46 protein-coding genes and 1 tRNA gene (1 of these 47 cut by a window edge) are annotated in these 57,523 nt (G+C 73.2%); 19 read left to right on the plus strand and 28 right to left on the minus strand.

The window, feature by feature from the left end; all coding sequences use genetic code 11:
• The first annotated feature begins 26 nt into the window (after nt 1–26).
• Both ACIBVL_RS08700 and ACIBVL_RS08705 read left to right on the plus strand, forming a co-directional pair.
• The gene (locus tag ACIBVL_RS08700) at nt 27–986 is read left to right on the plus strand and encodes a YbhN family protein (protein ID WP_399094043.1); all 960 of its coding nucleotides are present in this window, start codon (nt 27–29) and stop codon (nt 984–986) included.
• Nucleotides 987–1,579: 593 nt separating this feature from the next.
• Nucleotides 1,580–2,677, plus strand: coding sequence for a mechanosensitive ion channel family protein (locus ACIBVL_RS08705; RefSeq protein ID WP_399094046.1), 1,098 nt, complete (start codon nt 1,580–1,582; stop codon nt 2,675–2,677).
• 28 nt (nt 2,678–2,705) lie between these two features.
• Here ACIBVL_RS08705 and ACIBVL_RS08710 read toward each other — a convergent pair whose 3' ends face one another.
• Nucleotides 2,706–4,253, minus strand: a complete 1,548-nt coding sequence (locus ACIBVL_RS08710; RefSeq protein ID WP_399094049.1) for a M1 family metallopeptidase — start codon at nt 4,251–4,253, stop codon at nt 2,706–2,708.
• A 220-nt stretch (nt 4,254–4,473) separates the two neighbouring features.
• Here ACIBVL_RS08710 and ACIBVL_RS08715 point away from each other — a divergent pair, with 220 nt between their 5' ends.
• Nucleotides 4,474–6,696, plus strand: coding sequence for an NADP-dependent isocitrate dehydrogenase (locus ACIBVL_RS08715; protein ID WP_399094052.1), 2,223 nt, complete (start codon nt 4,474–4,476; stop codon nt 6,694–6,696).
• Between the two features lie 93 nt (nt 6,697–6,789).
• On the opposite strand, the gene ACIBVL_RS08720 is transcribed toward ACIBVL_RS08715, so the two are convergent.
• The gene (locus ACIBVL_RS08720) at nt 6,790–6,927 is read right to left on the minus strand and encodes a hypothetical protein (protein WP_399094055.1); all 138 of its coding nucleotides are present in this window, start codon (nt 6,925–6,927) and stop codon (nt 6,790–6,792) included.
• A gap of 36 nt (nt 6,928–6,963) precedes the next feature.
• On the opposite strand from ACIBVL_RS08720, the gene ACIBVL_RS08725 reads away from it, so the two are divergent.
• Nucleotides 6,964–7,758, plus strand: a complete 795-nt coding sequence (locus ACIBVL_RS08725) for an N-formylglutamate amidohydrolase (RefSeq protein WP_399094058.1) — start codon at nt 6,964–6,966, stop codon at nt 7,756–7,758.
• Between the two features lie 21 nt (nt 7,759–7,779).
• On the opposite strand, the gene ACIBVL_RS08730 is transcribed toward ACIBVL_RS08725, so the two are convergent.
• The 3 genes from ACIBVL_RS08730 to ACIBVL_RS08740 all read right to left on the minus strand — a co-directional run bounded on the left by ACIBVL_RS08730 (nt 7,780) and on the right by ACIBVL_RS08740 (nt 10,352).
• A complete protein-coding gene (locus tag ACIBVL_RS08730) occupies nt 7,780–8,259 on the minus strand; it encodes a hypothetical protein (protein WP_399094851.1) in 480 nt (159 codons plus the stop codon).
• A gap of 22 nt (nt 8,260–8,281) precedes the next feature.
• Entirely contained in the window at nt 8,282–8,857 is a 576-nt protein-coding gene (locus ACIBVL_RS08735; RefSeq protein ID WP_399094061.1) for an RNA polymerase sigma factor, read from the minus strand.
• An 82-nt stretch (nt 8,858–8,939) separates the two neighbouring features.
• Nucleotides 8,940–10,352 carry a S8/S53 family peptidase gene (locus ACIBVL_RS08740; RefSeq protein WP_399094064.1) on the minus strand — a complete coding sequence of 471 codons (1,413 nt, stop codon included), beginning with the start codon at nt 10,350–10,352 and terminating at the stop codon, nt 8,940–8,942.
• Nucleotides 10,353–10,544: 192 nt separating this feature from the next.
• Here ACIBVL_RS08740 and ACIBVL_RS08745 point away from each other — a divergent pair, with 192 nt between their 5' ends.
• Nucleotides 10,545–13,109 carry a CHAT domain-containing protein gene (locus ACIBVL_RS08745; RefSeq protein ID WP_399094854.1) on the plus strand — a complete coding sequence of 855 codons (2,565 nt, stop codon included), beginning with the start codon at nt 10,545–10,547 and terminating at the stop codon, nt 13,107–13,109.
• A gap of 49 nt (nt 13,110–13,158) precedes the next feature.
• Here ACIBVL_RS08745 and ACIBVL_RS08750 read toward each other — a convergent pair whose 3' ends face one another.
• On the minus strand, nt 13,159–15,033 hold the full coding sequence (locus tag ACIBVL_RS08750) for a response regulator transcription factor (protein WP_399094067.1): 1,875 nt from the start codon (nt 15,031–15,033) through the stop codon (nt 13,159–13,161).
• 95 nt (nt 15,034–15,128) lie between these two features.
• Between ACIBVL_RS08750 and ACIBVL_RS08755 the strand changes: the two genes are divergently transcribed.
• Complete coding sequence (locus tag ACIBVL_RS08755; RefSeq protein WP_399094070.1) at nt 15,129–16,214, plus strand: M12 family metallopeptidase; 1,086 nt, start codon at nt 15,129–15,131, stop codon at nt 16,212–16,214.
• 120 nt (nt 16,215–16,334) lie between these two features.
• On the opposite strand, the gene ACIBVL_RS08760 is transcribed toward ACIBVL_RS08755, so the two are convergent.
• The 9 genes from ACIBVL_RS08760 to ACIBVL_RS08800 all read right to left on the minus strand — a co-directional run bounded on the left by ACIBVL_RS08760 (nt 16,335) and on the right by ACIBVL_RS08800 (nt 23,617).
• On the minus strand, nt 16,335–17,708 hold the full coding sequence (locus ACIBVL_RS08760) for an NtaA/DmoA family FMN-dependent monooxygenase (RefSeq protein ID WP_399094073.1): 1,374 nt from the start codon (nt 17,706–17,708) through the stop codon (nt 16,335–16,337).
• Nucleotides 17,709–17,728: 20 nt separating this feature from the next.
• On the minus strand, nt 17,729–18,931 hold the full coding sequence (locus ACIBVL_RS08765) for an LLM class flavin-dependent oxidoreductase (RefSeq protein WP_399094076.1): 1,203 nt from the start codon (nt 18,929–18,931) through the stop codon (nt 17,729–17,731).
• Nucleotides 18,932–19,004: 73 nt separating this feature from the next.
• Entirely contained in the window at nt 19,005–19,151 is a 147-nt protein-coding gene (locus tag ACIBVL_RS08770) for a putative leader peptide (RefSeq protein WP_399094079.1), read from the minus strand.
• Between the two features lie 52 nt (nt 19,152–19,203).
• Entirely contained in the window at nt 19,204–20,229 is a 1,026-nt protein-coding gene (locus tag ACIBVL_RS08775) for a transporter substrate-binding domain-containing protein (protein WP_399094082.1), read from the minus strand.
• A gap of 62 nt (nt 20,230–20,291) precedes the next feature.
• Nucleotides 20,292–21,095 (minus strand): amino acid ABC transporter ATP-binding protein, encoded by an 804-nt coding sequence (locus ACIBVL_RS08780; RefSeq protein ID WP_399094085.1) that lies wholly within the window; start codon nt 21,093–21,095, stop codon nt 20,292–20,294.
• Nucleotides 21,092–22,069, minus strand: a complete 978-nt coding sequence (locus tag ACIBVL_RS08785; RefSeq protein WP_399094088.1) for an amino acid ABC transporter permease — start codon at nt 22,067–22,069, stop codon at nt 21,092–21,094. Before ACIBVL_RS08785 ends, ACIBVL_RS08780 begins: the two co-directional genes overlap by 4 nt.
• Nucleotides 22,070–22,226: 157 nt before the next feature.
• On the minus strand, nt 22,227–22,376 hold the full coding sequence (locus ACIBVL_RS08790; protein ID WP_399094091.1) for a hypothetical protein: 150 nt from the start codon (nt 22,374–22,376) through the stop codon (nt 22,227–22,229).
• A 99-nt stretch (nt 22,377–22,475) separates the two neighbouring features.
• The gene (locus tag ACIBVL_RS08795) at nt 22,476–23,345 is read right to left on the minus strand and encodes a glutathione S-transferase C-terminal domain-containing protein (protein WP_399094094.1); all 870 of its coding nucleotides are present in this window, start codon (nt 23,343–23,345) and stop codon (nt 22,476–22,478) included.
• Between the two features lie 149 nt (nt 23,346–23,494).
• Nucleotides 23,495–23,617 (minus strand): putative leader peptide, encoded by a 123-nt coding sequence (locus ACIBVL_RS08800; RefSeq protein WP_399094098.1) that lies wholly within the window; start codon nt 23,615–23,617, stop codon nt 23,495–23,497.
• A 477-nt stretch (nt 23,618–24,094) separates the two neighbouring features.
• On the opposite strand from ACIBVL_RS08800, the gene ACIBVL_RS08805 reads away from it, so the two are divergent.
• Both ACIBVL_RS08805 and ACIBVL_RS08810 read left to right on the plus strand, forming a co-directional pair.
• Nucleotides 24,095–24,334: a hypothetical protein gene (locus ACIBVL_RS08805; RefSeq protein WP_399094102.1), complete on the plus strand. Its 240-nt coding sequence runs from the start codon at nt 24,095–24,097 to the stop codon at nt 24,332–24,334.
• Nucleotides 24,324–25,061, plus strand: coding sequence for an alpha/beta hydrolase fold domain-containing protein (locus tag ACIBVL_RS08810; RefSeq protein WP_399094105.1), 738 nt, complete (start codon nt 24,324–24,326; stop codon nt 25,059–25,061). The genes ACIBVL_RS08805 and ACIBVL_RS08810 overlap by 11 nt, the downstream gene beginning before the upstream one ends.
• Before the next feature lie 469 nt (nt 25,062–25,530).
• Here the strand turns inward: ACIBVL_RS08810 and ACIBVL_RS08815 are convergent, their stop codons facing one another.
• The 3 genes from ACIBVL_RS08815 to ACIBVL_RS08825 form a co-directional block, all read right to left on the minus strand.
• A complete protein-coding gene (locus ACIBVL_RS08815) occupies nt 25,531–26,031 on the minus strand; it encodes a DoxX family protein (RefSeq protein WP_399094108.1) in 501 nt (166 codons plus the stop codon).
• A 260-nt stretch (nt 26,032–26,291) separates the two neighbouring features.
• A complete protein-coding gene (locus tag ACIBVL_RS08820) occupies nt 26,292–27,221 on the minus strand; it encodes a carbohydrate kinase family protein (protein WP_399094857.1) in 930 nt (309 codons plus the stop codon).
• Between the two features lie 20 nt (nt 27,222–27,241).
• Nucleotides 27,242–27,928 carry a class II aldolase/adducin family protein gene (locus ACIBVL_RS08825; protein ID WP_399094111.1) on the minus strand — a complete coding sequence of 229 codons (687 nt, stop codon included), beginning with the start codon at nt 27,926–27,928 and terminating at the stop codon, nt 27,242–27,244.
• A gap of 58 nt (nt 27,929–27,986) precedes the next feature.
• Here ACIBVL_RS08825 and ACIBVL_RS08830 point away from each other — a divergent pair, with 58 nt between their 5' ends.
• Nucleotides 27,987–28,601, plus strand: a complete 615-nt coding sequence (locus tag ACIBVL_RS08830; RefSeq protein WP_399094114.1) for a TetR family transcriptional regulator — start codon at nt 27,987–27,989, stop codon at nt 28,599–28,601.
• Between the two features lie 166 nt (nt 28,602–28,767).
• On the opposite strand, the gene ACIBVL_RS08835 is transcribed toward ACIBVL_RS08830, so the two are convergent.
• Nucleotides 28,768–28,841, minus strand: a tRNA-Pro gene (locus ACIBVL_RS08835).
• Nucleotides 28,842–29,480: 639 nt separating this feature from the next.
• On the opposite strand from ACIBVL_RS08835, the gene ACIBVL_RS08840 reads away from it, so the two are divergent.
• The 7 genes from ACIBVL_RS08840 (at nt 29,481) to ACIBVL_RS08870 (ending at nt 45,419) form a co-directional block, all read left to right on the plus strand.
• Complete coding sequence (locus tag ACIBVL_RS08840) at nt 29,481–36,440, plus strand: SDR family oxidoreductase (protein ID WP_399094117.1); 6,960 nt, start codon at nt 29,481–29,483, stop codon at nt 36,438–36,440.
• A gap of 65 nt (nt 36,441–36,505) precedes the next feature.
• Entirely contained in the window at nt 36,506–41,020 is a 4,515-nt protein-coding gene (locus ACIBVL_RS08845) for a beta-ketoacyl synthase N-terminal-like domain-containing protein (RefSeq protein WP_399094120.1), read from the plus strand.
• The gene (locus ACIBVL_RS08850) at nt 41,017–41,325 is read left to right on the plus strand and encodes an acyl carrier protein (RefSeq protein WP_399094123.1); all 309 of its coding nucleotides are present in this window, start codon (nt 41,017–41,019) and stop codon (nt 41,323–41,325) included. Before ACIBVL_RS08845 ends, ACIBVL_RS08850 begins: the two co-directional genes overlap by 4 nt.
• A 3-nt stretch (nt 41,326–41,328) precedes the next feature.
• Complete coding sequence (locus ACIBVL_RS08855) at nt 41,329–42,135, plus strand: alpha/beta fold hydrolase (protein ID WP_399094126.1); 807 nt, start codon at nt 41,329–41,331, stop codon at nt 42,133–42,135.
• Nucleotides 42,132–43,292 (plus strand): glycosyltransferase, encoded by a 1,161-nt coding sequence (locus ACIBVL_RS08860; RefSeq protein ID WP_399094129.1) that lies wholly within the window; start codon nt 42,132–42,134, stop codon nt 43,290–43,292. The genes ACIBVL_RS08855 and ACIBVL_RS08860 overlap by 4 nt, the downstream gene beginning before the upstream one ends.
• Nucleotides 43,289–44,356, plus strand: coding sequence for a class I SAM-dependent methyltransferase (locus ACIBVL_RS08865; protein ID WP_399094132.1), 1,068 nt, complete (start codon nt 43,289–43,291; stop codon nt 44,354–44,356). The genes ACIBVL_RS08860 and ACIBVL_RS08865 overlap by 4 nt, the downstream gene beginning before the upstream one ends.
• A 118-nt stretch (nt 44,357–44,474) precedes the next feature.
• On the plus strand, nt 44,475–45,419 hold the full coding sequence (locus ACIBVL_RS08870; protein WP_399094135.1) for an alpha/beta hydrolase: 945 nt from the start codon (nt 44,475–44,477) through the stop codon (nt 45,417–45,419).
• A gap of 95 nt (nt 45,420–45,514) precedes the next feature.
• Here ACIBVL_RS08870 and ACIBVL_RS08875 read toward each other — a convergent pair whose 3' ends face one another.
• The 8 genes from ACIBVL_RS08875 to ACIBVL_RS08910 form a co-directional block, all read right to left on the minus strand.
• Nucleotides 45,515–46,303, minus strand: a complete 789-nt coding sequence (locus ACIBVL_RS08875; protein WP_399094138.1) for an alpha/beta fold hydrolase — start codon at nt 46,301–46,303, stop codon at nt 45,515–45,517.
• Nucleotides 46,304–46,377: 74 nt separating this feature from the next.
• On the minus strand, nt 46,378–47,703 hold the full coding sequence (locus ACIBVL_RS08880) for an MFS transporter (protein WP_399094141.1): 1,326 nt from the start codon (nt 47,701–47,703) through the stop codon (nt 46,378–46,380).
• Nucleotides 47,704–47,821: 118 nt separating this feature from the next.
• On the minus strand, nt 47,822–48,772 hold the full coding sequence (locus tag ACIBVL_RS08885) for a catechol 2,3-dioxygenase (RefSeq protein ID WP_399094144.1): 951 nt from the start codon (nt 48,770–48,772) through the stop codon (nt 47,822–47,824).
• A complete protein-coding gene (locus ACIBVL_RS08890) occupies nt 48,769–49,881 on the minus strand; it encodes a 4-oxalomesaconate tautomerase (RefSeq protein ID WP_399094147.1) in 1,113 nt (370 codons plus the stop codon). Before ACIBVL_RS08890 ends, ACIBVL_RS08885 begins: the two co-directional genes overlap by 4 nt.
• Nucleotides 49,878–50,573, minus strand: coding sequence for a 4-carboxy-4-hydroxy-2-oxoadipate aldolase/oxaloacetate decarboxylase (locus ACIBVL_RS08895; RefSeq protein ID WP_399094860.1), 696 nt, complete (start codon nt 50,571–50,573; stop codon nt 49,878–49,880). Before ACIBVL_RS08895 ends, ACIBVL_RS08890 begins: the two co-directional genes overlap by 4 nt.
• 2 nt (nt 50,574–50,575) lie before the next feature.
• Nucleotides 50,576–51,328, minus strand: coding sequence for a PIG-L deacetylase family protein (locus ACIBVL_RS08900; RefSeq protein WP_399094150.1), 753 nt, complete (start codon nt 51,326–51,328; stop codon nt 50,576–50,578).
• A 49-nt stretch (nt 51,329–51,377) separates the two neighbouring features.
• Nucleotides 51,378–52,028: a GntR family transcriptional regulator gene (locus ACIBVL_RS08905; protein WP_399094153.1), complete on the minus strand. Its 651-nt coding sequence runs from the start codon at nt 52,026–52,028 to the stop codon at nt 51,378–51,380.
• 115 nt (nt 52,029–52,143) lie between these two features.
• The gene (locus ACIBVL_RS08910; protein WP_399094156.1) at nt 52,144–53,145 is read right to left on the minus strand and encodes a LacI family DNA-binding transcriptional regulator; all 1,002 of its coding nucleotides are present in this window, start codon (nt 53,143–53,145) and stop codon (nt 52,144–52,146) included.
• A 121-nt stretch (nt 53,146–53,266) separates the two neighbouring features.
• Here ACIBVL_RS08910 and ACIBVL_RS08915 point away from each other — a divergent pair, with 121 nt between their 5' ends.
• Entirely contained in the window at nt 53,267–54,436 is a 1,170-nt protein-coding gene (locus ACIBVL_RS08915) for a Gfo/Idh/MocA family protein (protein ID WP_399094159.1), read from the plus strand.
• Here ACIBVL_RS08915 and ACIBVL_RS08920 read toward each other — a convergent pair.
• On the minus strand, nt 54,417–55,448 hold the full coding sequence (locus tag ACIBVL_RS08920) for a LacI family DNA-binding transcriptional regulator (protein WP_399094162.1): 1,032 nt from the start codon (nt 55,446–55,448) through the stop codon (nt 54,417–54,419). The two genes, ACIBVL_RS08915 and ACIBVL_RS08920, sit on opposite strands and share 20 nt — an antisense overlap.
• A 131-nt stretch (nt 55,449–55,579) precedes the next feature.
• Here ACIBVL_RS08920 and ACIBVL_RS08925 point away from each other — a divergent pair, with 131 nt between their 5' ends.
• Nucleotides 55,580–56,746 carry a phytanoyl-CoA dioxygenase family protein gene (locus ACIBVL_RS08925; protein WP_399094165.1) on the plus strand — a complete coding sequence of 389 codons (1,167 nt, stop codon included), beginning with the start codon at nt 55,580–55,582 and terminating at the stop codon, nt 56,744–56,746.
• A 15-nt stretch (nt 56,747–56,761) separates the two neighbouring features.
• Nucleotides 56,762–57,523, plus strand: the 5' portion of a protein-coding gene (locus ACIBVL_RS08930; protein WP_399094168.1) for an SDR family oxidoreductase. It continues 15 nt past the right edge of the window; the window shows 762 of its 777 coding nt (coding positions 1–762); its start codon is at nt 56,762–56,764; the stop codon falls past the right edge of the window.

Below are 57,523 nucleotides of genomic sequence, written 5' to 3' on the forward strand. Positions count from 1 at the left end.
GGATCGCGCGGAAAACCTCTCCTGGTGTGACAGCAGTCCCGCTCCCCCCGCTCCCCCGGCGCTTCCCCGTCCGCCGGGTCCTGTGTCTGCTCCCGCTCCTGCTGGTCTCCGTGGTCGCGGTGCGGCATCGTACGGTGCTCGCCGAGGGTTTCGGTCATCTGCGGACGGCCGAGTGGCCCTGGCTGCTGGCCGCGGCCGGGGCGACGTGTCTGACGTGGGTCGCCGCGGCCGTCACCCGGCAGGGGGCGGTGGTGCAGCGGTTGCCCCGGCTCCGGTTGCTGGCCACGCAGTTCGCGGCGGGCGCGGCCAACCATCTGCTGCCGACGGGTCTCGGCGCCGGCGCGGTCAATCTGCGGTTCATGACGGTGTGCGGGGTGCCGCTGGCCCGTTCCTCGGCCGCGCTGGCGCTGTATCTGCTGGCGGAGGGCGTGGTCCGGGTGGGTCTGCTGGCCGCGCTGCTGCTGGTCTTCCCCGACGCGCTGCGGCTCGGTTCCCTGCTGCCCGACGGGGCGCTCGGCCCGCTCCTGGGCGCGCTGGTGGCGGCCGCGATGGTGGCGGCGGGTGTCCTGTTCCTCGTACGACGGCTGCGGACGGCCGTGTTCTCGTTCCTGCGCACGGCACTGTGCGAGGCCCGCTCGGTGCACACCTGCCCCTCCCGGGCGCTGGCCCTGTGGGGCGGGTCGCTGGCGTTCCCGGTGCTCCAGGCGGCGGGACTGACCGCGGTCGGCCAGGCGTTGGGTCTCCCGGTGCCGCCGGCGCACATGGCGGTCGCCTACCTCGCGGCGACGGTGGCGGTCGCCCTCGTGCCCACCCCGGGCGGCATCGGCTCGGTGGAGGCGGCCCTGATCGTGGCCCTGGTCGCGGCGGGCGGTCCGGTGGCCCTCGCCACGGCGGTGGTCCTCACCTACCGCATCATCACGGTGTGGCTGCCGCTGCTGCCGGGGGCGGTGACGCTGGGGGCGCTGGTGCGGTGGAAGGTGATCTGAGAACGCCCGCGCGTTCCCGGGCGGGGCGGGCGGGCTGCGGTTCACAGGTCGTCGAGATCCGACTGGACCCTCTGGTTGCGGAACAGAGCGGCCGCCAGGTCGGCGTCGGTGCCGTTCCGGTGAGGAGGGAGACCACCGCGACCAGTGCGGTTCCGGCCAGGCGGGGCGCCATGACGGGCAGGCAGCCGTGACCGGCCCGGTGCGCAGGCCGGCGGCTGCGGGCACGGCGGCACCGCGCGACGCACGAGGAAATCGACCGGAAAGGCGAGGCGCCGCGCTGGTCAGGGGCGGGGCTGTCACCCTCTTCCCCCGTTGGGCGCACGGATCCTGACACACCGAAAGCGCTTGCGAAAGTGGATGGTCAGGGGACTTGTGAGCACCCTGTGAGCCGAGGGACGAGTGCCCGAAAGATGTCGTACGGGCAGGTGTACGGGTGCGAACCGCGGTACCGCATGCGGCAGGATGAAGGGTCGTGCCCGTTCACGCGGGCGCGCCAGCACATCCCGGAAACAAGCAGGTGACAACGTGACGCTTCTTCACATCCGGCCGTCGGCGGCCCCCTCCGCCGCGCAGCGACTTCCCGGGGGTGACCGGTGAACCGGGCGCTGGCCCTGGACGACTACGTCCTCGCCGGTATCGCCCTGGCCACCGGGTTCCTCGTGGCCTTCCTGTCACGGACGCTGCTGCTGTGGCTGGCCAAGCACGCCAAGCGGACGAGGTGGAGCGGCGACGACGTCATAGTGGACGCGCTGCGCACGGTGGTGCCGTGGCTGGCGATCGCCGGCGGGGCGGCGGCCGCGGCCGCGGTGCTGCCGCTGACGAGGCCGGTCCAGCACACCGTCAACCAGTGCCTGACGGTACTGCTGATCTTCGTGGTGACCCTGTCGGCGGCGCGGGTGATCGCCGGGCTGGTGCAGGCGCTGACCCAGTCCCGCTCGGGTGTCGCGGGCTCCGCCACGATCTTCGTGAACATCACCCGGGTACTGGTCCTCGCGATCGGTTTCCTGGTGGTGCTGCAGACCCTGGGTATCTCCATCGCGCCGATGCTCACCGCCCTGGGCGTCGGCGGTCTGGCGGTGGCGCTGGCCCTCCAGGACACCCTCGCCAACCTCTTCGCGGGCATCCACATCCTCGCCTCCAAGACCGTCCAGCCCGGCGACTACATCAAGCTGAGCAGCGGCGAGGAGGGGTACGTCGAGGACATCAACTGGCGTCAGACCACGGTCCGGGCGCTGTCCAACAACCTGATCGTGATCCCCAACGGCCAGCTCGCCAAGGCCAACATGACCAACTTCATGCGCCCCGAGCAGCAGTTGACGATCCTGGTGCAGGTCGGCGTGGCCTACGACAGCGATCTGGAGCACGTGGAGCGGGTGACCATGGACGTGGTCGCCGAGGTGATGACCGGGATCACCGGGGCCGTCCCCGACCACGAACCGGCCGTCCGCTTCCACACGTTCGGCGACTCCAGGATCGGCTTCACCGTGATCCTGGGCGTCGGCGAGTTCAGCGACCAGTACCGGATCAAGCACGAGTTCATCAAGCGGCTGCACAAGCGCTACCGCGACGAGGGCATCCGGATCCCGGCGCCGGCGCGCAACGTGTCGCTCCAGCAGGGGACCGTCGTGATACCGCAACAGCGCGTCCCGGAGGAGGCGGGCGAAGTGGCCTCCGCCCGCCTCGACGGCTGACTCGGCGCGGCGCCGGGTCAGGGCCGGCTCAGAGCGTCGCCGAGTTCTCGTGCCAACGCGCCCCGGACTTGTTGTGCGGGGCCGTGAGAGACGGTGCCACCGGGGTGACCGTCCAGTCCGGATGGCCGGGCATCCTCGGTGTCGTCGTGCCGTACAGCCAGTCGCGCAGGAAGCCGGAGACGTCCTGGCCGGAGACCTGGCAGGCGACGGCGATGTAGTCGTCCGTCGACGCCGAGGAGTTGCGGAAGCGGGCCAGGAAGGCGCGCTCGACCGCGTGGAAGGCGTCCTCGCCGATCAGCTGCCGCAGGGCGTACAGGACGAGGACGCCGCCCAGGTAGCGCTGGCTGTCGAAGAGGTTGGCCGCGTTCGGCGCGGCGACCGGCCCCGAGAGCCGCCGCCACTGGTCGCCGCGCGCGTACGTGTCCTTCATCCGCGCCTCGAAGGTGGTCAGCCCCAGGGAGTCCGGCCAGCCGCGCTCGTAGCGGTACAGCAGGCCGTAGAAGTCGGCGTGGCCCTCGTTGAGCCAGAGGTCGGCCCAGGTGGCGGGGCTGACGCTGTTGCCGAAGTAGGAGTGGACCAGCTCGTGCATCATGTGCGAGCCGATCTTCGGCTCCGCCTGGAGCAGGAAGTTCGGCTTGTAGAGGGTGAGGGTCTGCGTCTCCAGGCCGGTGAAGTCGAAGGCGGCCGGGTCGTCGGAGTTGCAGGGCAGCAGGCCGTACGTCTCGAAGGGGTACGCGCCGAGCCGCTGCTCGAGCCACTCCACCAGGCCGGGGGTGAGGGCGAGCGCGGGCTCGAGCGCCTCGGCCCGTGCGACCGGGACGACGTCGCGCAGGGGCAGCCCGTGCGGGCCCTGCCGCTGCTTGACGACGTAGTCCCCGACCGTGATCTGCGCCAGCTCGGTGGCCATCGGGGAACGGGAACGGTAGGTGTAGGCGATCCGGTCGCCGGCCAGGTGCTCGGTGCGGACGAGGGAGCCGTTCGCGACGGCCTTGAGGGCGGCCGGGACGGTGATGCGGAAGGTGAAGTCGGCCTTGTCCGACGGGTGGTCGTTGCAGGGGAAGGCGGTGTGCGCCGAGTCCGGCTGGGGGCACAGGGCGAAGCCGTCGGGGGTGGGGACCCAGGCGGTGTGCGGGAGGGCGCGGCGCGGGTCGGCGGTGTACGTCACCCGTACGGTGGCCCGGGTGCGGGCGGGGAGGGAGCACACCGGGGTGATCCGCAGCTTCTCGTCCACCTGCTCGAACTGCGCCGTGCGGCCGTCGACGCGCACGGCGGCTATGTCCAGGCCGAGGGCGTCCAGGGAGAGCCGGGACAGGGACTGGGTCGTGCGGATCTCCAGGGTCGCCGTGGCGTCGACCAGGGTGGTCGTGGCGTCGTAGGAGAGGTCGAGGTGGTAGGCGGTGACCCGGTAGCCGTCGTTGCCGAGGGCAGGGAAGACGGGGTCGCCGAGGGTCTCGGGGGCCGGGGTGCCGTCCGTCCTGCCTTCAGGGGCGGCGTAGGCCGTGGTGCCCCCCGTGAGAACGGCCGCGGTGCCGATCAGGGCCGCTGCGGGGCCCGTCACTCTGGTGCGATATCTCATGATCCGCTTTCGCTGAGGCGGCCGGATGGTCGGTCCGGCCGGTGGACGAGGTCGACTCTCTCCCCCGTGGACCGCCTTTTCCGGCGGATCGGTTGCCTCGCGAAGGACACCGAACGGAAAAGAAGTGTGAGCGGACCCCCATCGGACCCCTGTCGAGTCCGTCCCCATCACGAGATATCTTGATGTCGAGCAATGTTGCAGACGTGGAGCGGAGCACCCGGTGACTGACTCGACCATCATCTATACGCACACTGACGAGGCCCCGGCCCTGGCAACGTATTCCTTCCTGCCGGTGGTCCAGGCGTACGCCTCGCAGGCGGGTGTCACCGTGGAGACGCGGGACATCTCACTGGCCGGGCGCATCATCGCCGTGTTCCCGGAGTACCTGACCGAGGACCAGCGCGTCCCGGACGCGCTGAGCGAGCTCGGCGAGCTGGCCAAGACGCCCGAGGCCAACATCATCAAGCTGCCGAACATCTCGGCGTCGATCCCGCAGCTCAAGGCCGCGATCGCCGAACTGCAGGCCCAGGGCTACGCGCTGCCGGCCTACCCGGACGACCCGAAGACCGACGAGGAGCGGGAGATCCAGGCCCGCTACGACAAGGTCAAGGGCTCCGCCGTGAACCCGGTCCTGCGTGAGGGCAACTCCGACCGCCGCGCCCCCGCCTCGGTCAAGAACTACGCCAAGACCCACCCGCACCGCATGGGCGCCTGGTCGTCGGACTCCAAGACCAACGTGGCGACCATGGGGAGCAGCGACTTCCGCTCCACCGAGAAGTCCGTCGTGATCTCCGAGGCCGGTTCGGTGCGGATCGAGCTGGTCGCCGAGGACGGCACCACCACGGTCCTGCGCGAGTCCGTACCGGTCCTCGAGGGCGAGGTCGTCGACGCGTCCGTGATGCACGTGGCCGCGCTGCGGGAGTTCCTCACCGCGCAGATCGCCGAGGCGAAGGCGCAGGGCGTGCTGTTCTCCGTGCACCTCAAGGCCACGATGATGAAGGTCTCCGACCCGATCATCTTCGGTCACGTGGTGCGCGCGTTCTTCCCGAAGACGTTCGAGAAGTACGGCAAGGTCCTCGCCGGGGCCGGCCTCTCCCCGAACGACGGTCTGGGCGGCATCCTCAAGGGGCTGGAGACCCTGCCGCAGTTCGGTGAGGAGATCAAGGCCTCCTTCGACGCCGAGCTCGCCGAGGGCCCGGCCCTGGCGATGGTGGACTCCGACAAGGGCATCACCAACCTGCACGTGCCGTCCGACGTCATCGTCGACGCCTCGATGCCGGCCATGATCCGCACCTCCGGCCACATGTGGGGCCCGGACGGCCAGGAGGCCGACACCCTCGCGGTGCTCCCGGACTCCTCCTACTCCGGCGTCTACCAGGCCGTCCTCGACGACTGCCGCGCGAACGGCGCCTACGACCCGTCGACCATGGGCTCCGTCCCGAACGTCGGCCTGATGGCGCAGAAGGCCGAGGAGTACGGCTCCCACGACAAGACCTTCGAGATCAAGGCCGCCGGAACGGTCCGTCTGGTCGACCAGGCCGGCAACGTCCTCATCGAGCAGCCGGTCGCCGAGGGCGACATCTTCCGCGCCTGCCAGACCAAGGACGCGCCGATCAAGGACTGGGTGAAGCTGGCCGTCACCCGCGCCCGCGCCACCGGCGACCCGGCCGTGTTCTGGCTGGACGAGACCCGCGCCCACGACGCCAACCTGATCGCCAAGGTCAACGAGTACCTGCCGGAGCACGACACCGAGGGTCTGGACATCCGCATCCTCGCCCCCGTCGAGGCGACGAAGCTGTCGGTGGAGCGCATCCGCCGCGGTGAGAACACCATCTCCGTCACCGGCAACGTGCTGCGCGACTACCTGACCGACCTCTTCCCGATCCTGGAGCTGGGCACCAGCGCCAAGATGCTGTCGGTCGTCCCGCTGATGGCGGGCGGCGGCCTCTTCGAGACGGGCGCCGGCGGCTCCGCCCCGAAGCACGTCCAGCAGCTGGTCAAGGAGAACTACCTGCGCTGGGACTCCCTCGGTGAGTTCTTCGCGCTCGTGCCCTCCTTCGAGCAGTACGCCACGGCCACGGGCAACACTCGCGCCAAGGTCCTCGCCGACACCCTCGACCGCGCCACGGCGACCTTCCTCAACGAGGACAAGTCCCCGACCCGTCGCGTCGGCGGCATCGACAACCGCGGCAGCCACTTCTACCTGTCCCTGTACTGGGCTCAGGAGCTGGCCCGGCAGACCGACGACGCCGAGCTCGCGAAGGCCTTCGCGCCGCTCGCCGAGACGCTCTCCGCCAACGAGCAGACCATCATCGACGAGCTGATCGCCGCCCAGGGCAAGCCGGCCGACATCGGCGGCTACTACCAGCCCGACCCGGCGAAGGCGGCGGCGGTCATGCGCCCGTCGGCCACCTGGAACGAGGTCCTCGCCTCCCTGGGCTGACGCCCCCGTGAGCTGACGCTCGCCCCATGAGTCTCCGCCCCGGCCGGCGCTCCATCGGCCGGGGCGGAGCCATGTCCGGCGCGTCCGCCGACGTCACCGGTCGCGGGTGGTGATCAGCTCCTCGACCTCGGCGCCTGCGCAGCCGTGGTGCCCCGGGAGCTGTTCGTCGCTCACGGCCATGCCGGTTCCCCCGCCCTTCCCCCGTCGTGTTCTGATGGCACCTTCGATCATGCGCCACGCCACCGACAACGCCCCGGGAGCAGCCTGATGACCCCTGCCGCACCGTCCTTCGAGCTGCTCGCCGGTGCCGCCGGATCGCCGGTGATTCTGCATGTGCCGCACGCGGCGCGGGAGATACCGGACGGCGTGCGGGCGGGGATCGTGCTGGACGACGGGGCGCTGGAGCGGGAGTTGGATCACCTCACCGACGCGCACACCGCGGAGATCGCCGAGGAGGCGGCGCGGCTGGCCGGCGTGACGCCCTGGCGGTTCGTCAACCGGCTCTCGCGGCTGGTGGTGGATCCGGAGCGGTTCCCGGACGAACGGGAGGAGATGCGGGCGGTCGGAATGGGGGCCGTGTACACGCGGACCACGCACCGGGAGGTGCTGCGGGGCGCCGGCGTCGATCCCGAACCGCTGGTCGAGCGGTATTTCCGGCCGTATGCGCGGGCCATGACGGAGGCCGTGGGTGAGCGGCTGGCGGCGGTCGGGCGGGCCGTCGTCGTCGACGTGCACTCCTATCCGACCGAGCGGCTGCCCTACGAGCTGCACGGCGAGGGCCCGCGGCCGCCGGTCTGCCTCGGCACCGACTCCTTCCACACCCCGCCGCAGCTGCTCGCCGCCGCGCGCGAGGCGTTCGCGAAGGTCGGGGAGACGGGGCTGGACAGCCCGTTCGCCGGCACGTACGTCCCCCTGGAGTACTACGGGAGGGAGCCCCGGGTGTCCGCGCTCATGGTGGAGATCCGACGGGACACCTACATGAGCGAGCCGGGCGGGGCGGCCGGGGCGGGACTGCCCCGGCTCGCCTCGGCGCTGGCGGCCCTGGTGGACGCCGTCTCCTGAGTCCGGTCCGGCACGACGGCCTCAGGCGCGCATCCACTCCGTGACGACCACCTCCCCGCCGGCCCGCAGTCGCAGGGCGAAGGGGCCGGTGGGCGGGGCGTCGCAGGCGAAGCGGCCCATGTCGTCGGTGGTGAGCGAGGCGCCCGCGCGCGGGCCGTGCAGGACCTCGACCGAGGCCGGCTGCGGCGGCAGCAGCTGTCCCAGGAGCCCTTCCTCGGTCACTTCGACGTCGACCGTCAGGTCGCCCGTGTGGAAGGTCAGCATCCGCGGCACGTCCACCGCTCCTCGGACCGGTACCGCGTCGGTCAGCGAGTCGAAGGTCAGCTCGGCGATCCGGGCGTCCAGGTCGTGCAGCGCGTACGCCTCGACGGCGATCCGGCGCAGCTCGGCCGGGACCGGGTCCAGGATGGCGGCGGCCCGGCGGAGTTCCTCCTCCAGACTTCCGTGGTCCAACTCCTCGGCGTCGAAGAAACCTTCGCCGGTCACGTAGTCGTCGTTCATGTCATTCATGTCGCTCATGTCGTCACAGCGCTCCCCGTGCGTCGAGTCGGGCCCGCAGACGGCGCAGGCAGCGCTGGCGCATCGGTCCGATGCTGCCGACGGCGATGCCGAGTGCGGTCGACACCTCCTGGTAGCTGGGCGGCGGCGAGGCGATCAGCACCCGCAGGAGCTGTCGGCAGCGGTCGCCGAGCGCCTCGAACTCCTGCCACAGGAACCGGACGCGCTCGCTCTGCTCGGCCGCCTCCTCCGAGTCGAGGACCGACTGCTCGGGAGTCAGTTCCTCGCTGGCACGGTCGAGCAGCTGAGGATCGTCGGTCGGGGTCAGCCGCTTTAAGCTCTTGAGCACCTTCAGGCACTCGTTGCGCGCGGTGCTCGCGAGCCATGAGCCCGCCTTGCCCGGTTCGCGGATCCCGCCGAGGTGCTGGGCGAAGCGGAACCAGACGGTCTGGTAGACCTCGTGTCCGTCGGCATCGGAGAGCCGGTGTGCGCGCACGACCGACCACACCAGCGGGCTCAGCCCTTCCACGAGCGCCTTCCAGGCCGCCGTGTCACCGTCGACGGCCAACTGGACGAGCGCGCCGACATCAGTACGGTCCACGGTCCCACCCCTCGTGTACGACCTGTCATCGTACGCGGTGGCGGAGGGTCCGTCGGACCTCATGAGGTCCTCGTATCCGTACTCATGCCAGGGCGACCGGCACCGGACGCCAGGTGGTGGGGCGCAGCGCCGGTACGTGCGCCCCGCGCACTTCGGCGAACTGCGTGTTCCGGGAGAGTAGTCGACGGGCGGCGGCACGGGGATCGGTCTCCTTGTTCGCGGTCATGTGGGCGGCGACGAGTCCGGCCACCACGGGAGTTGCGAAAGAGGTCCCGCTCCAGGAAGCGAACCCCTCGAACATCACCTGGTCCGGCTTGCCCGAGGCGTCGCTCAGCAGGCCCGTGTGGCGCGGGGAGCGGCAGGTGCAGGCGTACCCGAAGCCGTAGCGGCAGGTGTCGTAGGTGGAGTGCTGGTAGACGTACGGGACGGGCGTGTCGAAGCCGGTGAGGGCGCTGGTGAGGCGCTCGCCGGGGGCGTAGACCCGCACCCAGGGGCCGTAGTTGCTGAAGCAGGCGCCGTACTCGCCGTCGCCGCGCAGCGCGCCGACCGACACGACGGCGTCGGCGTACTCGGGCAGCGAGGCGTAGGCGGCGGGCCAGAAGGGCGTGGCGCTGGCGTTGTTGCCGGCCGCCGCGACCAACAGGGTCCGTTGCGCGCGCAGTTCGCGCATGAAGGCGTCGACGCCGAGGAGGCCGTCGACGCGGCCGTTGGAGGTGCCGGCGGAGAGGCTGAGGATGTCCGGCCAGCCGCCCTCCTCCACGGCGTCGAAGAGTTTCTCGCCGAACGCGTCCTCCAGGATCGCGCCGCAGTCGTCGAGGGTGTTGCGCACGGTCACGTCGGTGTTGGGCGCCACGGCCGCGACCAGCCCGGCGATGAACGTGCCGTGGCCGACGTACTGCTGGAGGACACCGCTCTCGTCGGTCTCCCTGACCTGGAGGTCGCCGTCGGTGTGGGCGAGCGGCGGGTAGGAGCGGTAGTCGTGCATCAGGCCGGTGTCGATCACGAGGACGCCGACGGCGCTGTCCGGGTCGTGGTCCCCCTCGGCCCGGCCGGGGTTGGGCGTCCGGGTGGACGGGGCGGGCACGGGCTCGTCGCCGGGGCAGGCGTTGACGGAGATCGACACCACGTGGTTGCGGCTGACGAGCCGGCGTCGGGCGCGGCCCTCCGCCTCTCGCAGGGCGCGCAGGGCGCCCGCCACGGCGTGGTCCGCGGTGCGGTCGCCGTGGCCGGGGTTGCCGACCATGATGCGGGTGATGCCGGAGCGGTTGGTCCGCGGTCCGGCCCGGCGGACGTGCTCGGGGAGCAGGCCGGCGGTCTCGGTGAAGTGGCTGCGGACGGTGTCCTCGACGAGCTGCGCCTCCTCTCCGTCGCGGGCGAGGACCACGCCCTTCTCGTAGATGAACTCGGCGGAGTCGTCGGGCCCCATCGCCAACGGCACGTCCGGCAGCGCGCGTTGGATCTGATCGAACTGCTCGTGGAATCGTTGTGGTGCCATGGCGTGTCCTCCCCCTGGCCGATGTGTCGTCAGTCAGAGCCGCGAGACCCTCGGCTGATACAGGTGAGTTCGTTGACGTGATGTCCGGTCGATACTCACGGATAGGGTCCCGTACCGGTGTGGCGTGCCGAGCGGAGCACTACCATCCGTGGGGTGACAGCGGGAAACGACTCGGTTCTCGAACTGCTGCCGATGGTTTTCGCCGCCCCCAACGACGCGTTGTCGCGGGCGGAAGGAGTGCTCGACACCGATCCGACGCCGTTGCACGCCTCGGTCGCCCATCAGGTGATCGGCATCTGGCAGCGGGACTGGGGCGACATGCGGCTCGCCCTGGACCATCTGCGGCGCGCCCGCGCCCTGGCGGCCCGCGCGGACTCGGCGGAGCGCGAGGCGGACGTCCTGGCCACGCTCGGGGTGGCGCTGGTGCACGCGGGCCGCACCCGGCAGGGCCTGGCGGCGTTCGAGCGGGGGGTCGGGCGCGGGACGGGCCACACGCGCGCGCGGGTGCTGTACCGGCGGGCCTACTCCTGGTGGGTGCTGGGGCACCATCGTGAGGCGCTGGAGGACGTACGGCGGGCGATCCCCGTGCTGCGGCAGGCGGACGACGTCATCTGGACGGCGCGTGCCCTCACCCTGCGCGCCACCGTGCATCTCGCGCTCGGGGCGGTGGAGCGGGCGGAGGCGGACTTCACGGCGGCCGAGGCACTGTGGGACACCACCGGGCAGGAGCACGACAAGGCGGACGCGGTGGAGAGCCGGGGGCTTGCCGCGTTCCGCTCGGGGGACGTCCCGGCGGCGCTGCGGCTCCTCGACGAGGCCGAGGAGCGGTACGCCAAGCTCGGCACGCCGACGTTCATGCTGAACATCCGGCGCTGCGAGGTGCTGATGGCGGCCGGGCTCGCGCCGGAGGCCCTGGCCGAGGCGGACGCGGCCATAGCGGTCCTGGACGGGATCGGCGGCCAGTCCACCCGCAAGGCGGAACTGCTGCTGGCCGCGGCGAAGGCGGCCCGGCTGGCGGGCGATCCGGGCACGGCGATCGCCCGTGCGGCGGTGGCGGTGCGGCTGTTCGCCGGGCAGCGGCGCACCTGGTGGGAGACGCATGCCCAACTGGTGCTGATCGACGCGCGGGTGGCCGCCGGGCGTGGCTCGGGGCGACTGGTCGCCGACGCGGTCAAGGTGGCGGAGCGGCTGTCCGCGTTCGGAGCGCCCGCCGCACCGGAGGCCTGGCTGCTGGCGGGCCGGATCGCGCTCGGCCTCGACTGGACGGCGGACGCCGAACGGTATCTGGAGGTCGCCGCGCGCAGTCGGCGCAGCGGGCCGCCGCTGGCGCGGATGACCGGCTGGGCGGCGCAGGCGCTGTGGGCACGGGCCACCGGGTCGGGGCGGGGTGTGCTGGAGGCCTGCCGGCGGGGGCTCGACGTGCTCGACGCCCACCGGACGACGCTGGGCGCCTCGGAGCTGCGGGCCCGGGCCACCGCGCAGGGCGCCGAACTGGCCGCGCTGGCCCAGCAGGTGAGCCTGGAACGGGGCGGGCCGCGGCGGCTGCTGGTGTGGAGCGAGCGCTGGCGGGCCACCGCCCTGTCCACGCCGCCCACCCGGCCGCCCGCCGACCCGGCGCTGCTGAGCGGCCTGACCGCGTTCCGGGTGATCGCGGCGCGGGCGGAGGCCGCCCGGATGGACGGCCGCCCGGTACCGACCCTGGAGCGGGAGCAGCGCCGTCTGGAACGGGAGATCCGCTCCCGCACCCTGCACATCCGCGGGCACTCCCCCGGGTACGGCGGCCGGTTCGACGTGGGCCGCCTCCTCGACCGGCTCGGGGACGGACGGCTGGTCGAACTCGCCGTCCTGGACGGGCGTGTCCAGGTGCTGCTGTGCGGCGGGGGGCGGGTGAGACGGTTCGCGGGCGGGCTGCTCGCCGAGGCGGAACGCGAGGCCGAGTACGTGCAGTCCGCGCTGCGCCGGCTGGCACATCCGGGCGGGGAGGGGCGGCTGCCGCTGGTCGAGACGGCGGGGCGGCGGCTGGAGGAGCTGCTGCTGGGTGAGGCGGCGGGGCACCTGGGCTCCGGGCCGCTGGTGGTCGTCCCGCCGGCCCGGCTGCACCGCGTCCCGTGGGCGCTGCTGCCGTCGCTGCGCGAGCGGGTGGTGAGCGTGTCGCCGTCGGCCAGCGCGTGGCTGCGCGCCCGGGACACCCAGCCGCCGCCCGGCGGCCGGCACGTCCTGGTGCGCGGTCCGGGCCTGGCGACGGGCGGTGCGGAGGTGCCGGAGGTGGCCGGCCGGTACGGCAGGCCGACGGTGCTGGAGCAGGCCGACGCGCATGGGGCCCGGGTGCTGCGGGAGCTGGACGGGGCCGCGCTGGCGCACATCGCCGCGCACGGCACCTTCCGCGCCGACAGTCCGATGTTCTCGTCCCTGCGCATGGCCGACGGCCCGCTGATCGTGCACGACTTCGAGCGGCTCGCCCGCAGCCCGTACCGGATCATCCTCTCCAGCTGCGACACCGCCCGGCTCGCCTCCGTGGGCGCCGACGAACTCCTCGGCCTGGTCACGGCGTTGCTCCCGCTGGGCACGGCGGGTGTGGTGGCGAGCAGCGCGCCCGTCAACGACGCCGCGGTGGTGCCGCTGATGCTGGCGCTGCACAAGGGGCTCAGCGCCGGCGTCTCCCTGGGGGAGGCGTTGCGCGACGCACGGGCCGCGCTGCCGGGGGACGCGGTGCACCAGGCGACGGGGTGGGCGTTCACGGCGTTCGGCGCGGCGTGAACGGCGTGAACGCCCCCGTGTCGCCGGACGTGGTCGAGCGTCGGCGCTCTCAGGCGGGTTGGGCGTCCGGCAGTTCCACCAGCCACGGCAGGGCGCCCCGGTCGCTCGCGCCGAGGCGGGTGTACGCGCTGTAGAGGTGGTTGCCGACGGTACGGACGGACAGGGTGAGACGCTCGGCGATCTGACGGTTGCTCAGACCGGCCGCCGCCAGGGTGACGACCTGCCGTTGCCGGGCGGTGAGTTCACCGAGGACGAGACCGGACAGGGCCGGGGTACGGGCCCCTTGGCAGCGCCGGGCCAGGGCGACGGCACGGGTGCGGGCGGTGCGCGCGGACGTGGGGTCGCGGTGGACCCGTACGGCCTGGGCGTACGCCTCGGCCGCGAACAGCAGGAAGCCGCGGGCCTCCCACTCCTCGGCCACCCGGTCCAGGGCGGGGCCGTCGGAGCGGGCGAGCGCACGGGCGTGGCGGGCGAACACACCGTCGGGCGGGAGGTGGCCGAGCGCACGCTCCGGCTCACCGAGGCGTACGGCGTCGTAGGCGAGGTAGGTGGCAAAGGCGCCGTGGGGTCTGCCGGTCGGGTCGGCCTCGGCGGGGTCGGCCCCGCCGAGGACCTCCCGGGACGCCGGTCCGGTGAACTCCGCCTCGCCCGACTGGATCGCGGCCGAGGCGAGTTCGCGGCGACAGGCGTCGTCGTCGCCGCTCACCAGTCCCTCCCTCGCCCAGGCCGCGGCCTCGCGCAGTTCTCCCCGCAGCCGTGAGAACCGCGCGCGGACGGCCGCGTACCCGTGCGGAACCGGTTCCCCCTCGGCGACCAGCCACTCCCCCACGGGCGTGCGCCCGGTGCGGACGTCGGCGTGCTCGATGCCGCGCAGCAGAGCGGCCGCCTCGGCGTCGAGGGCCCCCTTCAGCGACCCACGGGTACCGGCCAGCCGCCTCGCCCGAAGCCGGCCGGCGGCGGCACGCAGGACCGGCCCGTGCAGGGGGTGGGCCAGGCGAACGGTCGGCTCGTGTTCCTCGGCCGCGCCCGCTCCGCTCTCCGCGCCCGGGCCGGCCACTTCGATCAGGCCGTCCGCCTCGAGGTGTTCCAGGACGTGGAGGTCGAAGGTGCTCGCGGACAGGGGCAGGGGCTCGGCGAAGGCGAGGCGGTCGAGGGTCTCGCGTTCGTCGGGGCAGGGGCGGGCGAGGACAGGGGCGGTGCGTTCGCGGAGGCTCGGGGTGAGCGGGAGCCGGCCGCGCCAGGCCCACTCCTCGGTGTCCGGGACGGGGGTGAGCAGGCCCTCGTCGCGTACGGCGCCCAGAAGGTCCCGCAGGAGGCGCAGGTCGCCCCGGCACAGGCGGTGCAGGCGGTTGACGGTGAGGGGCTCCAGGGGGCCGCCCGCGCCGGCCGCGAGGAGCTGTGCGGTGTCCTCGGCGGGCAGGGGGGCGAGGGCGAGACGGGGCAGCAGTTCGGCGGTCCACAGGCGGGCGACGGCACTGGGTGCGGGGGTGCCGTCCGTCACGACGACCAGCAGCCGGGTGCGGCCTTGGACGGCAAGGTGGTGGAGCAGCGCGGCGGAGGCGTCGTCGAGCAGATGCGCGTCGTCGACCAGCAACAACCGTACGCCGGAGAGGAGTTGGACGGCCCGGTGCAGGGTGACGTCCTCGGGCAGCAGAGGGGCGAACGCGGCGAAGGCGGTGGCCCGCGTCTCGGGGGTGCCGGCCACGCGGGCGCAGTCGGTGCCGCGGACCGCCTCGGCCGCCAGGCGGGTGCGGCCGCAGCCCGCCGGTCCCGTCACCACGATGCCGGGCCGGCCGGCCGTCAGCGACCGGCGGACCAGTTCCAGTTCCTCCTCCCGGCCGGTGAACGGCCACGGCAGCCGCAGGCTCCTGGTGTGCGGTGTCCTGACGTGCGGTGTCCTGACGTGCTGTTCGATCGTCGTCACGTCATCAGGAGTCCGCATACTCACGCCTGATACAGGGCGACTTGAGTAGCCCCCGACTCAGGCGCCCGGCTGGAGGCCGCGGCACCCTTTTGCCCATGACCGCCCGCTACTGCTCGCTCGCGCAGCAGCCGGTCCCCGCGTTCGCCCCGGGGCTGGCCGCCGAGCGGCTCGGCGCACTCGTGAGCGGGCGCCGGATGTGGGTCAACGGCACGGTCCTGCACTACTGCTTCTTCGACGGCGAGGGCGACGCGTCGGTGATCCCCGTACCGGGCTCGGGGGGAACCCGGCGGGTGTCCTGGGTCGGCGACGAGGTCCAGCGGGACGTGGTGCGCGCCTGCTTCCGCGAGTGGGCCGACCTCGGGATCGGGGTGTCGTTCGCCGAGGTCGCCGACCGCACGGAGGCGGAGCTGCGCATCGGCTTCCAGCGGGGCGACGGGTCCTGGTCGGCGGTGGGCCGGGACGCGCTGTCGGCGGGCCTGAACGAGCGGACCATGAACTTCGGCTGGGATCTGACCGCGCCCGGGGAGCGCGCGACGGCCCTGCACGAGATCGGCCACGCCCTGGGCATGCAGCACGAGCACCAGAGCCCGTTCGCCGGTATCCACTGGGACGACGAGGCCGTCTACGCCGATCTGGCGGGTCCGCCGAACCACTGGAGCCGGGACCGCACCTGGTTCAACATCCTGCGCAAGCTGGACGCGGCCGAGGTCAACGGCTCGGTGTGGGACCCGCAGTCCGTGATGGAGTATCCCTTCGCGACGGGGCTGATCCTGGAGCCGGAGCAGTTCCGCGGCGGCGTCCACCCTCCCGGCGGGCTGTCCCCGCTGGACAAGGAGTTCGTCCTGCGCTGGTACCCGCCGCTCGCCGCGCCGCGGCCTCCCGTGCTGGTGCCCTTCCGGTCGGTGGTGCTGGCGCTGGCGCCGGGCGAGCAGGCGGACTTCATGGTGGAGCCGCGCGAGACCCGCGCGTACACCGTCGGCACCTTCGGGGAGAGCGACTCGGTCGTCGTGGTCTTCGAGGAGCGGGACGGCGAACCCCGCTTCCTCGCCGGACAGGACGACGGCGGTACCCCGCGCAACGCCACCATCAGGGCTCGGCTCGTCAAGGGCCGCCGCTACTTCGTCCGGGTCCGCCTGTACTCCGGCTGGGGTTCGGGCGAGACGGCGGTCATGTGCTGGTGAGACGGCACACGACCGCGTACCGACCACTGTCCGGCGCCGGGGGGAAGGCCGGGGCTCGTCACCTTCGGGGGAGGGAGACGAGCCCCGGCCGCACCGGCTTGCGGGGGCCGGAGCGGACCCTTACGACGCCACCCGCTCGGTGCCCGCCTCGTCGGGGTGTGCGAGGCCGAGGTGGTCGCGGAGGGTGGTGCCCTCGTACTCCGTGCGGAAGACGCCCTGTTCCTGCAGCAGGGGTACGACCTTGTCGGCGAACTCGTCGAGGCCGCCGGGCGTGATGTGCGGGACGAGGATGAAGCCGTCGCTCGCGTCGGCCTGGACGTAGTCGTTGATCGTACGGGCGATGGTCCGCGCCGAGCCGACGAAGTTCTGGCGGTTGCCGGTCTCGATGACCAGGTCGCGGATCGACCAGTTGTTGGCCGCCGCGAGCTCCCGCCACTCACGGGCGGTGGCCAGCGGGTCCCGGTACATGCGGACCTGGGCGCGGCCGCGGGCGATGTGGTGTTCGCCGGGGTCCGGGTCGATGTCGGGCAGGGGGCCGTCGGGGTCGTACGACGACAGGTCCCGGTTCCAGACGAACTCCAGGTGCTTGATCGCGGTGGCGCCGCTGACCTGCTGGCGGCGCACCTCCTTGGCGAGTTCCTCGGCCTCGGCGTCGGTGTCTGCCAGGACGAAGCTGGCGGCGGGCAGGATGAGCAGCTGGTCGGAGCGGCGCCCGTACTTGGCGAGGCGGGACTTGACGTCGGTGTAGAAGGCCTGGCCCGCGTCGAGGGTGGCGTACCTGCTGAAGATGGCGTCGGCGGACGAGGCGGCGAACTCGCGGCCCTCGTCGGAGTCGCCGGCCTGGAAGATCACCGGGCGGCCCTGGGGGCTGCGCGGCACGTTGAAGCGGCCGTGGATGTCGAAGTGCCGGCCCTCGTGGACGAAGGCGCCGGCCTTGGCGTCGCGCAGGAAGGTGCCGGTGGCCTGGTCGGCGACGATCTCGTCGCCCTGCCAGGAGTCGAAGAGTTCGTTCGCCGTGGCGAGGAACTCCTTGGCGCGGGAGTAGCGCTCGTCCTGCGGGAGGAAGCCGCCGCGGCGGAAGTTCTCCCCGGTGAAGGCGTCCCAGGAGGTGACCACGTTCCACGCGGAGCGGCCGCCGGAGAGGTGGTCGAGGCTGGCGAACTGGCGGGCCACCTCGTAGGGCTCGTTGAAGGTGGAGTTGATGGTGCCGGTCAGGCCGAGACGGTCGGTGACGGCGGCGAGCGCGGCGAGGACGGTGAAGGTGTCGGGGCGGCCGACGACGTCCAGGTCGTAGATCCTGCCGCCCTGTTCCCGGAGCCTGAGGCCCTCGGCGAGGAAGAGGAAGTCGAACCTGGCGCGTTCGGCGGTCCGGGCGAAGTGGGCGAAGGAGCTGAACTCGATGTGGCTGCCGGCCCTGGGGTCGCTCCACACGGTGGTGTTGTTGACGCCGGGGAAGTGGGCGGCCAGGTGGATCTGCTTCAGCGGCTTGCTCATGGGGGTCGTCTCCCTCCCGCTCAGACGGCGGCGTAGCGGTTGGCGGGGCGGGGCAGTCCGAGCAGTCCGCGCAGGGTGTCGGCCTCGTAGGCACGGCGGAAGGCGTCGCGGCGCTGGAGTTCGGGGACGAGGCCCCGGGTGATGGCGGGCAGGTCGTGGCCGGCGACGGCGGGGCGCAGCCGGAAGCCGGTCAGTCCGGCTGTCGCCAACTCCTGGAGGAGGTCGGCGAGTTGTGCGGGGGTTCCGGTGAAGATGCGGGCGTCGCTGGTGTACTCCTCGCCGGCGAGGGTGTCGAGGCGGTCGCGGCGGGCGGCGGCCTCGGCGGGGTCGTCGTCGAGGAAGACGACCAGGTCGCCGAAGACGTGCAGAGGGTCCTCCGCACGGCCGGCGGCGCGTTGTTCGGCGCGGATCTCCGCGACGATCGCGCGGGCCTGGTCGGTGTCGTGGGGGGTGACATACCCGACGTCCGCGGCGCGGGCGACCAGGCGGTACGGGACGGTGGCGTGGGCGAGCGCGGTGACCAGGGGCTGGCCCTGCGGCGGGCGGGGGGTGATCGAGGGTCCCTTGACGCTGAAGTGGCGGCCCTCGAAGTCGATGTAGTGCAGCTTGTCCCGGTCGATGAAGCGGCCGGTGGCCACGTCCCGGATCTCCGCGTCGTCCTCCCAGCTGTCCCAGAGCCGGCGCACGACCTCCACATGGTCGGCGGCCTCGTCGAACAGGCCGGTCACCAGTTCCCGGGTGGCCGGATCGTCGTAGGCCTCGATGCGGGGGATCGTGCGGCGGCCGAAGTGGGCGGCCTCGCTGGGGCGGGCGGTGATCTGGACGCGCAGGCCCGCTCGGCCGGTGCTGACGTAGTCGAGGGTGGCGATCGCCTTGGAGATGTGGAAGGGCTCCGTGTGGGTGGACACCACGGTCGGCACCAGGCCTATGTGCCGGGTCAGGGGCGCGATCCGGGAGGCGAGGAGGACGGCGTCGAGGCGGCCGCGTACCTGGTCGGTGCGGTCGTCCGGGTCCAGGAAGTGGGAGGACTGGGGGCCGAGACCGTCCTCGACGGTCACGAAGTCGAGCAGTCCGCGCTCGGCCTCGCCGACCAGGTCGGCCCAGTATCCGGCGGTGAACAGCTCACGGGGGCGGGCGACCGGCTCACGCCAGGAGGCGGGATGCCAGCCGGTGCCGTCCAGCGCGACGGCGAGGTGGAGAGGGGAAGCGGAGGTCGAGGACACGGAGGTGCCTTTCCTGGAGGTCCGTACGAGAGCGCGCGCCACCCGTGCGAAAGGTGCGGCGGAGGGGAACGGGTCAGGAGCAACAGAGCGCGCCGGCCACGCGCTGGAGGTCGATGTGGGGCCGGGAGTGGAGGTGCACGGCGTGGCGTATGCGGATCACGTCCGGCACCTCCCCCTGCTGGGCGCTCGACAGCGCCGTCCACGTCTCGTCATCGGTCACAACGCCCCGGCCCCGCCGGATGTTCCCGGCCGGGGGTGCGTCCGCCAAGTGATCAGGAGTTGTCCAGCGGCAGGCCGGGCGGGTTGACCTCGGACTTGGCGACGGCCTCGTTGGAGAGGTTGTAGGCGGCCAGCCACTTGGCGTACTGCCCGTTCTCTATGAGGTAGTTGATGGCCTCGGCGAGCGGCTCGGCGAGGCCGCTGTCCTTCTTCGCGGTGGCGGCGATCAGCCCCTGGAGCGTCTCGCCGGCGCCGGAGAACGTGCCCGCGTTGCGGGTCGCGTTGGCGGTGCCCGCGGTCTTGGCGGCGTTGTAGGCGATGCCGGGGTTCGGGCCGAAGTAGGCGTCGATCTTGCCGCTGTTGAGGGCCAGGTAGAGGCCGTTGCGGTCCGGGTAGTACTTGACCGTGAGCTTCTTGCCCTCGGCCTCCAGCCTCTTCTTCCACTCCAGGAGGATCTTCTCCTGGTTGGTGCCGGAGCCGACGGAGACGGTCAGGCCCGCGAGGTTCCGGTAGTCGCCGTCGAAGTTCCAGGTGCTGGACTTCTTCACCTCCCAGCCGAGATTGTCCTGGCGGTAGGAGGCGAACTCGTACTTCTTCTTGCGCTCCTCGGTGTCGGTGACGTTCGAGAAGGCGACGTCGACCTTGCCGCTGTCGATGCCGACGAAGAGGTTCTCCCAGGTGTAGTTCTTCGTCTCGGGCTCCAGGCCGAGGACCGCGGCCACCAGTCGGCCGAAGTCGGGCTCGGCGCCGGTGAGGGTCTTCTGGTCGCTGCCGATGTACTGCAGCGGGGCGAAGCCGGAGGGCAGGGCGCCGACGCCGATGTTCAGCTTGCCGCTCTTTCGGACGGCGTCGGGAAGCTCGGCGCTGATGGACTTGACCTCGGAGACCTTGAGGGTGGTCTCCTTGGCGGCGCCGTTGGAGACCCGCCCGACGGTCACGGTCCCGGAGGCTGCGCCGTCGGTCCTGGTGGCGGCGTCGCTGTCACCACCGCAGGCGGCGAGCCCGGTGGCGAGGGTGGCGACCGCGGTCGCCGCGGTGATGCCGCGGATCAGGCTGCGTCGGGTGAAGTGGGCAGGCATGGCCGTCCTTTTGTCCGGTGCGGTGAAGGGTGGGAGTGGTGCGGAAGGAGAAGGGGCCCGGTTCAGAGCACCTTGCTGAGGAAGTCCCGCGTCCGTTCGTGCCGGGGCCGGTCGAGGACCTGGTGCGGCGGGCCCTGTTCGACGATCCTCCCGCCGTCGATGAAGACGACCCGGTCGGCGATCTCGCGGGCGAAACCGACCTCGTGGGTGACGATGACGAGAGTGGTGCCGCTGGTCGCCAGGTCCCTGATGACGGCGAGGACCTCGCCCACCAGTTCGGGGTCGAGGGCGGAGGTCGGCTCGTCGAAGAGGATGACGCCGGGGCGCAGGGCCAGGGCCCGGGCGATGGCGACGCGTTGCTGCTGGCCGCCGGACAGCTGGCGGGGGTAGGCGTCGGCCTTGTCGGCGAGGCCGACCCGGCCGAGGAGTTCGCGGGCGAGTTCCTGGGCGGCGGCCTTGGCGAGCTTCCCGGTCGCCACCGGGGCGGCGGCGACGTTGTCGAGCACGGTCAGGTGCGGGAAGAGGTTGAAGTTCTGGAAGACGAAGCCGATACGGCCGCGCTGGGCCAGGATGGCCCGTTCGCTCAGCTCGCGCAGCCGGTCGCCGTGCCGGCGGACGCCGATCGGCTCGCCGTTGACGCTGACGTGACCGATCTCCGGCTTCTCCAGGTGGTTGATGACCCGCAGCAGGGTGGACTTGCCGGACCCGGACGGGCCGAGGATCACGGTGACCTCGCCGGGCCGCACGGTCAGGTTCACGCCGTCCAGGACGCGGTGGGCGCCGTACCACTTGTGCACGTCGTGGACCTCCACGGCGGCGGGCGCGGCCCCGGCGGTCACGTCGGTCCTCACGGTCTCGGTGCTCATACGGCGGCCTCCCGGCGGATGCGGGCCCGCAGGTCGGTGAGACCGGTCCGCACCTTCTGCAGCGGCGTCGGCGGCAGGGCGCGCGTGGCGCCCCGGGCGTAGTACCGCTCGACGTAGAACTGGACGACGGAGACGAGGCTGGTGAGGATCAGGTACCAGACGGTGACGACCAGCAGCAGCGGCACGATGTCACCGGGGTAGGTGGCCCCCATGGTCTGCGCGGTGCCGAACAGGTCGAGGAGCGAGACGTAGAAGACCAGCGAGGTGGCCTTGACCAGGCCGATCAGCTGGTTGACGTAGTTCGGGGTGATCGAGCGCAGGGCCTGCGGGAAGACGATTTTCCGGAACTGGTAGCCCTTGGGCAGTCCGAGCGCGGCGGCCGCCTCGTGCTGTCCCTGGTCGACGGAGAGGATGCCGCCGCGGACCACTTCGGCCGCGTAGGCGGCCTCGTTGAGGCTGAGGCCTACGACGGCGATCACCATGTCCGTGGCGAGCCGGGACTCGTCGAAGGTGAGGAAGGCGGGTCCGAAGGGCACGCCCAGGCTCAGCGTCTGGTACAGGGCGCTGAAGTTGTACAGGAAGAGCAGAACGACGATCAGCGGGACGGAGCGCAGTGCCCAGACGTACGTCCAGCTGACCGCGCGCAGCACCGGGCTCCTCGACAGCCGGGCGAGCGCGAGCAGGATGCCCCCGAGGAGGCCCAACATGGCGCTGTAGGCCGTGACTTCGAGGGTGATCAGCAAACCGTCGAGGATCACCGGTCGCAGGAACCAGTAGCCGAAACGGTCCCACTGGTAGAAGGGGTTGGACACCAGGCCGTGCGCGAACTGGGCCACCAGCACCAGAACGACGGCGGTGGCGATCCAGCGGCCCGGTCGGCGCAGCGGCTGAACGCGCTGTGCGGTGAGCTTCTCTGACGGGGTGTCGGGGGCGGGTGCCTCGGTGAGGGTCACGGCGCCTGGGGGTTCACTCATGGAGGGCTCCGGCAGCAGAGTCGGACACCCCGGACCGCCGTCGGCGCACCCCGCGACCGCGGGCAGCGCTCAGGAACGCACGGAACCGGGGGCTGGGCGGACGACGGCACACCGCTCGGGTGGTGCCGGTCGGGGATGCGGGGGCTGAGGGAAGGTGTCAGCCCCGGCAGCGGGCGCAGCCCGGTGCGGTACACAGTGCGCTGTTCACGCGGAGCAGATCGACGGCGCGGTTGGCGACGAACAGGTTCGCGTACGGCTGTACGCAGCCCTGAGGGCCGCGTGCGGCCGTCCTGGGAGCTGCGTACATGTCGTCACCATCACTGTTCCGGCCCTGTGGGCCTCGCGTTGTGGGCGTAAGTCAAGACAACCGCCCGAACGAATGTCAACGGCTGTCCACCGAGTGGAACTACCGCGTGCGGGAGATGTGTGCCGCCCAGTCCAGGATCTGGACGGCGGCGCCCGCGGCCTCCAGACCCTGGCAGTGGGCGTGGTGGCGGCGGGCGATGCCGTCCAGGTCGAGGTGCGCCCCGAAGGCCGGGTGGGCGGCGAGCCGGCGGGCGTAGGCCCACAGGGCCGGGTGTCCGGCGAGGCGGTGCACGGCGTCCGCGTCGAGGTGGTGGCGGTGCACGGTGTCGAGCCGGACCAGCGCGACCCACAACTCCACGTCGGCGGCGGTGATCTGATCGCTGATCAGATACGGCTGCGCGACGAGTCCCTGCTCCAGCACGCCGAGCGTGGCGAGCAGCGTGTCCAGCGCCGAGGCCCGCTCGTCCTCGCCGGCGTCCGCGGCTCCGGCGCGCTGGGCGGCCTCCTCGATGCCCTGTGCGCACATCCGCTCGACGGCCTCGACCTCCGACTCGGCGCCGCAGGGGTACAGCGTGGGCCGGCCGCCGCCGAAGCGCCGGGCGAGGTCGCGGGCGATGTCGGGGCCGTGGGTGGAGACGATCCGGCCCGACCAGTCGTCGCTGAGCACCGGTGCCAGGGCCGGACCGGTGTAGCGGTGGGCGCTGGCTTCGTAGAGCGGGCGCAGCGCCCGGTGACCGCCGTCGGGACAGTCGGGGACGGCGGGCAGGAAGGTCACCGGACAGGCCCGGTCCAGGCCGAGGAGGGTGTGGGTGACGGCGATGCGCAGGCCGTCCGGGTCGGCGGTGGACAGATGGAGGCGGTAGCGGCGCGGCACGGCGTAGTGGCCGCTGCGCGCGTCCCGGCCGATGCGGCCCCGGAAGGCGGGGGCGGGGCGGGCGGACGGGTGGGCGGCCAGCGGTGTGACGGACATGCTTCTCCCCGGGGGCGGGCGCGCTGAGGGACGTGCGCGCGGCGGATGCGACGTCGGAAAGGGGGACGGCCCTCCTCCACGCGCGCCGGGGCGGGACGGCGCCCGGGAAGGGGCACCGCCGGTACGGTCCGGCGCGGGGCGGGCCCGGCTCAGCCGCGTGGGCCGATGGCGCTGCAGACGCGCTGCAGGTCGATGTGACGGCGGGAGGTGAGAAGGGGCGACGACCACGCCGTGCGGTTCGCTCGGCCGGTGACCGTCTCCAGGTGCCCCATGTTTCCCTACCTGTTCACTAGGATTCCCGACTCGAGTGTCGATCCGCCTCCGGCCGACGTCAAGGGGGCGTCCACCAGGTGAGTACGCCGACTGCCGGAGGGCCGGTCCGACGCCGGCGGTGCCTTGGGGGCTTTCACGGTCAGCGGCTCTCCGTCGTACCTCCGGGGCCCGCCCCGGAGGCGGGGCACCGCGGTTCGAGACTGTCGGCGGCGTCGACGTACCGCTTGCCGGCGCGGGTGCCGGGCGCTTCTCCGCCAGGGGGTGCGGCGGGGCCTGCATGGCGAGGCCCGCCGCGGGGGAGGCACAGATGCGGGTGAACGACGCCCTCGACGCCGACGACGTCGCCGAGGGGCATGTGCTCACCTGCCAGGCGGAGCCGAACGCCCCGGAACCGGTGGCGGCGGAGAGGGCGCTCGGGATGCGCGCGGACCGTGTCGCCGCCTTCCTAGGCGCTGCCGCCGGCCTGCACCGGGCGGGTGCGGGACGCGGCCGGGGCCGAGCGGCTCGGTCCGGTCGACGTCGTCCTGCCGCGCGCCGGATTCGGCGGAGCCTGGCGGGGGTCGGCGCGCGGTCCCGCGACCGCGCAGGCCCGTGAGATGAAGAAGCTCGCCACCCGCGCGAGGACACCGGAGGAGGCCGCCGCGGCCTTCGCCCGGCAGTGGGTGGCAGACGAGCACTGGGAAGCGGCCGAGAGGGTGATGTCCCGTGACAAGTGAACTCCGCGTCGAGGAAGGTGCGTTCGGGGTGCAGGTCCGTCCGGACGGGGCGGCGGTGGAGCAGACCCTGTTATATCTGCACGGGGACCCGCGGCTCGCGGGCACCCCGCAGGACGCCCTGCCCACCGCGCGCGAACTGGCGCGCACCACCGGATACGCCGTGCTCTGCGCCCGCTACCGGCCGAGGTTCCCGCAGGCGCTGGACGACGTGTACGCGGCCTGGGAGCACTGCCGGGCCCAGGGCGGCGCGGTGGCGGTGGCGGGCAGGCGGCTCGGCGGGGCGCTGGCAGCCGGGCTGCTGCTGCGGCTGCGCGACGAGGGGGCGACGCAGCCCACCTGCGCGGTGCTCACCTCCCCGCTGCTGGACTTCACACTGGACGCGCCGAGCCTGCTGCTCAACGCGGCCGCCGACCGCGCGGTGGACGCGGAGTCACTGCCGGTGCGGGCGGCCGCGTACGCCGGGAACACCTCCCGCACCCATCCTCTCCTCAGCCCGCTGCACGGCAACCTGCACGGCCTGCCCCCGGTCCAGCTGCACGCGGCCGGCACGGAGGTCCTGCTGGACGACGCCCTGTCGTTCGCGACCCGGGCCGCGCACTCGGGGGTCGCGGTGGACCTGCGGATATACCAGGACGCGTCGGCTCAGGAGGTGCGGCAGGTGGGGGCGATGACCGAGTTCCTGCGCTCGTGGTGCCGGTCGGGGCGGTTCAGCCCGTCCGGCGTCTGAGGGCACGGCCCGTTCAGGGCCGGAGCCGGGGCCCGGGGGCGGCAGCCCCGGACCCCGGCCGCACGTCGGCGTCGATGAGTCATGCCCCGGTCCGCCAGGGGGAGCAGTTCCTCGGCCCCCCTGGCGTGCGGAGGGCGGGAGCGCGTCGGTGCCGAGCGCGGCCTTCACCCCGCGCCGGATCGCGCGGGGCGGCCAACGCGCGGGCACGCGGGAAGGCGTCGGCGGCCTTCGCCCGGAGCGCCGGGTCGGCGGCCGACCCCGGCGATGTGCTCGCCGGCCGCCAACCCCTCTGCCGGTTCGACGGGTTCACAGACCCATCGCGCGCAGCGCGGCCCAGGCGGCGTCCCTCGCCGGTCCCCGCCCCGCCCCTCCGGCGACCTCGGCGAGCAGCCGTAAGCCCGCTCCGACGATCCGGCGGCCATGGGCGCTCCCTGGCCGCCCAGTCCGATGAAGCCGACGCGCATGGCCGTCAGTCCTGCCGCTGCGGACGCCAGAACACGGCCAGCAGTCCGGCCGTCGCCACCACACCCACCCCGAGCACCACTCCGCCGCCCGCCCAGCCGGTCACCGCGATGTCCGCGGCCTCGTCCACCGAGTACTCCCCCGGCCCCCACATTCCGAGCGCCACCGCGAGGACGCCCAGGACGAGGACGTACTCGTAGCCCTCCCGGAAGACGAAGAAGCCGTTCTTGCGATGGGCGAGCAGACCGGCCACCAGCATCACGGACAGCACCGCCGCACCGGCGAGGGAGGTGAGGAACCCGGCCAACACCAAGGCGCCCGCACCGAGTTCGGTGAGGACGCTGAGCCAGGCCTGCAGGCGTGGGCGGGTCAGGCCCAGGCCGCCGAACCAGCCGGCCGTGCCCGCGATGCCTCCTCCCCCACGCCAGTGGTTCCAGCCGTGCACGGCCATCACCACACCCAGCACGACCCGCACCAGCAGCAGCGCGGTGTCCGTGGCCTCACCCATCCCGGCCTCCCCTTCTCCGTGGCAGCGCCTGAACCCCCGGGGCGCTCCTCGACGAACGAGAGGACGCTCAGGTGGCAGGCGAGGGCAGTGCGGCCGCCGCCGGTGTCGCGGCCGGCGCCCGCCTGCTGGTGCCGTACCACCCGTGGGGCCCCGGTGAACATCGAGGCGAGGTCGGGACGGGTCCGGGTCGGGCCGCGCCGCCACTCCGGGGCCTGGGCGCGTTCATGACCGCGACCATCGACTCGTCCTGTGAGGTCGGTTCACTGGCGGGGCTTGTTCGTCGCGGCGAACTCGTCGGCGGCCGCGAGGTCGAAGTCGCCGTGGTCACTGCCGAGTCCCTGCGCGACGAGTGCCGCGGCGGCGCTGCCGAGCACGGCGGCGTCGCCCGGGGTACGGCCCAGGCCCACACCCCGCAGATAGCCCGCCGAGAACGCGTCGCCGCAGCCGGTGGTGTCGACGACGTCGATGACGAAGGCGGGAACCGGCTCCGCGCCGTCCGCGGTCACCACGAGTGCCCCGTCCCCGCCGCGCGTGACCGCGACGACGCCCACGCCGGCGCCGAGCAGCCTGCGCGCACCGGTGAGCAGGTCGTCCTCGCCGGTGAAGCCGAGGACCTGGTCCTCGTTGGGCAGGAAGTGGTCGACGTAGGGCAGGAACGCCTCGATCTGCTCGAAGCTGCCCAGGATGCCGGGGGCCAGCAGGTCCACGGAGGTGACGACACCGTGGTCCTTGGCGTACGACAGGATGCGTGTGGCGGTCTCGACCCCGATCAGCTCGGGGCCGCCGAGGTGCAGATGCGTGGCCTGGGCGAGGGCGTCCCAGGGAACGTCGTCGGGGCCGTAGGTGATGTTTGCGCCGAGCAGGTGCAGCGAGGGCCGGTCGCCGTTGGGGCGGATGGGCAGGACGCTCGCCGAGGTGGCGGTGTCGGTGCGGCGGACGAGGAACTCGGTGTCGATCCCCGCCCTTTCGAGCAGCCGCACGAGCATGTCGCCGGTCGGGTCGGAGCCGATGGCGCCCGCGCTGCGCACCTGCGCGCCCAGCTTGGCCAGGCTGAGGGCGGTGCCGCCGGCCGTGCCCGCGGCGGTCATCCGGATGTCCTCGACCAGGGTCGCGCCCTGCCCTTCGGGTATCGCCTCCACCGGCCGCACCAGTACGTCCAGCACGTGCACGCCCATCGTGAAGACCTGCATCGGCCCTCCCCCTTCCGTCGTCATCTGTTCTCCTCCTGCGCGGGTGGCACGGGGCGCGTGGTTCCGTAGTTCCGGGCGATCGCGGCCTCGATCACGGCCAGTTGCTGCTGTTCGTCCAGGGCGCGGGGGCGGCCCATGCTCGCCGCGCGCTGGTAGACACCGCAGGCCCACTCGAGGAGCAGGGCGTGCTCGACGGCCTTGTCGAGGGTCGTCGCATGGGTGACCGCGCCGTGGTTCGCCATCAGGGCGGCGCTGCGGCCGTCGAGGGCGGTGAGCACCGACTCCGCGAGTTCCGGGGTGCCGAAGGTGGCGTACGGAGCGACCCGGATCGTGCCGCCCAGTGCGAGCAACTGGTAGTGGATGCACGGGAGTTCGTCGAGCACGCAGGACACGGCAGTGGCGTTCGGGGCGTGGGTGTGGACGACCGCGCCGGTACCGTGGCGGCGGTAGACGCCTAGGTGCAGGTCCAGTTCCGAGGTGGGTTCGAAGGCCCCGGCGACGATCTTCCCCTCCAGGTCGACCACGGTGACCTGCTCCGGGGTCAGGTCGGCGAGGACCGCTCCGGTGGCGGTGATCGCGACCCGGTCCTCGACGCGGACGCTCACGTTCCCTGCCGTGCCGATGAGGAGGCCTTCGGCCCCCAGGCGCCTGCAGACGTCCGCCACGGCGGTCCGCTCCTGGCTCAGCGCCGAGCTTGAGGCGGTCATGGGCGCGAAGGTAGCGTAAACCTGAAACAAAGTCACGTTCACATCCGAAGGTTGGTCCTTGGACACTCCCCTGCGCCGTACCCCCCGCCAGGCGCGCAGCAAGGCACGGCTGGCGCTGCTCCTGCGGGCCGCCGAGCGGATCCTGGTCGACGAGGGCGTCGAGGCGCTGACGACGACCCGGGTCGCGGCCGAGGCGCAGATGTCGGTGGGCTCGCTGTACCAGTACCTGCCCGACCGGGGCGCGATCATCGACGCCCTCGCGGCGGGCTACTTCGCCCGCCTCGAAGCCCTCATGGACGACCTGGTCCGGGCGGCGGCGCGGGAGCGGTGGGAGGACCCGGTCGGGGTGCTCATCGACGCGTACGCCGGGATCTACCGCACGGAACACGGTTTCCGCGCCCTGTGGTTCGGCAGCGGGCTGACCGAGCAGACCCGGACGGCGGACCGCGAGCACAAGCGCCGGATGGCCGACGGGATCCGCCGCGTGCTGCTGGCGCTGGACGTCGTACGGGACGACGAGGACCTGGCCCGTTCCTGCCACGCCGCGGTGCTCGCGGCCGACGCGCTCGCGCAGGAGGCGTTCCGGCGGCACCCGGACGGTGACGCGGCCCTGCTCACCGAGGCGAAGGTGATGCTGCGCGGCTACCTGGCGGAGGTCGTGGGGCGCTATTGAGGCGGCGTCCGAGGGTGACGAGGTGACAGTCGAGATGACCGTCCGCCTCAGGGCCCAGGGCTTAGGGCTCACGGCTCACGGCTCACGGCTCACGGCTCACGGCTCACACGACGAAACCCCCGAACCCGTGGGTTCGAGGGTTTCCGATGCCCTGGGACATCTCACGTCGGGACGACAGGATTTGAACCTGCGACCCCTTGACCCCCAGTCAAGTGCGCTACCAAGCTGCGCCACGTCCCGCCGCGCTGCCGCGGCGGTGAGCTGCGGGAACGCGCGGGTAAACCCTACCGCACGCGGACCGGTGCGGGTGTCGGGCGCCGAGCCGGGGGTGAACCGGACGACGCCGCCCCGGCCGTAACCCGTCGCGCCGTCCCGCCGCTCCCGGGGCGGGCGCCGCTGGACGCCGACGGGGCCGCAGCGTCTGGGCCGACCAGTCTTGGGGCCGACTCCTGGCACGTCAAGACCGCTCCCGACCTTTCCCGGACACTCGGCGGCCGACACACAGATTTTTCCCCCCGCTCCCTCCGGGACCAGAAATACGCATGCCGAATCGGACATGCGGTCCAAAGGAACCCATTTCTTTCGGTCGTTCATGTTTCCTCGGGGTGAGTGCGGAGTGAACGACTCCGGACCCGAAAGGAATTCATCCGTTTTCCCCCGCCATGGGCGCACGTCCACGACTGACCGAATCATTGCGGCTGGTTACCAGCCGATCGTTCGATCGTTGACCGGTGAGTAATAAGAGCACTACCTTTCAACGCGTTTCGAGCAAGCGTTTTAATCCGCGTTCCGCGGTGATCTGAGCCCGCCGGATTGCGGTGCACCGCCTTTGCTGTCCTGAACCCCCCACCCTGCGGTTTCACCTTGATTCGGAGAATCATGACGTCCGCTGCGCGTTCCGAGGACATGATCATCGGCATCACCCCTTTCCGTGAACCCGACGCCGGGCTCGCTCTGGCGGTCGGCAGGGCCGGCGGCCTCGGCGTGCTCGATCTGGGGCCCGGGGACCGAAGAGCGCGCGAGGGGCTGGCCCGGCTGCACCGTGCGTCACCGGGCGGGTTCGGCGTCCGGGTGGGCCCCGGCTGTCGGCTCACCCCCGCCGACCTCGGGCCCGGAGGACCGCACACGGTGGTCCTCGCCGCCGACGCGCCCTGGCCTATCGCCGAAATCACCAGCCGGTACCGCGTATTGGTGGAGGTCACCGGTCTCGCGGGCGCGCGGGACGCGGCCCGCGCGGGGGCGCACGGGTTGATCGCGCGCGGCGCCGAATGCGGTGGCCGGATCGGCGAGCTGAACACCTTCGTCCTGCTCCAGCAACTGCTGGCGGCGCCCGGCCTCGGGCTGCCGGTGTGGGCGTGCGGCGGCATCGGCCCGCGCACGGCCGCCGCGGCGGTGGCGGGCGGGGCGGCCGGTGTCGTGCTGGACAGCCAGCTCGCGCTGCTCGCCGAGTCGGCGCTGCCCGAGTACGCGGCCGCCGCGCTGCGCGCGATGGACGGCTCGGAGACCGTCGTCCTGGCCGGTCACCGCGTCCTGCTGCGACGCGGCCCCGACGCACCGCAGGTTCCCGACGGCGCCGGTCCGCAGGCGGTGGCGGCGCTCCTGGGCGCGCAGGACCCGCACACCCAGCTGCTCCCGGTGGGCCAGGACGGCTTCCTCGCCGCCCGCTTCGCCGAGCGCTGGGGGGACGCGCGGCGGACGGTACGGGCTCTGCGCGACGCGGTCCTGGACGCCGTACGCGACGACACGGCCGTACGCGCGCTGCGGGCGAAGTCGCCGATGAGCCGGGCGCTCGGCACCGAACTGCCGCTCGCGCAGGGGCCGATGACCCGGGTGAGCGACGAGGCCGCCTTCGCCGCCGCGGTCGCGGCGGAGGGGGCGCTGCCGTTCCTGGCACTGGCGCTGGCGGACGGCGCGCGGACCCGGGCGATGCTCGCCGAGACCCGGGAGGCGGTGGCGGGCCGGCCCTGGGGCGTGGGGGTGCTCGGCTTCGCGCCGGAGGACGTGCGCGCCGCCCAGCTGGAGGCCGTACGGGAGCTGCGGCCGACGCACGCGATCATCGCGGGCGGGCGGCCGTCGCAGGCGCAGGCGCTGGAGCGGGACGGCATCCGCACGTTTTTGCACGTGCCGTCGCCGGGGCTGCTGCGGCAGTTCCTGGAGGCGGGGGCACGCCGGTTCGTGTTCGAGGGGTCGGAGTGCGGCGGGCATGTGGGACCGCGCGGCAGCTTCCCGCTCTGGGAGGCACAACTCGCCGTACTCGAAGACTACTTGGCTGAAGCGGACGGCTCCGACCTCGAGGTGTTCTTCGCGGGTGGGGTGCACGACGAGCGGTCGGCGGCGATGGTGGCCGCGCTGGCCGCGCCACTGACCGCGCGCGGTGCGGCGGTCGGCGTGCTGATGGGTACGGCGTATCTGTTCACCGAGGAGGCGGTGGCGCACGGCGCGATCCGGCCGCTGTTCCAGCGGCAGGTGAGGGACGCCGAGCGCACCGCGCTCCTGGAGTCGGCGCCGGGCCATGCCACACGCTGTGTACCCAGCCCGTTCGCCGCCGGGTACCGCGAGGAGGCGGCCCGGCTGCGTGCGGAGGGCGTGCCCGACCGGCGGATCTGGGAGGAGCTGGAGCGCCTCAACGTCGGCCGGCTGCGCATCGCCAGCAAGGGTGTGACCCGGGGCGGCGACGGTTCCCTCACCGCGGTGGACGAACAACGGCAGTTCGCCGAGGGGATGTTCATGGCCGGGGAGGTGGCCGTGCTGCGCTCGGCGACCACGACCCTTTCGGCACTGCACGCGTCGGTGACGACGGGAGCGGCCGAGTATCTCGCCCGGCGTTCCTGCGAGTTGGGTGCCGAGCCGTCCGTGGAGCCCGAGGCGCCGGCCCCGTTGGACATCGCTGTCGTCGGTATGGCCTGCATGTTTCCGCAGGCGCCCGACCTGCCCACCTTCTGGGCGAACGTCGTCGGGGGCGTGGACGCGGTCGGCGAGGTGCCGGCCGAGCGCTGGGACCCGGCCGTCCACCACGGCGAGTCGACCCCCTCGAAGTGGGGCGGCTTCCTGCCGCCGATCCCCTTCGACCCGCTGCGCTACGGCATCCCGCCCACGTCCCTCGGCAGCATCGAGCCGGTGCAGCTGCTGTCCCTGGAGGCCGCCCGGCGGGCCCTGGAGGACGCCGGATACGGCGACGGCGGACGGGAGTTCGACCGTTCCCGCACCTCGGTGGTGTTCGGCGCTGAGGCGGGCAGCGACCTGTCGAACGCGGCCACGCTGCGGGCCGTGCTGCCCTCCTTCTACGGCAAGGTGCCGGCGGGTCTGGAGGACCAGCTGCCGCGGCTCACCGAGGACTCCTTCCCCGGCATGCTCGCCAACGTCATCTCCGGGCGGATCGCCAACCGGCTCGACCTCGGCGGCGCCAACTACACCGTCGACGCGGCCTGCGCGTCCTCGCTCGCCGCGGTGGACGTCGCCTGCAAGGAACTCGTCGGCGGCACCTCCGACGTCGTGCTGTGCGGCGGCGCCGACCTGCACAACGGCATCAACGACTACGTCCTCTTCTCCTCCGTGCACGCCCTGTCCCCCACCGGCCGCTCCCGCGCCTTCGACGACTCGGCGGACGGCATCGCACTCGGCGAGGGCGTCGCCTGTGTCGTCCTCAAGCGGCTGGCGGACGCCGAGCGCGACGGCGACCGGATCTACGGCGTCATCAAGGGCCTCGGCTCCTCCAGCGACGGCCGTTCCCTGGGCCTGACCGCGCCCCGCCCCGAGGGCCAGCGGTCGGCGCTGGAGCGGGCCTACCGCAACGCGGGCGTCTCCCCTGCCGAGGTCGGTCTCGTCGAGGCGCACGGCACCGGAACCGTGGTCGGCGACCGCACCGAACTGCGCATTCTCAGCGAGGTGTTCGCGGAGGCCGGGGCGAAGTCCGGTGACTGTGTGCTGGGTTCGGTGAAGTCGCAGATCGGGCACACCAAGTGCGCCGCCGGGCTGGCCGGGATGATCAAAACCCTGCTGGCGCTGTACACGGGAGTCAGGCCGCCCACCCTGCACATGAAGGCTCCCAACTCCGCCTGGGAGGCGGACCGCAGCCCGTTCGCCTTCCACGCCGAGGCCCGTCCCTGGGCGGCTCCGGCCGAGGAGCGGCTCGCGGGAGTGAGCGCGTTCGGCTTCGGCGGAACCAACTTCCACGCCGTGCTCGCGGCGTACGCGGACGGCGCGCCGCCGGTGCGGGGCCTGGACGCCTGGCCGGCCGAGCTGTTCGTCTTCCGCGGGCGGGACGAGAGCGCGGCCCACCGCGCGGTGGAGGAGCTGCTGAAGGCCGCGGAGGCCGAGGGCCGGCCCTGGCGCCTGAGGGACCTGGCACTGAGCGCGGCCCGGCGCTCGGACGCGAGCGGGGATCCGGTGCGGGTCGCGGTCGTGGCGGACGGCGTGGACGATCTCGTGGGGAAACTGCGGCGGGCGCTGCGCGGGGAACACGATCCCCGGCACGGGCTCCATCTGGCGGGGCGGGCCGACGCGGAGACCGGCGGGAGCGGCGAGGCCCGTGGGTCCGGCGGCGCCGACGCGCTCGGCGAGGCCGGCGGGAGCGGTGCTCCGGCCGACCGGCACCCCGCGGCTTCGGCCCCCGGCAAGGTCGCCTTCCTCTTCCCCGGTCAGGGCAGTCAGCGCACCGGGATGCTCGCCGATCTCTTCGTGGCCTTCCCCGAGCTGCGCCCCTATCTGGAGCTCGGGCGTGTGCATGCCGACACGCTGTACCCACCGGCCGCCTTCGACGACACCGTCCGCGACCGGCAGCAGGCCGCGCTCACCGACACCCGGGTCGCCCAGCCCGCCCTCGGGATCGCCGGGCTCGCCGCACACGCCGTGCTCACCGCGGCCGGGGTGCGCCCGGACATGGCCGCCGGACACAGCTACGGCGAGCTGGTCGCCCTCTGCGCGGCCGGCGCCCTCGACCCCGAGACACTGCTGGAGCTGAGCGCCGAACGGGCGGCGGCGATCCTCGAGGCCGCCGACTCGGCCGGCGCGGAGCCGGGGACCATGGCCGCCGTCTCGGCGGGCGCCGAGGAGGTGACCCGGGCCCTGCGGGCGGCGGGCGCACCGGAGTCCGTGGTCCTCGCCAACCGCAACTCGCCCGGGCAGACGGTCGTCTCGGGCCCGACCGACGCCGTCGCCGAGGCCGTACGGTTGCTGCGCGGGGCGGGTCTCACGGCCAAGCGGATCCCCGTCGCCTGCGCCTTCCACAGCCCGCTGGTCGCCGCGGCCGGTGACCGGTTCGCCGAGGCACTCGCCGTCCGCCCGGTGCACGCACCCGAGTTCCCGGTGTGGTCCAACCGTACGGCCACCCCCTACTCCGCCGACCCCGACGCCGTACGGGCCGGACTCGCCGCGCAGATCGGCGCGCCCGTCGCCTTCGTCGAGCAGATCGAGGCGATGTACGCGGCGGGGGCCCGGGTCTTCGTCGAGGCCGGTCCCGGGTCCGTGCTGACCCGGCTGGTCGGACAGATCCTCGGCGACCGTCCGCATCGCACCGTCGCCTGCGAACCCCGGCCCGGCGGCGGTCTGCGCGGCTGGCTCGACGCGCTCGCGCAGCTCGCCGCGGCGGGGCTGCCGGTGCGCACCGGGTGGCTGCTGCGCGGCCGGGACGCGGTCGACGCCGCCCGCGCCCCCGTACCGAAACAGCCCGGCTGGACGGTGGACGGACAGCTGGTCCGCACGGCCGCCGGCGCCCTCCTCCCCGGTGCGCTGGCACCGGCCCGACGCGTCGTGGACCCCGTCGAAAGGACCGTGACGACTGTGACGACGAACCCCCCGCACGGCGTCCCGTCCGACCGGGACGCGCTGATCTCCGAGTTCCTGCGCACCAGCCGGGAGATGATCGCCGCCCAACGGGACGTGCTGCTCACCTACTTCGGCGCCGACGCCGGGGCGCAGACCGCCGCGCCCGTGGTGGTGCGGCGGCCCCAGGCCGTCCAGGCGGTGCCCCAGCTCGCGGCCCCCGAGCCCGAGCCCCCGGCGGAGGTGACCCCCGCCGGCGAGACCGACGTCCGGCAGGTCGTCCTGGAGATCATCAGCGAGCGCACCGGCTATCCCGTCGACATGATCGAGCCCGATCTCGATCTGGAGGCGGACCTCAGCATCGACTCCATCAAGCGGGCCGAGATCGCCGGTGAGCTGGCCAGGCGGCTGGGCGCCGGGGCCGGGGCGGACCTGACCTCGATGGACGACGCCGAGCTGGAGGAGCTGGCGAAGGCGCGCACCGCCGCCGCCGTGACCGACTGGCTCACGGCCCGGCTCGGCGACGGCCGGGTGCGCGAGCCCGAGCCCGCCCCGAAGACCCCGGGATCGGCGCCGTCCACCGGCTCCACGGACGAGGTGACCGGCGAACCGCCCAAGCGGCACGTCCTGCGACCGGTCCTCCTGGACGATCCGGCCGGTACTCCCACCGACCCGTCCTCGCTGCTCACCGGTACCCGGTGGGCCCTCCTCGGGGACGCCCCCGAGACCGCCGACCGGCTGGTGTCCCACGGCGCCGGCGTCGTCGTACGCGGCCGGGACCATGTGCTGTCGGAGACCGACGGGCCCGTGGACGGTGTGCTGTACCTCGGGGCTCTCGCGGGCGCCGAGGACGACGCGCCGCTGCTGCCCGACGCGTTCCCCGTGCTGAAGGCGGCTCTCGCCCGCGGCCCGCGCTGGCTGCTGGCCGTGCGGCCCTCCGACGGCGAGGTGCCGGACGCACGGTCGGCGGGGCTGCGCGGCCTGTTCCGGACCGTGGCCCGGGAGTACCCCGGGACCGTCGCGCGGGTCGTCGACCTGGCCGACGCCACGCCGTCCGCCCTCGCGGACGCGGTGGTCGCGGAGGCCGTCGCCGCCGACCGTACGCCGGTGGTGGTGCGCTCGGCGGCCGGACGGTACGGCTTCGAGCTGGCGGAGGCGCCGCTGGGCGCGCTCGGCAGCACGGGCGCCGGGCCGGCCGGGGACGGGGTCGCCGAGGCGGCCGCGCTCGGTCTGGAACGGGACTCGGTGGTGGTGCTGGCGGGCGGGGCGCGGGGCATCACCGCGCAGTTCGCCGCCGCGCTCGCCGGTGCCGCCCGCTGCCGGCTGGAGCTGCTCGGCCGCACGCCCGCACCGGACGGCCCCGAGGACGCCGGCACCGCCGCCGCGCACACCCCGGCCGAGCTGCGGTCCGTACTCGCCGCGCGGGGCGGGATGAAGCCCGCCGAGATCAACCGGGCCGCCGAACTCCTGCTGGCGCAGAGGGAGATCAGGGCGACACTCGCCGAACTCACCGCGCTCGGCGCCCGGGTGCGCTACCGCACGGTCGACTTCCGCGAGCCCGAGGCGGTGGTGCAGGCGGTCAAGGAGATCCACGCCGAGCACGGCCGGCTCGACGGCGTGGTGCACGCGGCCGGGGTCATCGAGGACCGGCTGATCGCGGAGAAGACCGCCGAGTCCTTCCAGCGGGTCTACGGCACCAAGGCGACCGGCGCGGACGCGCTGCTCACGGCGCTGGAGGAACTGCCGTCGGCACCCGCGTTCACCGTGCTGTTCGGCAGCATCTCGGCCGTCCTGGGCAACCGGGGTCAGGTGGACTACGCGGCGGCCAACGACGCCCTGGAGTCCCTCGGCGCGGCCTTCGCCGCCCGCACCGGCCGGCGCGCGGTGACCGTGCACTGGGGTCCGTGGGCGCCCGCGCGCGGGCATGCCGGGATGGTCGGGGCGGAGCTGGCCCGCGAGTACGCCCGGCGTGGCATCCGGCTGATCGATCCCGAGGAGGGAACCGCGGCGCTGCTGCGGGAACTGGCGTGGGGCGAGCAGTCGGTCACGGCCGTCGTCCACACCGCGTCGGGCTGGTGACGGGCGCGGTGACATCGACCCACCAGGACTTTCCTGCAACGACTTCGACCTCATGTCAGGTACCGGTGGCCATCGTCGGGATGTCGGTGCTGCTGCCCGGTGCCGCCGATCTGGACGCGTACTGGCGGAACCTGCGGGACGGCGTGGACGCGATCGACGAGGTGCCGGACGGACGCTGGGACGCCGACTACTACCGGCCCGGCACCGCCTCCGAGACCGCCGTCGCCGACCGGGTCTACGCCCGCCGGGGCGGGTTCGTGGACGGGCTGGCGGAGGTGGAGGTCACCCGGTTCGGCATCATGCCGAACTCGGTGGCCGGCACCGAACCCGACCAGCTGATCGCCCTGCACGTGGCCTCCGCCGCCCTCGCCGACGCGGGCGGCGCGGACCGTCTCCCCGACCGGGGGCGCGTCGGCGTCGTCCTCGGCCGGGGCGGCTACCTCACCCCCGGCCTGGTCCGCCTCGACCAGCGGGTGCGCACGGCCGGCCAGCTCGTCCGCACGCTCGGCGAGCTGCTGCCCGATCTGACCGACGGGCAACTCGCCCGTGTCCGGGAGGCGTTCACCGAGCGGCTCGGTCCGGACAGCCCCGAGGCGGCCATCGGTCTGGTGCCCAACCTCGCCGCCTCCCGGGTCGCCAACCGGCTCGACCTGCGCGGCCCGGCGTACACCGTGGACGCGGCGTGCGCGTCCTCCCTGGTCGCCGTCGACCAGGCGGTCGGCGAACTGTCCTCCGGGCGCTGCGACCTGATGCTCGCGGGAGGCGTCCACCACTGCCACGACATCACGCTGTGGAGCGTCTTCTCGCAGCTCCGCGCCCTCTCCCCCAGCCAGCGCATCCGGCCCTTCCACCGCGACGCCGACGGCATCCTGATCGGCGAGGGCACCGGTGTCGTCGTCCTCAAGCGGCTCGCCGACGCCGAGCGGGACGGCGACCGGATCTACGCCGTGATCCGGGGCACCGGGGTGGCGAGCGACGGCCGGGCCGCCGGGCTGGTCAACCCCGATCCCGGCGGTCAGGCACAGGCCGTACGGCAGGCGTGGCGGGCCGCCGGGCTCGACCCCGCCGCGCCCGGCTCGCTCGGCCTGCTGGAGGCGCACGGCACCGCGACCCCGGCCGGTGACGGCGCCGAACTGGCCACGCTCACCGAGGTGTTCGGGCCGGCGGCCGGGGCGCCGGACGCCGTCCTGGGCTCGGTCAAGTCGATGATCGGGCACACCATGCCGGCCGCCGGTGTCGCCGGCCTGGTCAAGGCGGCGCTGGCCGTGCACCACGGCACGCTGCTGCCGACCCTGCACTGCGACGATCCGCATCCCGCGCTGGCCCGCACCCGGTTCCGCACGCTGGAGAAGGCGGCGGAGTGGGAGACGACGCGGGAGCAGCCGGTGCGCCGGGCTGCCGTCAACGCGTTCGGGTTCGGCGGGATCAACGCGCATGTCGTCCTGGAAGAGGCACCGGGGGCGCGGGGCGCGGCCCGTGCGGTCCCGCCCGGGGCGCACCTCGGAGCCACTGCGGTCACGCCGGGGACGCGGGCGGAAGCCACCGCGGTCACCCCCGAGTCCCGTCCCACCGCCGGCCCCGTCACCCGGGTGACCGAGCCCGAGCGGGTCCTGCTGCTCGCCGCCGAGTCCCCGGACCGCCTCGCCGCCCTGCTCGACGCCGACGACGACGCCGTACGGGCCACCGGGCTCGACCCCGCCCACCCGCACCCGGACGCCGGCCCCGCCCGGCTCGGGATCGTCGACCCGACCGCCAAGCGGCTCGCGCTGGCGCGCCGCGCGGTCGGCAAGCGGCGCCCCTGGCACGGCCGCAGCGACGTCTGGTTCCGGCCCGGCCCTCTGCTGGGCGCGGGCCACCGCGGGCCGACGTTCCTCTTTCCCGGCCTGGAGGGCGACTTCACCCCCCGGGTCGACGACGTCGCCGCCCACTTCGGCCTGCCCGCTCCCCCGCTCCCGCAGCGGCGGACCGAGGACGTCGGCCGGCACGGCTTCGGTGTCGTCGCCGTCGGCCGCCTTCTCGACACCGCGCTGCGCCGCACCGGGATCGTGCCGGACGCGGTCGCCGGGCACAGTGTGGGCGAGTGGACGGCGATGGCGGCGGGCGGGCTGTACGCCGGGGACGAGGTCGACGCCTTCATGGCCGGCTTCGACCCGGACTCGGTGACGGTCCCCGGGCTCGCCTTCGGCGCGATCGGCGCGTCCGCCGACCGGGTGCTGGCCGCGCTGAGCCGGGCGCCCGGCTCCGGACTCGTCCTCTCCCACGACAACGCGCCCGGCCAGTCCATGGTGTGCGGCCCGGAGGCGGCGGTGGAGGAGTTCGTCCGGTCCTTCCGCTCCCAGGGTGTGCTCAGCCAGGTGCTGCCGTTCCGGTCCGGCTTCCACACCCCGATGCTGGAACCCCACCTGGGCCCGATCAAGGAGGCCGCCGAGCGGTTCCGGCTGCACGCGCCGCACACCCCCGTCTGGTCGGGGACGACCGCCGCCCCCTTCCCCGAAGGCGAGGCGGAGATACGGGAGTTGTTCGTCCGGCACCTGCTGGAGCCGGTCCGTTTCAGGCAGTTGGCGCAGGCCCTGTACGAATCCGGTCACCGCGTCTTCGTCCAGATGGGGCCGGGCCGGCTCGGCTCCCTCGTCGGCGACACCCTCGGCGCGCACGATCACCTGGTCGTGGCCGCCAATTCCCCGCACCGCACCGGCCTGGCCCAGCTCCGCCGGGTGGCCACGGCGCTGTGGACGGCGGGGGCGACCGTGGCCCCCGCCCTGACCCCGCCGCGACGGACGGCAGCCCGACGGCCGCCGGTGCGACTGGACCTGGGCGGCGCGCTCGTGTCCCTCGCGCCGGAGAGGCTCGCCGCACTGCGCGACGGACTCCGCCCGCGCCCCGCCACGGGCCCCTCACCGCTGGACGCCCTCGTCGAACGTTCGCCGATGGCGGCGGAGTTGAGCGCTCTGCTGCGGGAGACGGCGGACACGGCCGCAGCCCTGATGGGCCCTCCGGCCTCCGCCCCCGCCCCGCTCGCCCCCCGCCGCACCACGGTCCGCGTCTCCCCCGACACCATGCCGTACCTCCTGGACCACTGCTTCTTCCCGCAGCGCCCCGGCTGGCCCGAGGTGGGCGACCGCTGGCCGGTGGTCCCGGCGACGACGATCGTGCAGCACATCATGGACGCGGCGGGCGAGAGTGCCCCCGGAACCGTGCCGGTCGCCGTGCACGGGGCGCGCTTCGAGGAGTGGCTCACCGCCACCCCGGCCGTCGACGTACCGGTGACCGTGACCCCCGAGGGCCCGGACCGGGTGGCCGTGTCCTTCGGCCCCCGGGCCCGCGCCACGGTCGAACTGGCCGCCCGCCACCCCGCGCCGCCCCCGGTCCTGTGGCCCGTGTCCCCCGCCGCCGAGCGCACCCCGGACCACACCGCCGCTCAGCTCTACGACGAGCGCTGGATGTTCCACGGCCCTGCGTTCCAGGGCGTCGCCGAGCTGACCGCGATCGGGGACCGGCACGTCCGGGGGATCATCACGACCCCGTCCGCGCCGGGCGCGCTGCTGGACAACGTCGGTCAGATCCTCGGCTACTGGATCATGGCGACCCGCACCGAGCGGACCGTGGTGTTCCCGGTCGGGATGCGGGAGATGCGGTTCCACGGACCGCACCCGGCGCCCGGCACCGAGGTCGCGTGTCTCGTCCGGATCACCTCGCTCACGGACACCGTCCTGGAGGCCGACGTCCAGCTGACGGTGGACGGTACGGTCTGGGCGGAGCTGTACGGCTGGCAGGACCGCCGCTTCGACAACGACCCGAAGACCCGTCCCGTCGAACGCTTCCCGGAGCGCAACACGCTGTCCGAGGCCCGGCCGGGCGGCTGGACACTGCTGCACGAACGGTGGCCGGACCTCGCCTCCCGCGAGCTGATCATGCGCAACTCCCTGGGGGGCTCGGAGCGTTCGGAGTACGCCGAGCACGCCCCGCGGGGACGCAGGCAGTGGCTGCTGGGCCGGATCGCGGTCAAGGACGCCGTACGGCAGTGGCTGTGGGACCACGGCGAGGGCCCCGTCTTCCCCGCCGAACTCCGCGTGCGCAACGACGAGTCGGGGCGCCCGTATGTCAGCGGAGTGCACGGGCGGACCCTGCCCCCGCTGGACGTGTCGCTGGCCCACTGCGCGGAGGCGGGCGTCGCGATCGTCCGTCCGCACACCACCGGCCCGGGCCCCGGCATCGACGTCGAAGAGGTCACCGACCGGACGCCCGAGACCCTCACCACCGCCCTCGGCGCGGGCGAACTCCGCCTGCTCGCGGACCTCTTGGCCACCACCGGGGACTCCGAGGCCCTCTGGTTCACCCGTTTCTGGACGGCGAAGGAGGCCGTCGCCAAGGCGGAGGGCACCGGGTTCGGCGGGCGGCCGAGGGACTTCACCGTGCTCGACGCGACCCCGTCCGGCGACCGGCTGACCGTCGCGGGCCGGCTGGAGCGCGCCTACACCGTGCACTGCGAGCCGGCCGTCAACCCGCCCACGCTGCCGGCCCGGGAGTACGTCGTGGCCTGGACCGAGGGCCCCACCCAAGCGAAGGAGTACGACCGATGACCCCCGTCACCGCCGACCAGGAGAGCGTCCTCGCCGATCTCACCGGCATGCTCGCGCGGCTCCTGGAGGACGAGTACGGCCTCGACGACGTCGAGATCGGCATGCAGACCACCTTCAACCGCGATCTGGAGCTGGAGAGCATCGACCTGGTGACGCTGGCCGGGATGCTCCAGGAGCGGTACGGCGAACGGGTCAACTTCGCCGAGTTCCTGGCCGGGATGGAGTTCGACGAGATCATCGAGCTCACCGTGGGGCGGCTCGTCGAGTACGTGGTGACCAGCCTGAAGGCGTCGGGGGCGAGCTGAGCCATGGCGATGGTCGACACCGGCAGAGTCCGGTTGCACGTCCAGCGGATGGGTCCCCGCCACGGCCGCCCGGCCACCGCCACCGTGGTGCTGGTGCACGGTCTGCTCACCGACAGCCTGGCCAGCTACTACTTCACCGTCGCCCCCGCGTTCGCGGCGGCCGGTCTCGACGTCGTCATGTACGACCTGCGCGGTCACGGCCGCAGCGAACGTCCCCCCGACGGCTACACCCTGGATCACAACATCGACGACCTGGAGGCGCTCCTGGACCGGCTGGGGGTGACCGGACCGGTGCACCTGGTCGGCAACTCCTACGGCGGGACCATCGCGTTCGGCTACGCGGCCCGCCACCCGGAGCGCGCGGCCGGCGTCTCCCTCATCGAGTCCGAACCGGCCACCGACGCCTGGGCGGTGAAGCTGGACGGCATCCTGCACTGGGTGACGGCCCAGCTGGCGCACAACGAGCCCGAAGCCATCGCCTGGGTCTCCACCCACCGCGGCCGGCACACCGCCCGGCTGGCCAAGGGCGCGGCACGCCTCGTCCGGGAGACCACGCTCGCCCGGGACATCCCCGCCAGCCGGGTGCTCACCGAGGAGCAGATCGCGGCGGTGCGCTGCCCGGTGCTCGGCCTGTACGGCGGTGACTCCGACCTGGCCGAGCTGGTGCCGTGGCTCCGGGCGGTGCTGCCGGACTGCCGGACGGTGGTGATCCCGGGGCACGAGCACTCGGTGCTCGTGGAGGCGTCGGGGACGGTGGGCGGTCACGTCCTCTCCCTCGTGGAGGAGACGCTCCGGGTGGCGGCCCGGTGAGCCGGTTCCTGTTCGTCGTACCGCCGCTGGTCGGACACATCAACCCGACCGTGGGTGTCGCCGCCGAACTGACCGCGCGGGGGCACCGGGTGGCATGGGTGTGCGCCGAACCCGAGCTGGTCGGACGGCTCGCGGGGCCGGAGGCCCCCGTGTTCGGGTGCGGCGGCGCCCTTGCGGGCGAGCGGCCCGCCGATCTGCGGGGCCCGGAGGCGCTGAGGTTCCTGTGGGAGTGGTACCTGCTGCCGCTGGCCGAGGCGATGGCGCCGGGGGTGCGGGCGGCCGTCGAGGAGTTCCGGCCCGATGTCGTCGTCGCCGACCAGCAGGCGTTCGCGGGAGCGTTCACCGCCGAACGGCTCGACCTGCCCTGGGCGACGTCGGCGACCACCTCGGCGGAGTTCACCGACCCGCTGGCCGGGCTGCCCAAGGTCCGGGAATGGCTGGACGAGCGGCTGGCAGCGCTGCGCACCGCCATCGGGGATCCGCGGGCCACCGGCGACCCCCGGTTCTCTCCTCGTCTCGTCCTCGCCTTCAGCACACCGGAGTTGGCGGGGCCTGCGGACGGCGTCCGCTGGGTCGGCCCCTCGATCACGGCCCGCCCGGCACCGTCCGGTTTCCCCTGGGAGTGGCTCGACTCCGGCCGGGCCACCGTGCTGGTCACCCTCGGCACCGCCAACACCGACGTCGGCGGCCGCTTCCTCGACGTGTGCCGGGCGGCGCTGCGCGAGCGGTCCGACCGCGTGCGGGCGGTGATCGTCGATCCGGGCGGCACGCTGGAGCCGGACGCCGACGACAAGGAGGTCCTCGTCGTGCCGTCGGTGCCCCAACTCGCCCTGCTGGAAAGGGGCGTCGACGCTGTCGTGTGCCATGCCGGGCACAACACCGTGTGCGAGGCGCTGTGGCACGGGATCCCCCTCGTCGTCGCGCCCATCCGGGACGACCAGCCGGTGGTGGCCGGTCAGGTCGTGGCAGCGGGGGCCGGGGTGCGGGTGCGGTTCGGCCGGGTCACGGCGCAGAAGCTGGGCGCGGCGCTGGACGCCGTGCTGCACGAGCCCGGGTACCGCCGGGCGGCCGGCCGGATCCGTACGGCGTTCCGGGCGGCGGGGGGCGCATCGGCCGCCGCGGACCATCTCGACGAGCTGGCAAGGGAGTCCGGATGAACGACGAGACCACGCAGGGTGAGCGGATCGCCGCACTGCGCCCCGCCTACCGGGCCGACCTCGCCGCCGGTCTGGAACGCTTCTTCGAACCCCGGCGCACCACCTGTCCCTGGTGCGGCGGCGAGGACCTCACCACCCGGCTGCGCACCACCGACCTGCTCCAGCACAAGCCGGGCCGGTTCGTCCTGGACCGGTGCGGGAGCTGCGGGCACACCTTCCAGAATCCCCGGCTGAGTGCGCAGGGGCTGGAGTTCTACTACCGGGACTTCTACGACGGTCTCGGCGAGAAGAAGCTCGGCGACACCTTCGGCGGGCGGACGAAGACGTACCGGGAGCGGGCCGAGTCGATGCTGCCGCACGACTGCGCCCCGAAGAGGTGGCTGGACGTCGGCACCGGGCACGGTCACTTCTGCGCCGCCGCGCGGGAGGTGCTGCCGGGCACGGCCTTCGACGGCCTGGACTTCACCGACGGCGTCGAACTCGCCGAACGGGAGGGCCGGGTGGAGCACGGCCACCGGGGCAGCTTCCCCGACCTCGCGCCCGAGCTGGCCGCCCGTTACGACGTGGTGAGCATGTTCCACTACCTGGAGCACAGCACCGACCCCGACCGCGAGCTGCGGGCCGCGCGGGAGGCGGTACGCCCGGGCGGGCACCTGATCGTCGAGGTCCCCGATCCCGAGAGCCGGTACGCCCGGCTGCTGGGCCGCTGGTGGCTGCCCTGGCTCCAGCCGCAGCACCTGCACTTCGTTCCCGTGGCCAACCTGCGCGAGCGCCTGGCCGACCTGGGCTTCACGGTGGTCGGGGAGCAGCACGCCGGGCCGCACGACCCGGTGGACCTGCTGGCCGCCGTATGGCTGGCGCTGGACCACGCGGCGCCCCGCGACGACGCGCCGTGGCTGCCCGAGCCGCCGAACGCGCTGCGCCGCGTACTGCGGGCCGCCCTGCTGATCACCGGCGTTCCCGCGCTGATCGCGGGCACCCTGCTCGACCGGTTCGTGATCCGGCCGCTGTCGCACCGGCTGGGGGTGTCCAACGCGTACCGGGTCGTGGCCCGGCGCGACTGACCGGGGACCGCAGGGTGCGCACGCGGGGGAGGCCGTGCTAGCTTCAGGCCCATTCCATTAACAGGAATCCTGATGATTAAGGCTCTGCCGCAGGTACGGCCCGGCGAACGGAATCCGCATGTCCCTACTGGCCAGACCCGCGCTGGCGACCCGCGCCGCGAAGACGATGCAGGGCCTCACCCGGCTGGCGAGCCGCCGGTCGGGCGGGCCCGGCTCCACGGCCGCCCTGCAGACCCGCTTCCCCGAGTACCCGCGCGACACGAGGGACCTGACGATCCCCACGTCCGTCGCCCCGGCCCCGGTCACGGTGTACCTGCCGCCGGGCGGGACGGCGACCGGCCCGCCCGTCCACGTGAACTTCCACGGCGGCGGGTACGTCATGTCGATGCCCGAGCTGGACGACGCCCTGTGCCGGTTCCTGGCCTCCGAGGCGGGGGTGGCCGTGGTGAACGTGAAGTACGTCGTGGCGCCGCAGTATCCGTTCCCGGCGCCGACGACCCAGGCGTACGACGTCGTGCGCTGGGTGGCCGAGCACGGCGCGGAGCACGGCTGGGACGGCGAGCGGCTCACCGTGGGCGGGCAGAGCGCGGGCGGCGGGCTCACCGCGGCCGTGGCCCGCCAGGCCCTGGAGCGGGGCGGACCGTCGATCGCGCTCCAGATCCTGCACTATCCGCCGCTGGACCTCGCGACCGGCGCCAAGGACAAGAAGGCCGCCGTCGCCAGGCCGGTGCTGCGGCCCTGGATGGCGGACGTCTTCGACACGTCGTACGTACCGGATCCGCGCGAGCGTTCCGACCGGCTCGTCTCCCCCGCGCACCCGTCGGACACCGCCGACCTCGAGGGCATCGCCCCGGCGCTGGTGATCACGGCCGAGTACGACCTGCTGCGCGCCGAGGCGACGCGCTACGCCGAGCGGCTGCGCGCGGCCGGCGCCCTCGTGGAACACCACGAGGTCGGCGGCGCCGATCACGGCTACGACTCCAAGGACGACGAAAAGGCCCGGCTGGCCTACGCCCTGATGGCCCGTCACCTGCGACGGGCCACCGCGTCCGACGCCCCCTGACAGGCACGGGCGCCGCGGTCCTGCCGGAAGCCGCCGTTCCCCTGTTCGACGGCTTGCGGACGGGCTCCCACGACCAGGGGGCGCCGTACGTCCGCTCAGCGCACGCAGGCCGTGACCGCCTCCGCCACGACCTCGGCCACGGCCGCGGGCTGTTCGACCAGGACGGCGTGGCCGGCGTCGGGGACCGTGACCATCCGGACGTGCGGACAGGCCTCCAGGCCGCGCCGCTCGTCGTCCGTCAGGCCGATCTCGTCGTGGTCGCCGCGCACCACCCAGGCCGGGACACCGGCCTCGCACAGCCTCGGGACCAGCAGCGGATACCGGTCGAGGTAGGCGTAGTAGTCCCGGACGATCCGGCGGCAGGCCGTCGGATCGTTGTTCGCCATGGCCGCCGCCAGCGTCTCCGCGCGCCGCGGCGGCAGTTCGCGTTTCATCGACCGGGGCAGCAGCCCGAGCATGCCGGCCCAGACCACGATGCCGAGCCCCGGCAGCCGGCCCACGACGTTCAGCACGTCCAGGGCCTTGCTCTCGTCGCCGCGTGAGAAGGTCGGCGAGAGCAGTACCAGCGGGCCCCCGAACAGGCCCAGTGCCGCCATCTCGAGCGCCACGTTGGCGCCCAGGCTGTGCCCCACGACCACATCGCAGCCGGACTCGGCGGCGAAGTCCGCCATCAGCCGGGCGTAGTGCTCCATGGACACGTCCTCGGGCGCCTCCGTACGGCCGAACCCCGGCATGGTCACCGCGACCATCCCCACGCCGGCCACCGCCGGCTCGGCCATGACGTCCACGTAGAACTCGGTCGTGCACAGTCCGCCGGGAATCATCAGCACCCGGTGCGGGGCGTCCTGCGGCCCCGCCCGCCGGATCTCCCAACGCTCATACATACAACGAGCGTGACCCCGCACGCCGCTCCCCGCACCCCGAGTCCGACGCCGGACGCCGGTGCGCGTTCACGCCGTCAGTGCGCGCCCACCAGCGCCTGGTCGGCGGCCCGCGGCGCCTGCCGGGGGCTGCGCAGCGCGGCGACCCCGATGAAGACCATGGACGAGACACCGGCGAGGGCGAAGGCGGTGAAGCCCCAGTCGCCGTTGCCCGCGGCGAGCAGCTGGCCGCCGAGCCACGGGCCGAAGACGGCACCGAAGCGGCCCATGCCGGAGGTCCAGCCGACGGCGGTGGCGCGGTTGTCGGGGTGGGAGCGGATGGAGACGGTCGCGTAGATCATCGTCTGGGCGCTGTTGAGGAAGACACCCGTGAGGAAGACGATGATCATCGTGACGCCCGTCGACATGTGCACGCTGAGCAGATACACCCCGGCGGCGGTCAGCGCGAACCAGATCGCGGAGATGCGCGGTGCGCCGAACCGGTCGGCGGCGCGACCGGCGACGAGCATGCCCACGATGCCGCCGAGGTTGAAGACGACGACGAAGGTCAGGGCGTTGGCGAGCGCGTACCCCTCGGTCCGCATGAGGGTCGGCAGCCAGGTGGCGACACCGTAGACGAGGAGCAGACCGCCGAAGGAGGCCAGCCAGTACAGCAGGGTCTGGACCCATTCGCCGCCCCGGAAGAGGCCGACCAGGGCGTCCCAGCGGTCGACGGCCGTCTTCCGGCCGGACTTCACGGCGGGCAGTTCGACGTCGTAGCGGGCGGCGAGCGCGCCGGCCTCCTCGGTGCGGCCCTTGGCGACGAGGAAGCTCAGCGATTCGGGCAGGAACTTCGCGAGCACCGGGGCGAAGAGCAGCGGCACCACGCAGACCCAGAAGGCCGCCCGCCAGCCGACCGGGTCGATCAGCCACTTGGCGACGTAGGCGGAGAGGATGCCGCCCGCGTGGTGGGCGGTCATCAGCAGACCGATGACGATCGCGGCGCGGCCGCGCGGGGCGTAGTCGGAGACCATGCTGATCGCGGTGGGCAGCAGTCCGCCGAGGCCGACTCCCGCGAGGGTCCGGCCGAGGCCGAAGACGGCCACGCTGTCGGCCATGGCGCACACCCCCGACGCCAGCGAGAAGACGACCACGCAGGACACCATCAGCTTCTTGCGCCCGACGCGGTCGGCGACCGTGCCCGCAGTGAGGGCGCCGACCAGCATGCCGAAGGTGGCGTAGCTGCCGAGGTCGCCGGCCGTGTCCGCGGTGAGACCGAAGGTCTTCGTCTCCAGCAGGTGCGGCAGCACGGAGCCGTAGATGAACATGTCGAGGCCGTCGAAGAGCACGGCCAGCCAGCACAGACCGACGACCAGAAGGGCCAGTCTGCCGACGCGGGCGGAGGGGGAGGGGGAGGAGGACATCTTTGTTTTCCTCTCGTGCAATGGGGTGCCCCGACGCTAAGGACCCGGGTGCAGATTCGTCAACGTTTTTGTCAACAATCTCATCGACAATCGAGCCCGCGTCGGGGCACCGGCGCTGTCAGGCGACCGGCGGGGTCCCGTGCGTGTGGAACGACTCGATGGTCTTCAGGCCCCAGGCCTGCCCCTTCTTCCGCTCCTCCTCGGTCCAGGTGATCAGCGGCCAGTCCGGCGCCAGCACCAGCCGCGTGAGCGGGTTGCACAGCTCGACACGGTTGCCGCCCGGCTCGTAGACATACAGGAAGAACGTCTGCTGGATGGCGTGCTTGTGCGGGCCCGTCTCGATGAACACACCCGTGTCGATCGCGAGGTCGGCGGCGCGCAGGATGTCCTCGCGGGTGTCGGTCGCGAAGGCGATGTGGTGCAGCCGGCCCGTACTGCCGGTCCAGTCCGAGGTGTAGACGACGTCGTACGACTTGTTCGTGTACGTCAGCCAGCGCGCCGCGATGGTCCCGCCGTCCAGCCGGATCTGCTCCGTGGGCCGGGCGCCCAGCACCCGCTCCTGGAATTCGGCGTTGGCGAGCACGTCGGCGGCGAGGAAGTTGACGTGGTCCAGGCGCCGTACGCCCACCCCCCGGTTGGGCTTGGCCTGCGGCTGGTTCTTCAGCGCGGGCCTGAGCTCCTCGGGGGCCCGGTAGTGCTCGCTCTCCCAGTACAGGGCGTGCTCATGGCCGTCCGGGTCGGTGGTGACGTACAGCTTGCCGAGACCGGGCTCGTCCTCGGCCCACACGCCGGTGCCGCCCGCCGCCTCGACGGCTTGGACGCGACGGTGCAGCGCCTCCTCGCTGGAGGTGCGCAGGGCGAGCCGGCCGAGGCCGGGCTGTTCGCGGGCGGTGAGGACGAGGCTGTGGTGCTCGTAGTCGTCATAGGTCCGCAGGTAGACGGTGTCGCCGTCCTCGCCGTCGACCGTGAGGCCCAGGTAGTCGGTGAAGAAGGCGACACTGGCGTCCAGGTCGGGGGTGAAGAGCTGGGCGTGGCCGATGTGTGCGATGTCGCCGAGCGGCGGAGTCATCGTTGACCTCCAAGGGGTTGCGGGGGGACCGGCGCCGGCTCGGCGGCCCGGGGGAAGACCATGCCGTCGAAGATCTTGCGGGCCGTGCGGACCACGGCGGTGCGACGGGCGCGGGGCAGGCCCTCGGGGGTGGTGCCGAGGCTGCTCTCGATGTCCAGGAAGCCGGTGGGATGTTCGATGCGCATTCGGTCGCTGCCGGGCCTGAGTTCGGCGATCTCCGCCCCCACGCCGCCTTCGATCCGCAGGCCGGCGGCGACGCCGGCCGCGCCGAGCACACCGATGGAGGTGTGGCAGCGCACCGGGATGAAGGTGCGGGTGGTGACCGCGCCGCCGTTCCGGGGCCGGGCGAGGAGCGTGAGCTTCGGGACGGTGGTGTCCGAGACGTCACCGAGGCCCATCAGCCGGCCCGCCGCCAGACGGATCGTGCGCAGCCGTTCGGCGAGCACCACGTCCTCCTCCAGGTCCCGGGGCGACTCGTAGCCGCCGACCTTGAGGGCGGAGGCGGCGATCAGCACCGTCGGCATCCCGTTGTCCACGCAGGTCACCGGCACGCCGTCGATCTCGTCCCGGACGTTCCCGGTGGGCAGCAGCGGGCGGTCGCCCGGCGGGAACTCGATCACCACGGGAGCCGCCGCCCCCGGTACGCCCGAGATCTCGGCGTCCCCGGTGTAGCGCACCCGGCCGCCGGGGGTCGGGAAGGTGGCCCTCGCGTAGTCCCCGCTGTTGACCATGCGGATGCGGACGGAGGTCTCCTCCCCCCCGGCCGGCACGAGCCCGCGCTCCACGGCGAACGGGCCGATACCGGCGAGGATGTTCCCGCAGTTCTGACGGTCGCTCACCTCGGGCCGGTCGACCGCCACTTGGAGGAAGAGGTAATCGACGTCGGCCTGCGGATCGGCGGACCGGGACACCACCGCGACCTTGCTGGTGAGCGGATGCGCGCCGCCCAGTCCGTCGATCTGCCGCTCGTCGGGGCTGCCCATCACGCGCAGCAACAGCGCGTCGCGCAGGGCCGGTCGGGCGGGAAGGTGGTCGGCGAGGAAGTAGGCGCCCTTGGAGGTGCCGCCCCGCATCAGCAGGCAGGGCACCCCCTCGGATCCGGAGGTCACCGCGACTCCCCCGTGTACTCCTCGTACGTCGTGTACCGCACGCCGAGCTTCTTCAGCGTCTCCCTCAACCCGTAGCGGTCCAGGCCGAGTTCGCCGTCGAGGAAGGCGGCGCGGGAGCGGGCCTCCTTGGCCTCGCGGGCCTCGGACGCCTCCGCGGCGGCGCGGGCGCGCTCGCGCGGGACGACCACGACTCCGTCGTCGTCGGCGAGGATCACGTCGCCGGGGCGGATGACCTGGCCGTCGATCGCGACCGGCACGTTCACCGAACCGCCGGTGGCCTTCACCGTGCCCTGCGCCGAGACCGCCCGCGACCAGGCCGGGAAGTCCATCTCGCGCAGCTCCTGCGTGTCGCGGACACCGGCGTTGATGATCAGGCCCCGGACGCCGCGCCGCTGCAACGCGGTGGCGAACAGCTCGCCGAACATGCCGTCGCTGGACGGGGAGGTGGTGGTGACGACCAGGACGTCCCCCTCGCCGCACTGCTCGACGGCCGCATGGATCATGAGGTTGTCACCGGGCCAGCTGAGCACGGTGACGGCGGTGCCGGCCATCCGTACACCCTGCTGGATGGGCCGGATTCCCGGACCCAGCAGCCCGGTTCGGCCCATGGCCTCGCTCACGGTGGCCACGCCGAAGCCGGCCAGCGCGTCGACGTCCTTCTGCTCCGCCTTCGGCGGGTTGGTGACGATCACGCTCACGCCAGCTCCTTCGCGATCTGCGGATAGGGCCGCATGTACGCCTCGGCCATGGTCTTGTGCGCCAGGCCCAGGTTGGGGCCGGCGTTGCGCCTGAGCTGGACGCCCCGGCGGACGGCGAGGTCGGTGTAGTAGTCCCACAGGTGCCGCTGGGCGCCCAGGCACTCCATCGCCTTGCGCTTGGTCTCCCAGACCTCGGTGATGTCGAGGAGGACCTCGGGCCTGAAGCCGCTCATCTCGGGCTGGTGCGGCTCGAAGTAGAAGACCGGCGGGGCACCGATGATCTCGCCCTCGCCCGGGTAACCGATGGCCTGCGCGAGGACGCGGGCCTCCATGGCCATACGGTTGGCGGCCGGGTGGTCGCCGTTGTACGGGTCCTCGGTGGGGTGGGTGAGGACGACGTCGGGCTGGGTCGCGCGGTAGACCGCGACGAGTTCGTCGGTCAGCCCGGCGGAGGGGACGAGCGGGTAGTCGCCGGCGTCGAAGAAGCGGACCTCGGCGCCCAGGGTGGCGGCGGCGCGCTCGGCCTCGTCCCGGCGGATCGCCTTGATCTCCTCCAGCTTCCTGCCCTCGCGCCACGCCTTGGCGGACTCGCCGCGCTCGCCGAAGGTCAGGCAGGCGATGGTGACCTTCTCGCCGCGGGAGGCGGCCAGGGCGATGGCGCCGCCCGCCCGCCACACGAAGTCCCCCGCGTGCGCGGTGACGACGAGAGTCGAACGGGGTGGGGGGGCGGGCGCGTTGGCCTCGGTCATGCTCAAGTCTCCTCGGTAACAGGTGGGCGCCCGCCCCGCACCGCCGTGATCAGTCGCGCAGTGCCTCGATCACACTGGTGAGGTGGGCACGGACGGCCGTCTCGGCCGCCTGTGGATCCCTGGCCCGGATCGCTTCGATCATGGTCAGGTGCTCGTTCAGGGATTGCTGCGGACGCCCCGGCCTCAGTGCCAACTGGAAGCGGTGGCGCACCAGTTGGGCGTTGAGCCGCTCCAGCAGATCCAGGGCCGTCCGCTGCCCGGAGAATTCCCGGACCTTGGCGTGCAGCTCCTGGTTGAGCTCGGAGTACGTGACCGGTTCGCCGTCGGCGACCGCCTTGGTCATCGCCGTACCGAGCTCGGTCAGTTCGACCAGCTGCTCGTCGCTGGCCGCGACGGCCGCCTTCGCCGCGCACAGCCCCTCGAGGACCATGCGGCACTCGGTGATGGCGACGGCTTCGTCCACGGTCACCACCCGCACCCGCGAACCGCGGTTGCGGATCCGCTCCACGAGCCCCTGGGACTCCAGATCGATCAGCGCCGCGCGGATGCTGGCCCGTGTCACACCGAACTGCTCGGCGAGCTCGTTCTCCACCAGCCGCTGGGCCGGTGCCATCTCGCCGTGCAGGATCGCCTGCCGCAGCTGCGCGAGCGCATGCTGCTTGGCCTGCTCCCCGGTGCTCGGACGGGCTTCTTTCGGCATCGTTGCCCTCCCTGAGTGAGTGCCTGTCGAACCTAAATCTAGCCAAACAAGATTGTCAACAATTTTGTCCGCCGTATCGGCCCGTATCGCACCCCAAGGGACCACCTGGGTGCCTTCAGCCCCTGGGCGGGGCCGCCGTCGTCCCCCGGATCTCCAGCATCGGCGCGGCCAGCCGCACCCGCCCCGCTCCCCCGCGTCCCTCGAACCGGTCCAGCAGGCAGCGCGCGGCCCGGCGCCCGACCTCGTGGCCGGCGTTGTCGACGGTCGTCAGCCACAGGTGCCGCAGCCGGGACGTGCTCGTGTTGTCGTAGCCGACGACGGACAGGTCCCGGGGGACCCGCAGACCCAGCTCCTCGGCCGCCGACAGCGTGCCGACGCAGGCGATGTCGTTGACCGCGAAGACGGCCGTGGGCCGGTCCGGACGGCCGAGCAGCCGTACGGCGGCGCGGTGGCCGCCCTCCTCGGTCATGTCGCTCGGCTCGACCAGGGCCTCGGCCGCGCCGTGCGCCCGCATCGCCGCCTCGAAGCTGCGCCGGCGCAGCTCGCCGACGGCCCCGTATCCCGCGATGTGGGCGATGCGGCGGTGCCCGAGCCCGAGGAGGTGCTCGGTGACCAGCCGCGCGCCCTGCTCGTCGTCGCCCGCCACGACGTCGACCCCGGACGGGACGGGCTCCCGGGCTCCCGCGACGACGACCGGGATCCGCTCGGCGACCGCGCCGAGCGCCGCCGGGTCGGGCAGCGTGCCGACCACCACCAGGCCGTCGGCGCCGAGGTCGAGGAAGGGGCCGGCCGGGTCCTGGCCGGCCCGGCGGTTCAGGCGGGCGTCGGCCAGCAGCATGTGCAGGCCGCTCGCGTGCAGCAGGGAGTTGAGGCCGTCCAGGAGGTCGACGAACCAGGGGTTGCGCAGATCGTGCAGGAGGACGCCGACGGTGCGGGTGCGCTGCTCGCTGAGGCTGCGCGCGGCCGCGTTGGGCCGGTAGCCGAGTTCGCGCACGGCCCGCAGGACGGCCTCCCGCTTCTCGGCGCGCACCTGGTCGGAGCCGCGCAGGACGAGGGAGACCAGCGACTTGGACACCCCGGCCCGGTCGGCGACGTCGCGGATGGTCGGCGGTCTCATGGCATGGACCGTTCCACGCCGCTGACCGCTTGTCAAAGGGTGGTGAAGGGCTTGACACCCTCGACAAAAGGCCCTCAGGGTGGCCTGGACAGATAATGGACCGGTCCAAAGAGGGGCTGTCATGGTGGGTTCGGTGGATTCGCTCGGTGTCGCCGTCGTCGGGTTCGGCTGGATGGGCCGGGTGCACGCCCAGGCGTACGCCCGTGTCCGCCACCACTACCCGCAACTGGCGCTGCGTCCGGAGCTGGTGGCCGTCGCCGAGGAGGTGCCCGGCCGGGCGGAGGAGGCCGCCGCGCAGTTCGGGTTCGCCTCCACCACCCGGGACTGGCGCGAGATCGCCGCCGACCCGCGCGTCCGGGCGGTGAGCATCACCGCGCCGAACTTCCTGCACCGCGAGATCGGCGTCGCGATGGCCGAGGCCGGCAAGCACATCTGGATCGAGAAGCCGGTGGGCCTCACCCGCCAGGACGCCGCCGCGGTGGCGGACGCGGTGGCCGAGGCCGGGGTGCAGGGCGCGGTGGGCTTCAACTACCGCAACGCGCCCGCCGTGGAGACGGCCCGCGATCTGATCGCCTCCGGTGAGCTGGGCGCGGTCACCCATGTCCGCGTCCGTCTCTTCAGCGACTACGCGGCCCACCCGGACGGCGCCCTGACCTGGCGGTACGAGCGGGAGCGGGGCGGCAGCGGGGTGCTGGGCGATCTGGCCTCGCACGGCGCCGACCTGGCTCGGTTCCTGCTCGGCGACATCACGTCCCTGACCGCCGACACGGCGGTCTTCGTCCCCGAGCGGGCCCGCCCGACCGGGGCCACGGCGGGCCACAGCCGCGCCTCGGGCGGCGAGCTCGGCCCGGTCGAGAACGAGGACTACGTCAACTGTCTGCTGCGCTTCGCCTCCGGCGCCCGCGGTGTCCTGGAGGCCTGCCGGGTCTCGGTCGGCGAGCAGAACAACTACGGCTTCGAGGTGCACGGCACCAAGGGCGCGGTCTTCTGGGACTTCCGCCGGATGAACGAACTGGCCGTCAGCCGCGGCACGGCCTACCAGGACCAGCCCGTCAGCACGGTCTACGTCGGCCCGGGCGACGGCGAGTTCGGCGCCTTCCAGCCGGGCGCCGCCAACGCCATGGGCTACGACGACCTCAAGGTCGTGGAGGCCCACCGGTTCCTGCGCTCGATCGCCGAGGGCACCCCGTACGGGGCGACCCTCACGGACGCCGTGCACAGCGCCGCCGTGCTGGAGGCGATGACCCGGTCGGCGGAGAGCGGCACCTGGGTCAGTGTGACGACACGGTAGGCATGTTGTACGGCGTCACGACCTGGATCGGCGACGGCAGGGTCGGCCCCGCCGACGGCAGCGCGCCGTGCGCCCGCATCACGGTGTGGCAGGCCTCGCGCATGTCCTGGCGCAGGTCGTGGTGGAGGACGGCGGAGAGGCGGTGGTCGCGCAGCAGCCGGGTGTTGTCGTGGTCGAGGTCGTGCGCGACGAACACGGCGCACTCGCGGCGCGCGTCGGCGAAGGCCTTCAGGGTCGCGAAGTTCCCGCCGCCGATCGAGTACACCGCCCGGATCCCCGGGTCGCGGTCGAGGGCGGCCCGGACCAGGTCGTACTGGGTGGCGTCCAGTCCCTGTCCCTCGGTGATCTCCACCAGGGCGCGCTCGGGATGGTGGGCGCGCATCACGCCGCGAAAGCCCATCTCGCGCTCCTCCTCGTTGCGGAAGAAGCCGCTGGAGAGGCTGGTCAGGACGTTGCCGGGGCGGTCGCCGAGCCACTGGCCCATCAGGTACGCGGCCGTGGCGCCGGCGGCGCGGTTGTCGATGCCGACATAGGCGAGGCGGGCGCTGGCGGGCAGGTCGGTGACGAGCGTGACGACCGGGATGCCGGCGGCGACCAGGCGGCCCACGGCGGCCGTGACCTCGGGGACGTCGGGTGCCTTGAGGATCACGCCCTGCGAGCCGCGCCGGGCTATCCGGTCGAGGGTGGCGACCTGCTCCCCCACCGGTCCGGTCTCGCGGAAGTGGAAGCGGGAACGCAGCACGGCCGGGTGCAGGGAGGGCAGCTCGGCCTCGAGGGCGGCCCGTACGGCGGTGCTGAACCGTTCCGGGGCCTGCATCACGATGTCGACCATGAAGGTACGCCCGACGAGCCTGACCTGGGTGCGCTGCCGGTGCAGGTCGGCGATGGCCCGGCGCACCTCCTGCGCGGTGGACTCACGCACCCCTCCCCTGCCGTTGAGGACCCGGTCGACGGTGGCCTCGCTCAGGCCCGCCTGGCGGGCGATCTCACGGAGAGGGAAGGGGTGACCCACGGAAGGCTCCTCACAATCCTGTGGAGGGAACTGCTTGAGGGGTTTTTGATGGCTTCCTGCTGGTTGTTCGACGGGTTTGTCATGACAAGAATGGCAGCGCTGAGCCGCCATTGTCACCGAAGGGGACGACGATGTCCTTCACCTCCGTGCGGGGCCACGCCTGGCTGAGCGAGCAGGACTGCGACCTCGGCGCGTTCCGCTCGCTCGTCGAGCGCACGACCGACCCCGCCGACTACCCGCACGCCACCGCCGTGCGCGGGAACGTCCTCGTCTACGACAGCGAGCGGCTGCGTGCCGCCCCGGCGGAGCGTGCGGTGCGCGCCGAGCTGGTGCGGGCCCTCACCGACGGGCCCGGCGTGGTCGTCTTCCGGGGCGCCTTCCCCGACCCGGCGGTCGTCGACCGGCTCACCGCCGTCTTCGACGCGCTCATCGCCGAGCAGCACGCCTCGGGTGGGACCGCCGGCGACCACTTCGCGAAGCCGGGCGCCAACGACCGCGTCTGGAACGCCCTGGAGAAGGCCGCCCTCCACGACCCGGAGGCCTTCGCCGACTACTACGCGAACGACGTCCTCGCCCTGGTCTCCCGGGCCTGGCTCGGCCCCGGCTACCAGGTGACCTCCCAGGTCAACGTGGTCAATCCGGGCGGCGCCGCGCAGCGTCCGCACCGCGACTACCACCTCGGGTTCCTCTCCAACGCGGCAGCCGCCGCCTACCCGGCGCACGTCCACCGCCTCTCCCCCGTGCTCACCCTGCAGGGGGCGGTCGCGCACTGCGACATGCCGGTGGAGTCCGGCCCCACGCTGTACCTGCCGTACTCGCAGACGTACGAGCCCGGCTACCTGGCCTGGCGGCTGCCGGAGTTCCAGGCGTACTTCGAGGCGCACCACGTCCAGCTGCCGCTGGCGAAGGGTGACGCGGCCTTCTTCAACCCGGCCGTCCTCCACGCCGCCGGCACCAACCGCACCACCGGCGTGCGGCGGACGGCCAACCTGCTCCAGGTGTCCTCGGCCTTCGGACGCGCGATGGAGACGGTGGACCGGGAAGCGATCGCGAACGCGGTCTTCCCCGTGCTGCTGGGGCGCCGGGCCGAAGGCGTCGGCGAGGAGTGGCTGGAGCGGGTGATCGCGGCGAGCGCCGAGGGCTACCCCTTCCCCACCAACCTCGACAGCGACCCGCCGGTCGACGGTCTGGCCCCGCCCTCGCAGGCGGACCTCGTACGGCGGGCCCTGCGCGAGGAGTGGACTCCGCAGGCGCTCCGGGACGGGCTGCGGGCCGGCGCCGAGCGGCGCACCAGCTGAAAGGGCCTCGGAGACATGGGACTTCTCGACGACAAGGTCGTCCTCGTCAACGGCGGCAGCCAGGGGGTCGGCGCGGCCGTCGCCCGGGCCGCGGTCCGCGAGGGCGCGCTCGTCGCCGTCACCGGGCGGCGGCCGGAGCCCGGCGAGGCGCTGGTGGCGGAGCTGTCGGCGGCGGGCGGCACGGCGATGTTCGTACCGGTCGACCTCGCGGACGCCGAGCAGGCGAAGGCGTCGGTGACCGGGACGGTGGCCGCGTACGGCAGGGTCGACTGCCTGGTGAACTCGGCAGGGCTGACCTCCCGGGGCACGCTCCTCGACACCACGCCCGAGCTGTTCGACCAGCACATCGCGATCAATCTGAGGGCGCCGTTCTTCGCCATGCAGGCGGCGGTCGCGGACATGCGGGCCCGCGAGGCGCCCGGCACGGTCGTCAACATCATCACGTCCTCGGCGCACGGCGGGCAGCCCTTCCTCGCGCCGTACGTCGCCGCCAAGGCCGGCCTGGCCGGCCTCACCCGCAACGCGGCGCACGCCCACCGGTTCGACCGCATCCGGATCAACGGCCTGAACATCGGCTGGACGGCGACCGAGGGCGAGGACGCGACCCAGAGGGCGTTCCACGGCGCCGGCGACGACTGGCGGGAGCAGGCGGCGGCTCGGCTGCCGATGGGCAGGCTCGGCCAACCGGACGAGATCGCCGAGTTCGTGGTGTTCCTGCTGTCCGACCGGTCCGGCGTGGTCACCGGTTCGGTGATCGACTGGGACCAGAACGTCCTC

Origin of the sequence: Streptomyces sp. NPDC049687, from assembly GCF_044465285.1 — a bacterium.
Taxonomy (GTDB): Bacteria; Actinomycetota; Actinomycetes; order Streptomycetales; family Streptomycetaceae; genus Streptomyces.

Excerpts from the sequence above, each read along its gene's own strand:
- ACIBVL_RS08710 (WP_399094049.1), bottom strand. The coding sequence starts at position 4,253 with ATGAGATATCGCACCAGAGTGACGGGCCCCGCAGCGGCCCTGATCGGC.
- ACIBVL_RS08720 (WP_399094055.1), bottom strand. The coding sequence starts at position 6,927 with ATGATCGAAGGTGCCATCAGAACACGACGGGGGAAGGGCGGGGGAACC.
- ACIBVL_RS08725 (WP_399094058.1), top strand. The coding sequence starts at position 6,964 with ATGACCCCTGCCGCACCGTCCTTCGAGCTGCTCGCCGGTGCCGCCGGA.
- ACIBVL_RS08730 (WP_399094851.1), bottom strand. The coding sequence starts at position 8,259 with ATGAACGACGACTACGTGACCGGCGAAGGTTTCTTCGACGCCGAGGAG.
- ACIBVL_RS08740 (WP_399094064.1), bottom strand. The coding sequence starts at position 10,352 with ATGGCACCACAACGATTCCACGAGCAGTTCGATCAGATCCAACGCGCG.
- ACIBVL_RS08745 (WP_399094854.1), top strand. The coding sequence starts at position 10,545 with ATGGTTTTCGCCGCCCCCAACGACGCGTTGTCGCGGGCGGAAGGAGTG.
- ACIBVL_RS08755 (WP_399094070.1), top strand. The coding sequence starts at position 15,129 with ATGACCGCCCGCTACTGCTCGCTCGCGCAGCAGCCGGTCCCCGCGTTC.
- ACIBVL_RS08760 (WP_399094073.1), bottom strand. The coding sequence starts at position 17,708 with ATGAGCAAGCCGCTGAAGCAGATCCACCTGGCCGCCCACTTCCCCGGC.
- ACIBVL_RS08775 (WP_399094082.1), bottom strand. The coding sequence starts at position 20,229 with ATGCCTGCCCACTTCACCCGACGCAGCCTGATCCGCGGCATCACCGCG.
- ACIBVL_RS08780 (WP_399094085.1), bottom strand. The coding sequence starts at position 21,095 with ATGAGCACCGAGACCGTGAGGACCGACGTGACCGCCGGGGCCGCGCCC.
- ACIBVL_RS08785 (WP_399094088.1), bottom strand. The coding sequence starts at position 22,069 with ATGAGTGAACCCCCAGGCGCCGTGACCCTCACCGAGGCACCCGCCCCC.
- ACIBVL_RS08790 (WP_399094091.1), bottom strand. The coding sequence starts at position 22,376 with ATGTACGCAGCTCCCAGGACGGCCGCACGCGGCCCTCAGGGCTGCGTA.
- ACIBVL_RS08795 (WP_399094094.1), bottom strand. The coding sequence starts at position 23,345 with ATGTCCGTCACACCGCTGGCCGCCCACCCGTCCGCCCGCCCCGCCCCC.
- ACIBVL_RS08800 (WP_399094098.1), bottom strand. The coding sequence starts at position 23,617 with ATGGGGCACCTGGAGACGGTCACCGGCCGAGCGAACCGCACGGCGTGG.
- ACIBVL_RS08815 (WP_399094108.1), bottom strand. The coding sequence starts at position 26,031 with ATGGGTGAGGCCACGGACACCGCGCTGCTGCTGGTGCGGGTCGTGCTG.
- ACIBVL_RS08820 (WP_399094857.1), bottom strand. The coding sequence starts at position 27,221 with ATGCAGGTCTTCACGATGGGCGTGCACGTGCTGGACGTACTGGTGCGG.
- ACIBVL_RS08825 (WP_399094111.1), bottom strand. The coding sequence starts at position 27,928 with ATGACCGCCTCAAGCTCGGCGCTGAGCCAGGAGCGGACCGCCGTGGCG.
- ACIBVL_RS08840 (WP_399094117.1), top strand. The coding sequence starts at position 29,481 with ATGACGTCCGCTGCGCGTTCCGAGGACATGATCATCGGCATCACCCCT.
- ACIBVL_RS08850 (WP_399094123.1), top strand. The coding sequence starts at position 41,017 with ATGACCCCCGTCACCGCCGACCAGGAGAGCGTCCTCGCCGATCTCACC.
- ACIBVL_RS08855 (WP_399094126.1), top strand. The coding sequence starts at position 41,329 with ATGGCGATGGTCGACACCGGCAGAGTCCGGTTGCACGTCCAGCGGATG.
- ACIBVL_RS08865 (WP_399094132.1), top strand. The coding sequence starts at position 43,289 with ATGAACGACGAGACCACGCAGGGTGAGCGGATCGCCGCACTGCGCCCC.
- ACIBVL_RS08870 (WP_399094135.1), top strand. The coding sequence starts at position 44,475 with ATGTCCCTACTGGCCAGACCCGCGCTGGCGACCCGCGCCGCGAAGACG.
- ACIBVL_RS08875 (WP_399094138.1), bottom strand. The coding sequence starts at position 46,303 with ATGTATGAGCGTTGGGAGATCCGGCGGGCGGGGCCGCAGGACGCCCCG.
- ACIBVL_RS08880 (WP_399094141.1), bottom strand. The coding sequence starts at position 47,703 with ATGTCCTCCTCCCCCTCCCCCTCCGCCCGCGTCGGCAGACTGGCCCTT.
- ACIBVL_RS08885 (WP_399094144.1), bottom strand. The coding sequence starts at position 48,772 with ATGACTCCGCCGCTCGGCGACATCGCACACATCGGCCACGCCCAGCTC.
- ACIBVL_RS08900 (WP_399094150.1), bottom strand. The coding sequence starts at position 51,328 with ATGACCGAGGCCAACGCGCCCGCCCCCCCACCCCGTTCGACTCTCGTC.
- ACIBVL_RS08905 (WP_399094153.1), bottom strand. The coding sequence starts at position 52,028 with ATGCCGAAAGAAGCCCGTCCGAGCACCGGGGAGCAGGCCAAGCAGCAT.
- ACIBVL_RS08910 (WP_399094156.1), bottom strand. The coding sequence starts at position 53,145 with ATGAGACCGCCGACCATCCGCGACGTCGCCGACCGGGCCGGGGTGTCC.
- ACIBVL_RS08915 (WP_399094159.1), top strand. The coding sequence starts at position 53,267 with ATGGTGGGTTCGGTGGATTCGCTCGGTGTCGCCGTCGTCGGGTTCGGC.
- ACIBVL_RS08925 (WP_399094165.1), top strand. The coding sequence starts at position 55,580 with ATGTCCTTCACCTCCGTGCGGGGCCACGCCTGGCTGAGCGAGCAGGAC.